The 57,671-nt window shown below is 44.2% G+C and carries 48 protein-coding genes (1 of these 48 running past the window's edge); 16 read left to right on the top strand and 32 right to left on the bottom strand.

All coding sequences use genetic code 11. From position 1 onward, the window contains the following. Both ACFPIB_RS08780 and ACFPIB_RS08785 read left to right on the top strand, forming a co-directional pair. A protein-coding gene (locus ACFPIB_RS08780) for a LutB/LldF family L-lactate oxidation iron-sulfur protein (protein WP_378017065.1) crosses the window boundary here: on the top strand, window positions 1-567 show its 3' end. 807 nt of this gene lie to the left of the window's left edge; the window shows 567 of its 1,374 coding nt (coding positions 808-1,374); the start codon falls outside the window, past its left edge; it ends in the stop codon at window positions 565-567. Continuing rightward, a complete protein-coding gene (locus ACFPIB_RS08785) occupies window positions 560-2,332 on the top strand; it encodes a DUF6044 family protein (RefSeq protein ID WP_378017066.1) in 1,773 nt (590 codons plus the stop codon). Before ACFPIB_RS08780 ends, ACFPIB_RS08785 begins: the two co-directional genes overlap by 8 nt. A gap of 59 nt (window positions 2,333-2,391) precedes the next feature. On the opposite strand, the gene ACFPIB_RS08790 is transcribed toward ACFPIB_RS08785, so the two are convergent. The 5 genes from ACFPIB_RS08790 to ACFPIB_RS08810 all read right to left on the bottom strand — a co-directional run bounded on the left by ACFPIB_RS08790 (window position 2,392) and on the right by ACFPIB_RS08810 (window position 7,188). Next, window positions 2,392-2,595: a hypothetical protein gene (locus ACFPIB_RS08790; protein WP_378017067.1), complete on the bottom strand. Its 204-nt coding sequence runs from the start codon at window positions 2,593-2,595 to the stop codon at window positions 2,392-2,394. A 257-nt stretch (window positions 2,596-2,852) separates the two neighbouring features. Continuing rightward, the gene (locus ACFPIB_RS08795; protein ID WP_378017068.1) at window positions 2,853-3,023 is read right to left on the bottom strand and encodes a hypothetical protein; all 171 of its coding nucleotides are present in this window, start codon (window positions 3,021-3,023) and stop codon (window positions 2,853-2,855) included. Between the two features lie 401 nt (window positions 3,024-3,424). Further along, window positions 3,425-3,859 carry a hypothetical protein gene (locus ACFPIB_RS08800; RefSeq protein WP_378017069.1) on the bottom strand — a complete coding sequence of 145 codons (435 nt, stop codon included), beginning with the start codon at window positions 3,857-3,859 and terminating at the stop codon, window positions 3,425-3,427. A gap of 114 nt (window positions 3,860-3,973) precedes the next feature. Next, complete coding sequence (gene sdaAA / locus ACFPIB_RS08805) at window positions 3,974-4,882, bottom strand: L-serine ammonia-lyase, iron-sulfur-dependent, subunit alpha (RefSeq protein ID WP_378017070.1); 909 nt, start codon at window positions 4,880-4,882, stop codon at window positions 3,974-3,976. 893 nt (window positions 4,883-5,775) lie between these two features. Then, the gene (locus ACFPIB_RS08810) at window positions 5,776-7,188 is read right to left on the bottom strand and encodes a thioredoxin-like domain-containing protein (RefSeq protein ID WP_378017071.1); all 1,413 of its coding nucleotides are present in this window, start codon (window positions 7,186-7,188) and stop codon (window positions 5,776-5,778) included. A 200-nt stretch (window positions 7,189-7,388) separates the two neighbouring features. Here ACFPIB_RS08810 and ACFPIB_RS08815 point away from each other — a divergent pair, with 200 nt between their 5' ends. The 6 genes from ACFPIB_RS08815 (at window position 7,389) to ACFPIB_RS08840 (ending at window position 15,088) form a co-directional block, all read left to right on the top strand. After that, window positions 7,389-7,892 (top strand): NADH-quinone oxidoreductase subunit A, encoded by a 504-nt coding sequence (locus ACFPIB_RS08815; RefSeq protein WP_378017072.1) that lies wholly within the window; start codon window positions 7,389-7,391, stop codon window positions 7,890-7,892. 124 nt (window positions 7,893-8,016) lie between these two features. Next, window positions 8,017-8,562, top strand: a complete 546-nt coding sequence (locus tag ACFPIB_RS08820; protein ID WP_378017073.1) for an NADH-quinone oxidoreductase subunit B — start codon at window positions 8,017-8,019, stop codon at window positions 8,560-8,562. Between the two features lie 158 nt (window positions 8,563-8,720). Next, window positions 8,721-9,263 (top strand): NADH-quinone oxidoreductase subunit C, encoded by a 543-nt coding sequence (locus ACFPIB_RS08825; RefSeq protein WP_378017074.1) that lies wholly within the window; start codon window positions 8,721-8,723, stop codon window positions 9,261-9,263. Between the two features lie 143 nt (window positions 9,264-9,406). Continuing rightward, window positions 9,407-10,609, top strand: a complete 1,203-nt coding sequence (locus ACFPIB_RS08830) for an NADH-quinone oxidoreductase subunit D (protein WP_378017075.1) — start codon at window positions 9,407-9,409, stop codon at window positions 10,607-10,609. A 257-nt stretch (window positions 10,610-10,866) separates the two neighbouring features. Next, a complete protein-coding gene (locus tag ACFPIB_RS08835; RefSeq protein ID WP_378017076.1) occupies window positions 10,867-13,293 on the top strand; it encodes a DUF5686 and carboxypeptidase-like regulatory domain-containing protein in 2,427 nt (808 codons plus the stop codon). Between the two features lie 280 nt (window positions 13,294-13,573). After that, window positions 13,574-15,088, top strand: a complete 1,515-nt coding sequence (locus ACFPIB_RS08840) for an NAD(P)H-hydrate dehydratase (RefSeq protein WP_378017077.1) — start codon at window positions 13,574-13,576, stop codon at window positions 15,086-15,088. Window positions 15,089-15,091: 3 nt separating this feature from the next. On the opposite strand, the gene ACFPIB_RS08845 is transcribed toward ACFPIB_RS08840, so the two are convergent. Continuing rightward, a complete protein-coding gene (locus ACFPIB_RS08845; RefSeq protein ID WP_378017078.1) occupies window positions 15,092-15,976 on the bottom strand; it encodes a UbiA prenyltransferase family protein in 885 nt (294 codons plus the stop codon). Window positions 15,977-15,986: 10 nt separating this feature from the next. Here ACFPIB_RS08845 and ACFPIB_RS08850 point away from each other — a divergent pair, with 10 nt between their 5' ends. Continuing rightward, complete coding sequence (locus tag ACFPIB_RS08850; protein ID WP_378017079.1) at window positions 15,987-16,934, top strand: hypothetical protein; 948 nt, start codon at window positions 15,987-15,989, stop codon at window positions 16,932-16,934. Window positions 16,935-16,984: 50 nt separating this feature from the next. On the opposite strand, the gene ACFPIB_RS08855 is transcribed toward ACFPIB_RS08850, so the two are convergent. The 3 genes from ACFPIB_RS08855 to pafA all read right to left on the bottom strand — a co-directional run bounded on the left by ACFPIB_RS08855 (window position 16,985) and on the right by pafA (window position 20,133). Then, window positions 16,985-17,665 (bottom strand): DUF6766 family protein, encoded by a 681-nt coding sequence (locus ACFPIB_RS08855; protein WP_378017080.1) that lies wholly within the window; start codon window positions 17,663-17,665, stop codon window positions 16,985-16,987. 87 nt (window positions 17,666-17,752) lie between these two features. After that, window positions 17,753-18,319 (bottom strand): inorganic diphosphatase, encoded by a 567-nt coding sequence (locus ACFPIB_RS08860; RefSeq protein WP_378017081.1) that lies wholly within the window; start codon window positions 18,317-18,319, stop codon window positions 17,753-17,755. A gap of 152 nt (window positions 18,320-18,471) precedes the next feature. Then, on the bottom strand, window positions 18,472-20,133 hold the full coding sequence (pafA, locus tag ACFPIB_RS08865) for an alkaline phosphatase PafA (protein WP_378017082.1): 1,662 nt from the start codon (window positions 20,131-20,133) through the stop codon (window positions 18,472-18,474). 906 nt (window positions 20,134-21,039) lie between these two features. On the opposite strand from pafA, the gene ACFPIB_RS08870 reads away from it, so the two are divergent. Both ACFPIB_RS08870 and ACFPIB_RS08875 read left to right on the top strand, forming a co-directional pair. Next, window positions 21,040-22,299: a ribonuclease D gene (locus ACFPIB_RS08870; RefSeq protein ID WP_378017083.1), complete on the top strand. Its 1,260-nt coding sequence runs from the start codon at window positions 21,040-21,042 to the stop codon at window positions 22,297-22,299. 128 nt (window positions 22,300-22,427) lie between these two features. Beyond that, window positions 22,428-22,946, top strand: a complete 519-nt coding sequence (locus tag ACFPIB_RS08875) for a hypothetical protein (RefSeq protein ID WP_378017084.1) — start codon at window positions 22,428-22,430, stop codon at window positions 22,944-22,946. Between the two features lie 188 nt (window positions 22,947-23,134). Here the strand turns inward: ACFPIB_RS08875 and ACFPIB_RS08880 are convergent, their stop codons facing one another. The 9 genes from ACFPIB_RS08880 to ACFPIB_RS08920 all read right to left on the bottom strand — a co-directional run bounded on the left by ACFPIB_RS08880 (window position 23,135) and on the right by ACFPIB_RS08920 (window position 33,167). Continuing rightward, complete coding sequence (locus ACFPIB_RS08880) at window positions 23,135-26,875, bottom strand: T9SS type A sorting domain-containing protein (protein ID WP_378017085.1); 3,741 nt, start codon at window positions 26,873-26,875, stop codon at window positions 23,135-23,137. Between the two features lie 311 nt (window positions 26,876-27,186). Then, complete coding sequence (gene atpG / locus ACFPIB_RS08885) at window positions 27,187-28,080, bottom strand: ATP synthase F1 subunit gamma (protein ID WP_378017086.1); 894 nt, start codon at window positions 28,078-28,080, stop codon at window positions 27,187-27,189. Window positions 28,081-28,205: 125 nt separating this feature from the next. Then, window positions 28,206-29,780, bottom strand: a complete 1,575-nt coding sequence (gene atpA / locus ACFPIB_RS08890; RefSeq protein ID WP_378017087.1) for a F0F1 ATP synthase subunit alpha — start codon at window positions 29,778-29,780, stop codon at window positions 28,206-28,208. 2 nt (window positions 29,781-29,782) lie between these two features. After that, on the bottom strand, window positions 29,783-30,340 hold the full coding sequence (gene atpH, locus ACFPIB_RS08895) for an ATP synthase F1 subunit delta (protein WP_378017088.1): 558 nt from the start codon (window positions 30,338-30,340) through the stop codon (window positions 29,783-29,785). Between the two features lie 102 nt (window positions 30,341-30,442). Next, window positions 30,443-30,937: a F0F1 ATP synthase subunit B gene (locus tag ACFPIB_RS08900; RefSeq protein WP_378017089.1), complete on the bottom strand. Its 495-nt coding sequence runs from the start codon at window positions 30,935-30,937 to the stop codon at window positions 30,443-30,445. A 166-nt stretch (window positions 30,938-31,103) separates the two neighbouring features. Next, complete coding sequence (gene atpE, locus ACFPIB_RS08905) at window positions 31,104-31,367, bottom strand: ATP synthase F0 subunit C (RefSeq protein ID WP_378017090.1); 264 nt, start codon at window positions 31,365-31,367, stop codon at window positions 31,104-31,106. 36 nt (window positions 31,368-31,403) lie between these two features. Beyond that, the gene (atpB, locus tag ACFPIB_RS08910; protein WP_378017091.1) at window positions 31,404-32,492 is read right to left on the bottom strand and encodes a F0F1 ATP synthase subunit A; all 1,089 of its coding nucleotides are present in this window, start codon (window positions 32,490-32,492) and stop codon (window positions 31,404-31,406) included. Between the two features lie 44 nt (window positions 32,493-32,536). After that, window positions 32,537-32,920, bottom strand: coding sequence for a hypothetical protein (locus ACFPIB_RS08915; RefSeq protein ID WP_378017092.1), 384 nt, complete (start codon window positions 32,918-32,920; stop codon window positions 32,537-32,539). Window positions 32,921-32,930: 10 nt separating this feature from the next. Further along, a complete protein-coding gene (locus tag ACFPIB_RS08920) occupies window positions 32,931-33,167 on the bottom strand; it encodes an AtpZ/AtpI family protein (protein ID WP_378017093.1) in 237 nt (78 codons plus the stop codon). Window positions 33,168-33,401: 234 nt separating this feature from the next. Here ACFPIB_RS08920 and porW point away from each other — a divergent pair, with 234 nt between their 5' ends. Genes porW through uvrC form a run of 3 tightly spaced genes read left to right on the top strand, consistent with a single transcriptional unit; the run spans window position 33,402 to window position 40,165 of the window. Then, on the top strand, window positions 33,402-36,050 hold the full coding sequence (porW, locus tag ACFPIB_RS08925) for a type IX secretion system periplasmic lipoprotein PorW/SprE (protein WP_378017094.1): 2,649 nt from the start codon (window positions 33,402-33,404) through the stop codon (window positions 36,048-36,050). Continuing rightward, on the top strand, window positions 36,051-38,354 hold the full coding sequence (locus ACFPIB_RS08930; RefSeq protein ID WP_378017095.1) for a penicillin-binding protein 1A: 2,304 nt from the start codon (window positions 36,051-36,053) through the stop codon (window positions 38,352-38,354). A gap of 8 nt (window positions 38,355-38,362) precedes the next feature. Next, complete coding sequence (gene uvrC, locus ACFPIB_RS08935) at window positions 38,363-40,165, top strand: excinuclease ABC subunit UvrC (protein ID WP_378017096.1); 1,803 nt, start codon at window positions 38,363-38,365, stop codon at window positions 40,163-40,165. A gap of 132 nt (window positions 40,166-40,297) precedes the next feature. Here uvrC and porN (ACFPIB_RS08940) read toward each other — a convergent pair whose 3' ends face one another. The 13 genes from porN (ACFPIB_RS08940) to pgi all read right to left on the bottom strand — a co-directional run bounded on the left by porN (ACFPIB_RS08940) (window position 40,298) and on the right by pgi (window position 54,280). Next, window positions 40,298-41,143 (bottom strand): type IX secretion system ring subunit PorN/GldN, encoded by an 846-nt coding sequence (gene porN / locus ACFPIB_RS08940; protein ID WP_378017097.1) that lies wholly within the window; start codon window positions 41,141-41,143, stop codon window positions 40,298-40,300. Between the two features lie 360 nt (window positions 41,144-41,503). Then, on the bottom strand, window positions 41,504-42,358 hold the full coding sequence (gene porN, locus ACFPIB_RS08945; RefSeq protein ID WP_378017098.1) for a type IX secretion system ring subunit PorN/GldN: 855 nt from the start codon (window positions 42,356-42,358) through the stop codon (window positions 41,504-41,506). Between the two features lie 27 nt (window positions 42,359-42,385). Then, complete coding sequence (gene porM / locus ACFPIB_RS08950; protein WP_378017099.1) at window positions 42,386-43,969, bottom strand: type IX secretion system motor protein PorM/GldM; 1,584 nt, start codon at window positions 43,967-43,969, stop codon at window positions 42,386-42,388. Window positions 43,970-44,027: 58 nt separating this feature from the next. After that, complete coding sequence (gene porL, locus ACFPIB_RS08955) at window positions 44,028-44,816, bottom strand: type IX secretion system motor protein PorL/GldL (RefSeq protein ID WP_378017100.1); 789 nt, start codon at window positions 44,814-44,816, stop codon at window positions 44,028-44,030. A gap of 66 nt (window positions 44,817-44,882) precedes the next feature. Next, a complete protein-coding gene (gene porK, locus ACFPIB_RS08960) occupies window positions 44,883-45,899 on the bottom strand; it encodes a T9SS ring complex lipoprotein PorK/GldK (RefSeq protein ID WP_378017101.1) in 1,017 nt (338 codons plus the stop codon). Window positions 45,900-46,088: 189 nt separating this feature from the next. Beyond that, window positions 46,089-47,057, bottom strand: coding sequence for a PorP/SprF family type IX secretion system membrane protein (locus ACFPIB_RS08965; protein ID WP_378017102.1), 969 nt, complete (start codon window positions 47,055-47,057; stop codon window positions 46,089-46,091). 159 nt (window positions 47,058-47,216) lie between these two features. Beyond that, window positions 47,217-48,011, bottom strand: coding sequence for a uroporphyrinogen-III synthase (locus tag ACFPIB_RS08970; protein ID WP_378017103.1), 795 nt, complete (start codon window positions 48,009-48,011; stop codon window positions 47,217-47,219). Window positions 48,012-48,067: 56 nt separating this feature from the next. After that, entirely contained in the window at window positions 48,068-49,264 is a 1,197-nt protein-coding gene (locus ACFPIB_RS08975) for a DUF4271 domain-containing protein (protein WP_378017104.1), read from the bottom strand. Further along, the gene (locus ACFPIB_RS08980) at window positions 49,242-50,285 is read right to left on the bottom strand and encodes an MraY family glycosyltransferase (RefSeq protein WP_378017105.1); all 1,044 of its coding nucleotides are present in this window, start codon (window positions 50,283-50,285) and stop codon (window positions 49,242-49,244) included. Before ACFPIB_RS08980 ends, ACFPIB_RS08975 begins: the two co-directional genes overlap by 23 nt. A 136-nt stretch (window positions 50,286-50,421) precedes the next feature. After that, complete coding sequence (locus ACFPIB_RS08985; protein ID WP_378017106.1) at window positions 50,422-50,826, bottom strand: hypothetical protein; 405 nt, start codon at window positions 50,824-50,826, stop codon at window positions 50,422-50,424. Further along, entirely contained in the window at window positions 50,810-51,553 is a 744-nt protein-coding gene (gene lipB / locus ACFPIB_RS08990; protein WP_378017107.1) for a lipoyl(octanoyl) transferase LipB, read from the bottom strand. The genes ACFPIB_RS08985 and lipB overlap by 17 nt, the downstream gene beginning before the upstream one ends. Window positions 51,554-51,592: 39 nt before the next feature. Next, window positions 51,593-52,570 carry a type I phosphomannose isomerase catalytic subunit gene (locus ACFPIB_RS08995; RefSeq protein ID WP_378017108.1) on the bottom strand — a complete coding sequence of 326 codons (978 nt, stop codon included), beginning with the start codon at window positions 52,568-52,570 and terminating at the stop codon, window positions 51,593-51,595. Window positions 52,571-52,627: 57 nt separating this feature from the next. Further along, window positions 52,628-54,280, bottom strand: a complete 1,653-nt coding sequence (pgi, locus tag ACFPIB_RS09000; protein WP_378017109.1) for a glucose-6-phosphate isomerase — start codon at window positions 54,278-54,280, stop codon at window positions 52,628-52,630. Between the two features lie 117 nt (window positions 54,281-54,397). Here pgi and ACFPIB_RS09005 point away from each other — a divergent pair, with 117 nt between their 5' ends. Then, window positions 54,398-54,754 (top strand): YraN family protein, encoded by a 357-nt coding sequence (locus ACFPIB_RS09005; RefSeq protein ID WP_378017110.1) that lies wholly within the window; start codon window positions 54,398-54,400, stop codon window positions 54,752-54,754. A 128-nt stretch (window positions 54,755-54,882) separates the two neighbouring features. Here the strand turns inward: ACFPIB_RS09005 and ACFPIB_RS09010 are convergent, their stop codons facing one another. Then, the gene (locus ACFPIB_RS09010; protein WP_378017111.1) at window positions 54,883-55,803 is read right to left on the bottom strand and encodes a toxin-antitoxin system YwqK family antitoxin; all 921 of its coding nucleotides are present in this window, start codon (window positions 55,801-55,803) and stop codon (window positions 54,883-54,885) included. Between the two features lie 315 nt (window positions 55,804-56,118). Between ACFPIB_RS09010 and ACFPIB_RS09015 the strand changes: the two genes are divergently transcribed. Further along, a complete protein-coding gene (locus tag ACFPIB_RS09015; RefSeq protein WP_378017112.1) occupies window positions 56,119-57,543 on the top strand; it encodes an MATE family efflux transporter in 1,425 nt (474 codons plus the stop codon). The last annotated feature ends 128 nt before the right edge of the window (window positions 57,544-57,671 follow it).

Genomic DNA, 57,671 nt, shown 5'->3' on the forward strand with positions numbered 1-57,671 from the left:
GTAATCACCGGTCCGCGCCAACCGCATGAGAAAGACGGCCCGGAAGAAATGATCGTAATTCTGCTCGATAACGGCCGCACCAACTTACTGGCCCTGCCGGAAAAACGCGAAGCCCTTAATTGCATTCGTTGTGGTGCCTGCTTAAACGTTTGTCCGGTTTACAAAAACATCGGCGGCCACACCTACGAAACCACTTATTCCGGCCCGATTGGTTCGGTAATTGAGCCGCACATGAGTGGCATGGCCGAAAACAAACATTTGAGTTTTGCCAGTTCGCTTTGCGGCGCGTGTACCTCGGTTTGTCCGGTAAAGATCAATATTCATAATTTGCTATTATTGAACCGCAAGCAAAGTGTGGAAGAAGGCTTAACCGATAAACAGGAACGCTACGTTTTCAAATTCTGGGAATACGGCATGAAACACCCGAAAATGCTGGAAATGGTACCGGCCGGGTTAAAGAATTTCGTGCTGCGCAAAGTACAGCAGGACACCTGGAGCAAACGCCGCGAACCGCTGCAGGTGGCGCCAAAATCGTTCCGCCAGCTTTGGAAAGAACAAAATGGATAATCGTTTGCCGCAAAATACGCCGGCTTTCTCCGAACCTTCGCGCAAGGCCGGCGTATTTTTCCAGCCCCGTAATTTTGCTTACGCCGGAGTTTTAGGTGCCCTTTGCATAGCGTTTTTTTTCCTGGGCATCCGGCTAATTTTAGGCGAAGATTCCTTTATAACCATTCACGATAACCTCGATTCGGAAATTCCTTGGCGGTTTGTGCTGGCTCATAACCAAAACCCGGAGGTTGTTCCCCAGATCATGAATGGCTTGCCGCTCAGTTTTATGACCAGCCAGCTGAATTTGGTTTATGCCTTATTTACGATCCTCAGCCCTTTTAAAGCCTATATTTTCACTGAAGCCTTGGTGCACGCGGTAGCATTTTTAGGCATGTATTTGCTGCTGCACTGGCATTTCCGGCAATATTTACAGCACAGCAAACTCCTAATTTCCGGTATTGCACTTTGCTTCAGTCTGCTTCCTTTCTACAACATTTACGGACTTTCGGTAGCCGGTCAACCGCTGCTGCTGGCTTGTTTCCTGAACCTGCAGAATCGTCGGCGCATAGCATTCTCCTTGCTTTACATGGCTGTTTTTGCTTTTGCTTCGGTATTTGCTTTAGCCGGCGTTTTCCTCATTGCCTCCGCCGGAATCTGGTTTTTATGGAATATTTTCCGGAACCGGCAGTTCAATTTTTATTTCCTGGCCGGCCTGGTATTGCTGGTGGTTTGCTACTGCATTTCGGAATACCGCTTACTGGAGTTAATGTTGCTAAAAAAAGAACCTTCGCACCGCGAATCCTGGGATCTGGTGCAACTGAGCAAACCTTTCGGCAAATCCCTTATTGCCACTATTATCGATTTCATGATCGGGCAATATCACGTGGCGAGCCAGCATGTTTTTATCCTGGTTATGGGTGCTGCCGCGTTAATACTGGCCTGGTATAAGCGCTTATATTACTTCCTGAAACCGTTGCTCGGGCTTTTATTTTTGCTGGGAATTATTGCCATTATCTTCGGCTTTTTCACCTGGAACGGACTTATTCCGCTGAAAGAGAAAGTTACGCTGCTGAAAACCTTTAACGTAAGCCGCTTCTATTTTCTGCAGCCGCTGCTCTGGCACTTGGTTTTAACGTTTGCGTTGGGCGCGCTTTATTTAAAATTCCGAAGCCGGAAAATGATAATTGCTTTGCTTGCGGTGCAACTCAGTTTTACCGTTGGCAGCAACCTGCAGGCCGAAAACGAACTACGCACCAACCTGCGTCTGCTCGTAGGTAATTTCACCAAAAAGCAACCAAAAGTAATTACCTACAAAAACTACGTTTCGGCCGCTTTATTCCACCAGATCGATAGCGTTATTGCGAAACCGAAGGAAAGTTACCGCGTGGTTTGCCTGGGTTTTTATCCGGGCGCGGCGCAGCTGAACGGCTTTTATACCTTAGACAGCTACCAGAACAATTATCCGCTGCGCTATAAAAAAGCCTTCCGCGAAATAATTGCCCCGGAATTAGCCAAAAGCCCGAAATGGCAAGCATATTACGATGGCTGGGGTTCGCGCTGCTATGTTTTTGCCGGCGAAACTGAAAAGGCTTTCCCGGATAATGAAGCCGTAACCTCGCTGCAAAATTTCGAATTGAACAATGCCGCTTTGAAAAAAATGAACGGCCAATACCTGATCTCGGCTTATCTGCTGCAAGATGCCCAAACCAGCAACTTAAAACTGATCCGGAAATTTGAACATCTGGATGCGCTCCGGCCGCTTTATCTTTACGCGGTTTTATAAATCCGCAGCGCATAAAAAAACCCTACTGCTAAAAAACGGTAGGGTTTTATGTTTAAAAACTAGTTCTGTCGGGCACCTTGACGGTACATGTACTTTCTTTTTTTCTTATTCGAGGTTTTCACTTTTTTCGGTTTTTTCTTCCCTATAAAAGTCGTGGCGCTCAGTTCAGTTTTCGTATTTTCAGGAACTGTGGTGGCTTCGGAAGGCAGCGCCGGCAAAGCCAGGAGCGCAGCCAAAGCGTAACAGATAAATCGCGTTTTCATAGTTTCAGCATTTGTTTCTTCTCTATCTATTACGCAACCGCCGCAGAAATTATCTGCTGGAAATAAGCAATACAGGAATAGCAAAATCCTTTTCTTGCCTAAATACCACACCTGAGCTTACCTTGCTGAAAACAAACATTTTACAAAGCCAAAACCGTAACTACTAGATCATTTTTCCGCAGAACATCTTCGCGAAAAAAACCGTGGATTCTTTCTGCAAACGCCAGCATTCTGCTTTTAAAGTTCTTGGTTCAACCTTAATTTTTCAGGCAACTGGTAACCGGCACAGGCTTTTCTGATGTATTCGTTTTCTGATCTTTACAAGTAATTTTGGTTACCGGCTTGACAGCTGCGGGCGCATTTGCCAGGCGTGCATGAATTGGTAGCGTAAAGCACAGCACAAAGAGATAGATCGGTAGTTTTTTCATGGAATGGAAGCGCAGGTTAGTTTGAGATTCGTATGCAGTACTCAAAATAAAGAAAATCCTTCCCCGCTACCGACAGACCTACATTTACGATTTTAAATTCCAAATCGTTGTAATATTCATAGATAAAACATGCTGTTTACCAGTTATTCAATTCCATTCACCCAAAGAGCCAGGTTTTAGTTTACTTCATAAATCATTGATCCTGAATTAAAAGCTACAAACTAAGATAAAAAAATGCTCCTGAACTGGTAATTAGTCCTGCAATTTGGTTCTTAATATCAGGGATTTTATTCTATAGAAATGCAAGCGCAATTGAACACCAGATTTAAAATTTGCACAGCTTAAAAACGGTATGCTTTCGGCAGGAAAAACTAACATGAATGCGAAAGATCAGCAAATGTTTATTCCCAAGGCATGAAATAAACAGCTGCCAAAGTAAAAATGGCGCAGAAAGTAGCCGTAAAGGCGAACACGCAACTCCAGGTTCCGCACCAGATCAGGCCCGGAAAACCGGCGTACAAACCGGCCACAAAAACGTTGATGCCTGTAAAAGCGGCGCCGCCAAAAACCAGCCAATTACGGGCTCCGGCGCTTTTCCGCAACTTATTCCGCAGCAGATTCTGGAGCATCAGGAAAAATAAAAGCGTAGGAAAATAGCCCCAGAAACCGGCCACCCAAACCCAGAAACTCTGCACCACCCCTTCCTGAAATGACATGATACGCGCTTCCGGCAGCAAATAAATAATGATCCCGAAATAATTGAACGTGGCTAGGACCAGGGTGGTAAACCACACTTTTAATCCGTACGCTACCGCATCGTATTGCTTGCCTTTCATGTGCCTAAACTAACAAAAAGCCCGGACAATTCTGCCCAGGCTTTCGCTTAAGTAAAAACGGTATCTGATTTGCCGAAAAAAGTCGATCAATCAACAATTCAACCATTTAACATTTTAGTCGGCATTATCTTCATCGGGCAGAATTTCCACATCCTGCACCAGCACCAGTTTTTCAATTTCGCGGGCTTTAATGGTATTGGCCAAACCACCCAGTGCGGTTTCCTTATATTTGGTTTCCATACTCTGCCCCACTTCGCCCAACGCTGCCACACACTGGTCTACCGGAATTACCGGGTTAACGCCCGCAATAGCGATCTGCGCCGACGAATAAGCAATGGCTGCCGCACTCGCGTTACGCACAATGCAAGGCACTTCTACCAAACCTGCTACCGGGTCGCAAACCAACCCCAGCATACATTGAATGGTAATGGCTACGGCTGCAAAAACCTGGTCAATATTTCCGCCTAAGCAATAAACAATCGCGCCCGCACCCATAGCCGCCGCGCTGCCCGTTTCGGCCTGACAACCACCCACTGCACCCGCCAAAGAAGCATTGGTTTCAATAATTAAAGCAATACCCGCAGCAACCAATAAACCCTCATGAATTTTGCGGTCGTCGAGGTGATGAAGTTCCTGCAAGGTGGTTAAAATGCCCGGCAAAATTCCGGAAGCCCCGGCCGTTGGCGCTGCTACTACGCGCCCCATGCACGAATTCACTTCCTTAGCACCCAAAGCGCGTGTAATGAGCATTTTAAATTCCGGCGAAAGCGTGGTTACGGGCGAAGCTGCTACTTTTTTAGCTCCGTTATTTACCATGCCCGAACGCGACCGCATATCTTCAGAAAGTCCGGTTTTTACGGCATCCTGCATTACCGCGTAAGCATGCGCCATAGTTTCCCAGATTATTTCTTCGGTGCGGCCTTTCTGTTCTATTTCGTAATCTAAGACCGGTTTATAAAGCGGCTCACCGGTTTGTTCGCAATGTTTCTGCCAGCTGGCAAAATCGTTAAATAATAAAGACATATTGCTGAATGAGGGAATTAGTGAATAATGTCAGGAGAGAATTTCCTTCGTTCAAAGCTATTCTTTCCACATCACAAGGTCAGAACGATTTTCCGCATTCACAAATTCACTTTTCCAAAGAAACCTATAAGCCACTCTTAAATTGAATATGCCAACAAAATTCCATCAAAGCCCCCACCTAAATCCTCCCCTAATTCAGGGGAGGATTTTTCTTCGCAGGTGTAATCCGACAGCTAAAGCAAACGGCAATGAAATCGGTCTGAACTGTGACTTTTCTGAACTGTGACTTTTATGAGTGATGTGATTCTTGTGATTTCCTAAACTATGATTGCACACATTCCGCCAGCGCAGCGTCTGTTGAAACGCTACAAAAGATAAAAAGTCCGCTACGGAGTAAAGCCATCCCAGTTTCTGTGAGAGCGGCCTCCGCACTTTCCGACTTTTGCTTTAGCAAAATTGCGCAAGCAAAGGAAAGGGTGCAGCCGCGAACGCAGAAACGAAGCCCCCGGCTTGAGGGAATAAATTGCCGATGAAAGTTAAAAGTCAGCTGTTTAGCAGAAATGGCGTTTCAAAAAACGCTAGCACTTTTAGTTGAAAAACTGCTGCCCGCCAACGAGGTCCTTCAGAGCTACGCTCGCAATCTTCGCGCTCCCGCGCTCAATTGTGCTCAGGATGAAAGCAAAAACGGTATACTTTCAAACAAAAAAAGCTCAAAAATGTGGCTTCATAAGTTTCCTCGACTAACGTTCGTAATGACGAAAAAATGGTATGCTTTCAAGAAAAAAAAGTCAATAGATAACGATTCTTCTAACTTGATGAGATCTCTCCTGACGTCGAGATGATGAAAAAAACGCTATGCTTTTCAGGCAAAAAACTCAATAAAACAAACAAAACTACTCTTCCATTTCAATCCGGTTCTTCACCCCTGTTTCCGGATTTACTTTATAAAGTTCATGCGAATTTGTACTGCTTACCCAAAGCTCCTCGCCTACAAATTGCACATCGTTCGGCTCCGAAAAACCTTCGGCTAAAGTTTCTAATTGCTTCGTGTCGAGGTTAAAAATTTTGACCTTTCCGTTATACGTATCGGCAATGTAGAGGCAATTATCGCGCACCGTTAAGCCCACGGCGTGCTGCAGCAAAGCAATATCCGCATCGCCGTCCATATCACCAAAATCAAAAAGTCCGCGCCCTAAAAGTGTACTTACTTCGCCGTTATGCAGGTTTAAGCAACGTATGGCGCTGGCTTCGGCATCGGCAATGTAAAGGTTTTCGTTTTGCAGGGCCAGGCCGCTGGGCTGGTTAAAAGCCGCGTCGTGCAGGTTGCCATTCACCAAAGCCTCGGAGCCGGTGCCGGCAAAACGCGTAACCATATTCGTGCGCAGATTCATTTGCAGAACTTGGTGGTTGCCAGCATTAGCAATGTACATTACGCTGTTATTCACCACCAGATCCCAGGGCGAATTTGGCTGCACCGGCACACCCCACTTATCCGCCCCGAAATAATAGCCCAACTCACCATTCCCTGCCGCCGTTTTCACCGTTTTAGTTACCAGATCAATTTCCCGGATCGCGTTATTTTTAGTATCGGCTACGTATAAAATATTGCCTGCCAAAGCCATGCCGTGCGGTTCAAAAAAAGATGCTTCGGCAAAACTTCCGTTCGTAAAACCTTCTTTGCCGCTGCCAATTTTCTCCAGAATTTTGCCGCTACGGTCCAGTTTCAGAATGCGGTTATTGCCACTATCGGCTACAAAAACAAAATCTTGATGCGCTAACAGTTTCGAAGGAAAATACAGCAGGCTTTTCTCTTTTTCTTCCAGCCGGAACGAAATAATTTCCCGGTTCAGGCGATCGGCAAATTCCGGCAGGCGCGTTTCCAGGTTCGGTTTTACCACGTCATAAACGCCTTCGCCGGCCCGCTGGCCAATCACTTTTCCGTCCGGATCTATGAGCACAATGGTGGGCCAGGCATTTATGGCATACTGGCGCCACAAACTAAAATCGGCATCGTTGATTACAGGGTGTTTTATCCCGAATTTCTGAATGGCTTTGCGAATAGCTTCGGCGCTTTTTTCGGCATCGAACTTAGCCGAATGCACACCAATTACCACCAGATTTTCCGGAAATTCTGATTCCAGACGTTTCAGATCGGGCAGAATGTGCTGACAGTTAATGCAGCCGTAGGTCCAGAAATCGAGCAGCACAAACTTACCCCGGAAATCTTTGAGCGAATACGTTTTATCAGCATTCAGCCAGGCAGATTTAGACAGTAGTTCGGGAGCGTTTACGCGGCCTGTTTGCATATCGGAAGGAGTTGTGAGCGTTTAAGATTCTGGTTAGTACGGAATATTAGTAAAAAACGATATTAAATATTCGCACATTTATGACGTAAACAAACCAGCATCCGTTGCCAGCTTGCCGGTAATCTCCGCAAAACGCTAAGCTTTTCAGTCCAAAAACTCCGCGCCGAATTGTTACCTTTGCACCAGCAACCAAGTACATTATGGAAGAAACCTACCTTTCCGATTTCGGCACCATTCTGCTTTTTCTAATTGGCGGCGCCGTTTTTATCCTGATCGGTTTGGTGGCATCTAAAATGCTACGCCCCAGCAACCCAAACCCCGAAAAACTGAGCAGCTACGAATGCGGCGAAGAAGCGATGGGCAGTTCCTGGGTATCTTTCAACCCCCGTTTCTACGTGATCGCGCTAATTTTCATCATTTTCGATGTGGAGCTGGTTTTCTTCTTTCCGTGGGCCGTGGTTTTCGGGCAAGAAGAATTGATTCGGGCAACCAACGGAATCTGGGGCTGGTTTTCCTTAATAGAAATGGGCATCTTCCTCGGAATTCTGATATTAGGCCTGGCTTACGTATGGGTAAACGGCCATTTAGACTGGATAAAACCTAAACCCGAAATTCCGCAAAGCCGTTCTAAAATTCCGGCGGAAATGTATGCAAAGGTCAATAAGAAATACGAAGGAATTAAAATGAATAAACCAGTAGCGTAGGGTTAAAACCCTACGCTACCAGGAAATAAAAACGCTATCCTTTTGGGTAGAAAAAGTGAAATTAAGCATCACTCGAAACCTCTCCTTTTCAAGGAGGAGTTCGGGGTGATTGAAAACACAAAACATGAACATTCCGCAGGCACAAATTTCCAGAGATAAAACCGGCGACGGCGGCGTGATCATTGCAAAACTCGATGATCTGCTGAACTGGGCCCGGCTTTCCTCCCTTTTCCCGATGGGTTTTGGCTTGGCTTGCTGCGCCATAGAAATGATGGGCGCCTACGGTTCCGGTTATGACCTGGATCGTTTTGGCATCATTCCCAGGGCTTCGCCAAGGCAATCGGATGTGATGATCGTGGCCGGAACGGTTACTTTCAAAATGGCTGACAGAGTTCGCAGACTTTACGAACAAATGCCCGAACCCCGTTACGTAATTTCCATGGGAAGTTGCTCGAATTGCGGTGGCCCGTACTGGGAACAAGGCTACCATGTGGTAAAAGGCGTAGACCGTATTATTCCGGTAGATGTGTACGTACCCGGATGTCCGCCAAGGCCGGAAGCCCTGATCGGCGGTTTCCTGAAACTGCAGGAACTGATCCGGAAAGAAAGCGTTTTGCAGCCCAAAGCAGTTATGAAATTGATGCAACAGGAAGCTTCAGAAACTGATTAGCGCATAAGGAAGAAATTCCCCCTTTGGAGGGGGAGGATTTTCAGGTTATTGGATAATTAATCGAATATGCGTAATCCTCCCCCTACCCCCTCCAAAGGGGGACGAAAGCACAGCACTTAACGAGGAAGCAGCATATTAAACAATTAGCACATTAACCCGTGTCGTTAGAAGAAATAAAAAACCTGCTCATTGCCAAGTTCGGCCCGGAAGCGATTCTCGCGGAGAACCTGCAGCCGCTCATGCCTTTCGTAATTATTCCGAAGGAAAAACTTGCAGAAATTTGTCTGGAACTTCACGACAACGAGCAAACGTATTTCGATTTTTTAAGCTGCCAGACCGGAATCGATAATGGTCCGGAAGCCAGCACTTTGGAAGTAGTTTACAACCTGTATTCCATACCGTTTGAACACAGCTTTTGTCTGAAAGTACAAGTGCCGCGCAACCCGGAAAACGAACCGCTCCCGGAAATTCCCACCGTAAGCCACATCTGGCGCAGCGCCGACTGGCACGAACGCGAAATTTTCGACTTAATTGGCATTCAGTTTTCCGGCCACCCGGATCTGCGTCGCATTCTCTGTTCCGCCGATTGGGAAGGACATCCGCTGCGCAAAGATTACGTCTGGCCCGAATATTACCACGACATAAAAGTGCCTTACGAAAAACATAATGAAGATAATGGCTTCCGGGGCGAAAGGATTTAAATTGTTTAATGGCTTAATTGTTAAAATTTTAGTAGCGTAGGGTTTAAACCCTATGCCACATTTAAACCCCAACGCTACTAAAAAACGGTATCCTTTTCAGACCAAAACCCGAAGAACGAGCAACGAATAACGAACAACGAAACTTGACCTCGAAATACACCTCTTACCTTTTACAGGCCGAACCAAATCTGCACGATGTAAACACGCTGCAGAGCGGCGAAATGCTGATCAATATGGGTCCGCAGCACCCGAGTATGCACGGCGTTTTGCGTTTAGAAACCCTTACTGATGGCGAAATTGTGAAAGAAGTAGTGCCGCATATCGGGTATTTACACCGTTGTTTCGAGAAGCACGCCGAAAGCATGGCTTATAACCAAAGCATTCCTTATGTAGACCGGTTGGATTATTTAGCGGCTATGAATTCGGAACACGTTTGGTGCATGGGCGTGGAAAAAATGCTGGGCTTAACCGGGCAACTGCACAAGCGCGTGGAATATATCCGGGTGTTGGTTGCTGAACTGAACCGCCTGGCTTCGCATTTTGTGTCCATCGGAACTTATGCCATCGATATTGGGGCTTTTACGCCGTTTTTGTGGCTGCTCCGCGATCGCGAACACATTCAGCGGTTGCTGGAATGGATCACGGGCGCGCGCATGTTGTATAATTACATTTGGGTAGGCGGCTTGTATTACGATCTGCCGGTTGGCTTCGAAGAGAAATGCCAGGAATTTATAACCTATCTCAAGCCGAAACTGGCAGAAATTCAGCAGCTTTTAATTGAAAATAAAATCTTTATAGACCGCACCGCGAACGTAGGCGTTTTACCTTTGGATGTGGCTATTAATTACGGTTGCACCGGCCCGATGCTGCGCGGTTCCGGCTTGAAATATGACCTGCGGCGCGTAGATGGTTATTCGGTTTACCCGGAACTGGAATTCGATATACCGGTGGGAACGGGCAAAATGGGAACGCTGGGCGATTGCTGGGATAGAACCGAAGTGCGGGCGCTGGAATGCGATGAATCGGTAAAGATTATTGAGCAATGCCTGAAACGCTTAACGACCGATTACAAACGCACGCCCGATTTTAATCCGCAGGAAATGTGCCCCAAAAAGATCCGGCCGGCGGAACAGGAATTGTATTTCCGGGGCGAAACGCCGCGCGGTGAACTGGGTTTTTATTTCCGCACCACCGGAAAAACCGATATTCCGTTCCGCAGCCATGCGCGTTCATGCTGTTTTTCCAACTTATCGGTTTTACCTGAAATTTCGCGTGGTTGCATGGTTGCCGATCTTATTGCCATTGTTGGTTCCGTGGATATTGTAATGGGCGAATTGGACCGGTAGTTTTTCATAAACCGACGAGCAGTTTTTTAATCGAAAAGCATAGCGTTTTATTAACCAGTAGCCAGTAGCGTAGGGTTTAAACCCTACGCTACTTTAGTTTTTCACCCCGAAACCCTACCGTTTTACTAAGCCTTAAATTCCCTTTACCACACACTGCTGTTATTCGCCTTATATTTTCTTTATCTTGAGAAAAGAGAAGCAACCCTTCAGGCGTTATTTGCATCTGAAAATCAACACGCTTCTTTGCTTTTATCACTATGAAAAAAATTATCGGCTGCCTGTTTTTGGTGTTGGGATTTTCGGGTTGGGTGCAAGCGCAGCATTTACTGAAAGGAACGGTGCGCGACGCCCAAACCAAAGAGGTGCTGCCTTTTGTGAGCATCCTGATAAACGATGGCCCACACGGCGCTACTTCCGATATTAACGGCAAATTCGAGGTTAAAAGCAGAGAAACGTTGCGCCAGCTTACTTTCAGTTACTTAGGCTACGAACCGCAGAAGATCCAGCTTTCGGATTCTGTAACCCAGCTGCTCGTAAAAATGAAGCCGCAAGCCAACAACCTGCGCGAAGTGGTGATACGGGCGGGTTTTAACCCGGCGCACCGCATTATAAAACTGGCAACGGCAAACCGCAAAAAAAACGATCCGGCGCAGCTTCCCGAATATACTTACCGGGTTTACACCAAAACGGTAATTACTTACAATGTAAAGGAGGTTGAAAAAGATACCTTCAAACTCGTAGAAGTGAAACCGATCCTGACGGCCGAAGATTCTTCGAAGCTGGAAATGGAAGCGTATTTCGCCAAACATTATTTATTCCTTACCGAAAGCATTGCCGATCACGCCTTTATTAAACCCAACCTCGACAAGGAAACTGTGCTGGCTACGCGCGTCTCAGGACTCCAAAATCCTACTTTCGCCATGCTTTCTACCGATAGCAAGAATTTTTCGGTTTACCAGGATATGGTTACGTTTTTCGGCAAATCTTATTTAGGTCCGTTGAGCGAAGGCAGCACCAAAAAATACGATTTCCAGCTCGAAGACACCACTTATACCGGCAACGATACAGTATTCATTATTTCCTACAAACCGCTTCCCGGCAAAAATTTCGAAGGTTTGAAAGGGCAGTTACACATCAGTTCAGACGGCTGGGCGGTGGCCAATATCATTGCCGAATCGGCGGAAGAAAGTACCCAGGGCGTGCGGCTGCAACAGCATTACGAAAAGATCGGCCAGACCTGGTTTCCGGTGCAGGTGCATACCGATTACGATTTCAAAACGCTATTGAATCATGGGTATAAACCGGTGGCTTACAGCCGCAGCTATTACTCGCAGATCAACTTAAAACCCGAACTGAAGCGCCGCGAATTTAAAGCTGTAACCATAAAAATGCAGAACGATGCGGCCCGAAAACCGGAAGCTTTCTGGAACCAGCACCGCCCCGACAGCCTCAGTTTCCGGGAACGCAATACCTACCACAAGCTCGATAGCTTGGGCAAGGAATTTAAAATGGACGCGCGTTTCCGGCTTTTTGAAGCGCTTTATTCGAAGCAACTGCCCTTAGGCCCGGTTTCCGTAGATTTAAACCGCATTTATCGCCTGAACCGTTACGAAAGATTCCGGTTCGGATTAGGCCTGCACACCAACGACCGGATTTCGCGCTTTTTTACGCTGGGCGGTTATGCCGGCTACGGCGTGAAAGACAAGGCCTGGAAATACGGCGGCAACCTGGCTTTCAACCTTTATCAGCCTTCCAATCTGAAACTTACCGTTACGCATTCCGAAGATATTGCGGAGAGTGGCGGAACGGTTTTGCCTTTTTACAATGCGCCGCTGCTGGGCAACAACCTGCGCCACCTCGTGATTCGGAACATGGATAAAGTTACGCACCAGAGTATTTTCCTTTCCGCCCGCATTTTTAAATATATGGATGTGCAAACCGGCCTGCAGGAAGAACACAAACGCACCACCAACGGCTACACTTACGAAGTTTCCAAAGATAATTTCCGTTCCGATTTCCGGTTTACCGAAGCCGTTCTTGGTTTCCGTTACGCTTTCCGCGAACAGCTCATGGAAATGTTCAACAACCTGATCCCGATGGGCACCAATTACCCGATCGTCTGGTTCCAGTACCGCCAAGGTTTGAATGATCTGATGAATGGCCAGTTTGCTTACCAGAAATACAGTGCCCGTATCGAAAAAAACCTGAAAAATAAAGCGCTGGGCACAACTTCGGTGGTTTTAACGGGTGGTTTGGCAAGCGGCAATATTCCTTATCCAAACCTGTTCAACGGCAACGGCGCCGAAGAACGGGACCTCCACCTGTACACTTCCGAAGGTTTCCAGACCATGCTGCCGGAGGAATTTTTATCGGATCGTTACGTAGCTTTGTATGTGCGCCACAATTTCTCGAGCCTGCTTTACCGGTCAGAGAAATTCAGCCCCAAGCTGGCCGTAATTACCAACGTAGGTTTTGGTAGCCTGAAAGATCCGCAAAAACACCGCAACATCGATTTTAAAACCATGGAAAAAGGTTACTACGAATCGGGTTTGCTGGTGAACGACCTGGTTAAAATGAATTTCAGTTCTTTTGGCATAGGCGCTTTTTACCGCTACGGTGCGTACCAACAGCCCACTTTCAAAGATAACCTTTCGCTGAAATTCGTGATCGGATTTACCTTGTAATGGCAGAGATTACGTTTTGCCAGTCCCCCTTTGGAGGGGGTAGGGGGAGAACTACGTATTTCAGATCTTCTTTTTAAAACTCAGATAATTTAAAAATCCTCCCCCTACCCCCTCCAAAGGGGGACTTTTTTTTACCAAACAGAGAGACCGTTATTCAGTTCAGGGTTTCCCGAACTATTTCCAAATTCCGGAAATTTTTACTGGCGACTTCCATAGTTTTTTCGTTAAAAAGCCTACCATTTCCGGTCAGGAAATTTTACCTTTAAACAAAAACTACGGCATGAAGATCTTATCGGCGGCACAGCTTCGCGAAGCAGATAAATTTACCATTGAGCGCGAAAACCTGCAGCCCGGCGCTTTAATGGAGCGCGCTGCCCAGGCATTTACCAACTGGTTTATTAATAATTGTGGCCGCGAAAAGGAAGTTGCTATTTTTTGCGGTCCCGGCAACAACGGCGGCGATGGCCTGGCCGTAGCGCGCTTGCTGAACGAATACAATTACCTGGTTCGCACTTTTTTACCCGAAACCGATAGCGTTTTTTCCGAAGATTTTAAGCTGAACCTGAAGCGGCTGCCGAAAAGTGTGCCTGTGATCCGCTACAAAAACATTAGTACCCTGGAGCATTTGCATCTTTCCAAAACCCGGATCGTCGATGCGCTTTTTGGCACCGGCCTCAACCGCCCGCTTACCGGACTTTACTCCGAAACCATTCAGTTTCTAAACGGCTTGCACACCGAAATTATCAGTATTGATGTGCCGTCTGGTTTGCTTGCCGATACTGCTACGCCGCAGGAGGCCGCCGTAGTAAAAGCAGCTCAAACCATAACCTTTTCCAGCCCGAAACTCGCTTTACTCCTACCCCAGAACCAGGTTTACAGCCAGCAAATGCACAGCGTACTTATTGGCTTAAATATCGGTTTTATAGAAAGCCTGCGCACACAATACCATTATATAGATACCGTTATTGTTAAAAGCCGCTGGAAACCGCGCCCGCAATATGCGCATAAAGGTACATTTGGCCATGCATTGCTTTTACTGGGCAGTTACGGAAAAATGGGAGCCGCAATTCTAAGCACCCGCGCCTGCCTGCGCAGCGGCGCCGGTCTGATAAGCGTTTCGCTGCCAAAGGCCGGTTACCAGATCATGCAAACCGCTGCCCCGGAAGCCATGGTACTAGCCGATCCGGATGAAAAAAAATTGACCGAACTTCCGGAAGAACCTGGCAAATACGCCGCCATTGGTATAGGTCCGGGCATTGGCCTGGCTGTGGAAACAAAAAAAATGGTAGGGAATTTACTCGAAAAAGTAAAAGTGCCTTTGGTGCTCGATGCCGATGCGCTGAATATTCTGGCCGCCGATAAAACCTTACTGGCAAAACTTCCGCCGGAAACCATTTTAACGCCCCATCCCAAAGAATTTGAACGCCTTACGCAGCCCTTACAAGACGATTTTGAACGTCTGAAACTTTTACGCGATTTCTGTGAAAATTACCGGTGCTACGTGGTTCTAAAAGGTGCAAATACCTGCATCGGCACGCCTTCCGGCAATTTATATTTCAATTCTACGGGCAACCCGGGCATGGCTACGGGCGGCTCCGGCGATGCGCTTACCGGCATTATTACCGCTTTGCGCGCCCAGGGTTATTCCGCCGAAGATGCCTGTATTCTGGGTGTTTATACGCATGGCCTGGCCGGCGATCTTGCCAAAAACGAAAAAGGCGAAACAGCTTTAATTGCTTCGGATATTATTGAAAATCTGGGAAAAGCCTTTAAAACGCTGGAAGGGAATGGCTGAGTTTTACACCATAAAGATCCACACCAGCAGAAATTGTAGCAGCATCATGCCATCGGCCAGGCCGGCGTAATAATAATCGGGGCGGTGCTCTTCGGAAAACGCTACTACTATTGCTGCAAAAACTGCCGATAAAACCAAGGCGATCCGCTCGTGGCCGGTTTCCTGAAAAAGAGTTAAAACAATAAAAAATGCCAGCGCCGAAAGCGAGAGGATCTTGGCAAACGGTACCCCGAATTTCCCCGGAAAAGTAACGGTGCCCGTGCGTTTGTCTTTCTGCACATCGCGGATATCAAAAAGCAGCGTTAACGCAAAAATGAAAAGGAAACGGCGCAGCAAAAACCGGTAAATCTCTTCCGCCCCAATTTCAGCGCCCGAAACCAGCAGCGGCAGCAGAACCGTTAGCCCCGACCACACCAGCGCCACCAGAAAAACTTTCAGCAAAGGCACATCGCGGAGCGGAATAAAACCTTTGGTGGTAGGTAAAACGGGCAACGAGTAAAAAACCGAAATGATAAAAAACGGGATAAAAAACCAGAAAGGTACCTGCCGGTAAAGCTGCGTATACAAAGCCAGCACCACCATTCCCGAAAAGACTGCCACACCCAGCAAGAGTTTGCGATGGCCAAATATCCATTTTTTTCGTTCGGAAAGGAATAAGTGCTGGCCGGTTTTATAAGGCAGCAAGCTATCGAGGTTATAAAGAAAAAGGGTAGCGAAAAAGATCAGCAAACCCACGCGGGCATCCAGCGGTATACGGGCAACCAAGTACGTTTCGGCGGTGAGCGCCAAGCCACACAACGAAATAAAAATGCTGCTGTAAAAGAGGAAATCGGTAAGTTTTTTCAACGCTGCTACCTGGTTTCGGGCCGGCGCCGCAAACCGACGCAAATGTTAACCCATGCTTCAAAGTTACAAAACAATTAAACGCGCTGCTTTGTCTGCATCTTTCAGAAAACAATTATTGGTTATTAGTTTGGTCTTTTTTGCTTCGGTAGCGGCTTTGGGCCTGCAAACTACCGGCAGCAAGCGTGGCACGCAGTTTTTCTCGCATTTTTCCTACCGTTTTCTGGTTCCTGAAGCACAAACCAAAATGCTCTGGCTCATCCTGGAAAGAAAATATGCAGCAGCCCTTCCGCCGGAAGAAGACACCGTAACCGACTTTTATTTCGACGATGAAAAGCAAACGTTGCAGCGCCGGGATATGTTGCTACGGCACCGGCTCATTATTTCGAGGGAAGGGCAAAAAGAACGGATCGAATTGCTGCTTCCGGGAAAAGACAAGGCCCAGACCGGGAAGCAGATCGTTTTCCGGCACAACCGCAAACCGGATAAAGGAACTGGTTTTACTACGCATCCGCTTCTGAAACTGATCCGCAAGAAAGACCGGCCGGTTTTAGATTCACTTCTGAAGCCTTTGCAGATAGATCCGGAAACAATAAAACCAAGCCTGGAAATTTCGCAGCACCGCAAACAACTGCACCTGCAAAAACAAAACAGCGACTGGATCACCATCTCCCTGGCCCAACTTCGCTCCGAAAATCCTGAACACGTGGCTTGGGAGTTACAAATTATTCCGGACCGCAAATTATTAACCTACGCTTCGGCAAACGTTAAAAAAGAACTGCTACAAGATAGTAAACAACTGGCTGCAAGCTTAAAAAAACAATTCCCCGCATTACAGGAACAGCCCCAGCAAGAGTATCTCAGTATGTTGCGAGCAGACCTGGATTCTGCCGCTAAAGAAATTCCAGGCGAAATTGGCTATACCTTGGGAATGCTGGTTTTATTGGGTTTGCTGCTTTGGTTTTTCTACTTCTTAAAACAGAAACGCTGGCGAAAAGAATAAAAAAAACGCTATACTTTTTGGGCTTAAAAGTATAGCGTTTTTTTTTAAGTTTATTCACCCGTTTCATCATAAGGCGCATCCACTGGCTTCGATTCCGGAGAACCTTTTTGCCGCAGAAAAATCGAGAAAACTACAATGGAAACAATACTCAGGAACTCACTTTGCCAGTTCTGCATCGATTCGAACCAGAATTGTGACGTAGTCATGTATTGCAAAACTGTTACCGTTTCTTTGCCCTGATCCAATTGTTCAAGGTTATAAACTTCGGCGCCGCCATACGCATGCAGGAAAAATGTCAGGAAAAAGAGCGTGAAAAAAGCAATGCTTAACGACTGTTTGTAAACCGCCAGCGCAAAACCACCCATTCGTACGGGCAACGGCGCATCTTTTTTGGGCTGTGGTTCGCGGTCTACTTCTTCTTTTTCGTAAAGCTGTTTCGATTCGGAAGAACCTTTTTGCCGGAGCCAGATGGTAAGCATTACATAAAGGCCCATTTGAAGGAATTCACTTTCCCAGTTCTCGAAAATGGCTTCAATAAAATGCCCGGAACTTAAATATTGCAGGAAGCTTAGCGGACTTTTATCCATGTCTTCCAGTTCCTGATTCCACACATCCCAACCAGTAATAGCCTGCCCCACAATGGTACCAAGCATAAAAATAGTAACTACCAGCGAAAGGCTGTTTTCATATAAAAAACGCAGGAATTTCGATTTTGGAGGGTGTTTTAACATAAAAACGGCTTCGATTGTTCTTGAGCATATTACGCAAGCCAATCAAAGCCGTTTTTCTCCTGATATGAATATCAGAATAAAGCTATATTATTTTTCTGCGGTAACTGCAGCTTCCTGTTTCGGAAAGGTTTCTTTGTAAAGTTCGATGCTGCGCTGTACAATTTCGAACGCGGCTTCGCGGCCCAGGAAATTCTCTACGATCACCTCTTTGTTTTCCAGTTTCTTATAATCTTCGAAAAAACGGCGCATCTCCAATAAAGTGTGCGGCGGCAATTCCGAAATATCGTTGATGTGGTTTACCGACATATCGTGGGCAGCTACAGCAATGATCTTATCGTCTTCCTCGTTGTTGTCGATCATCTGCATTACGCCGATTACTTTTGCGTCGATCAGCGTCATCGGGCGGATATCGATGGAGCAAATTACCAGAATATCGAGCGGATCTTTATCGTCGCAATACGTTTGCGGAATGAAACCGTAATTGGCCGGGTAGTGCATGGAAGAAAACAACACGCGGTCTAATTTCAGCATGCCGGTTTCTTTATCGAGTTCGTATTTGCCTTTCGATTTTTTCTGAATTTCAATAATGGCGGTTACCGTCTGCGGCGCTTCTTCGCCGTAAGATACTGCATGCCATGGGTTAAAGTGTTCCATCTACGCTAAAAAAATATTTTATAAGATTCAATTACTAATGTTGCGGTATTTTAAACCGAATTCGTTTGTTCCCGGTTCAATCTGAGCCTTTAAAAAGCTGAAAATTACGCATTTTAGCCCTATTTCTGAAAGAAACGGCCGCAAAGATACAACTATTTCATCTTATGCTGCAAGGCTTTACCAATACATCCGCTGGGTTCCTGAATTTTAAGCCATTGCGCGAGCGTAGGGGCAATATCGGTGATATAAACTTCTTCGCTACTCTGCCCTTTTTTCACGTTCCAACCATAAAAAATAAGCGGTACGTGGGTATCGTAGCGGCCGTTCGTACCGTGGCTCGTACCTTTGGTGCTTGGCCCGCCATAACCTTCGAGCCAACCCGGGTGGTAAGCCACCAGCACATCGCCGGAACGTTGCGGATGAAAACCGCGCTGCATCATGCCCAATAACCCTTCGTGCCACTGCGTAATGCGGAGTTCTTCTGCCGAAACCACTTTCGCTACCGCAGAGTTTTTCTGTAAAAAAGCTACCGTTTTCTGCTGCACATCGCGGAGCGGAATTTTCTTACTCTCTATTAATTTCCGGTTCAGGTAAACTTGCTGGTTATCGTAGGTGCTTATCCAGTTTCCCGGTCCCAACTCTTTCTGCAAATGTTTGTCCAGCGAATCTTTTAAAGCCACCGGCGAATTGCTGCCGCCCGGCATGTTCAGGCTTTTCAGATAATTCTGCACGTGGTTCACGCCGTGGTCGGCGGTTAAAAATACCAGCACGTTTTTCTTGCCGAACTGCTTATCCAGAAATGTCAGGAATTCAGCAATATCTTTATCGAGGCGCAGATACGTATCCTGGGTTTCTACTGAATTTGGCCCGAACTGGTGCCCGATATAATCGGTAGCAGAAAAACTAAGCGCCAGAAAATCGGTAAAATTCCCCTGGCCCATTTTTTCCTGCTTGATTACTTCCATGGCAAACTCTCTGGTAAACGTGTTGCCGAAGGGCGTATTCCGCAGAATATCGGAAGTACCATTGCGTAAAACCGGTAAATTATGCGGAAAAGCCGGTCGCGTGGCTCCTTTAAATGGGTTTTCGAATTCGTTATCGTCGGGCGTGCTCTGGGTGTATTCGTTCAGCGGTAAAAGCGTATTCCAAGGCTGGCTTAAATATTTTTCGGCGGGTTTTTTCGCGTTATAGGCTTCTACCCAAGCGGGTAAATTCTGCGCGTAGTAGGTGCTCGTGATCCAGCCGCCAATGCTACCATCGTACCAGTAAGCAGCGCTTGGCATGTGTCCGGAAGGCAGAATAGAACCCCGGTCTTTCAAACAAACGCCAATTACTTTGGAACGCATGTTGGTAGCCAAACGCAATTCATCTGTAATGGTGCTGGCTTTCAAATTATTCGGCGACATTTGCCCGTAAACCGACTTGCTGCCAATGGTACCGGCGCTTTGATCCTGGGTGCAATACATATTCAGACCGGTTTCACAATCGTACCAGTCGTTGCCTACAATGCCGTGCGTAGCGGGCGTAGTGCCGGTATAAATAGAAGCGTGACCAGGACCGGTATGCGTAGGCACGTAATTGTACTGCGTATTTTCAAAACTGTAGCCGTCTTTCAGCAACCGCTTAAAACCACCTTCGGAATACTGATCCCAGTACCGGTAAAGAAAATCGTAACGCATCTGATCTACCACCATGCCCACCACCAGTTTCGGCCGGTCTAAAGGTTTGGATTTTGGTTTAGCGGAAGCAAAAAAAGGTATGGTTTGGGCTACAAAAACTAAAAGCAAGGCGACCGGAAACCGGCGGAAATTCATGCGAAAATTCATAAGCAATTCAGAAACTTGTACCGGCAAAGATACAAACCAAAAAGCAGTTCCCTCCGGATTAGAGTAAAAGGAAAAGCTGATTTAACGATTGCTTAAAATAGGATATTTGTATTGTCTGAATTGTGATTTTCATCTGAATTGGAATTTTGTCTTTGAATACGATTTTCAGGATTTATTTGATGGGCAGGATTTGTTTCTGATTAAACTCTATCCTTTAAAGTAAGTGCATCTTTGATCAACCACCCCCAACCCCTCCTGTCCAGGCGGGGAGCTTTTGCTTCCTACCCTTATTTTTAATTTCTACATTATTCTTACTTTCTACTTCTTAGTTTACTTTCCTATTTCACTATATCGCAAGCGCAGCGTTCCCTGAAAATCACGTTTGCTAGAAAACCAAACTAAAAAAAAGCAGACTACGCAGGAAACTGATACCAGTTTCTGCGTGCGCGGCCTCCGCACTTTCCGGTTTCGTCAGAAAAGCCGCCTGCGGCTAGGAAAGGGTGAGACGCGAACGCAGAAACGAAGCCCGCCCGGCTTGAGGAAAAAAATTGCCGATGAAAGTTTAAAGTCAGCCGTTTAGCAGAAAAGGTGTTTCAAAAACGCTAGCACTTTTAGTTGAAAAACTGCTGTCCGCCGATGAGGTCCTTCGCTAACACTCAGGATGACAAAAACGGTATCCCTTCAAGCTTAAAAACTCAACAACAAACGATACTACCCACCCGATGAGATCTCTCCTATCGTCGAGATGACGATAAAAAACGCTATACTTTTCAGGCAAAAAACTCAATAGATCAAACAAACACTTTTAAAAAAAACTCTTTTACACAGAAAAACCACTACACCAAAACAAACCCCGTAAAACTTCTTATCTTTAAGCTTTTATTAGCATTACTTATGACCCAATTAGGCGACTTTTTTTCCGCCGCGCATCAAAATAAACTGCACGCTTCTACGCCGGCATCCGGCACTTTTACCGGCCCCAACGATACCGATTTCCCCATCAGGATCATTGCCACGCCCGAAGATCTGAAAGAAGCCTGTTCCATTTTAAGCAAACATACCGAACTGGCCTTCGACCTGGAATTTGACGACATGCGCTATTTTTATGGCCGTACGTTGAGTCTGGTACAGGTTTTCGATGGCGAAACGGTTTTTATAATCGACGCCGTGGCGCTGGAAAACAAGATCGAACCGCTGCTGCGCATTTTCGAGAACGACCACCTGGTGAAGATTTTCCACAGCTCCTGGAACGACCTCATGGTTTTGAGCGAATTGTATGGCTGCCAGATGAAAAACGTGCTCGACACCAGCATTCTTTACCGAATGCTCGGGCATTCCGAAAACAGCATTTCGCTCAAGAACCTGATCAAAACCTACCTCGATGTGGACATGGAAAAAGGGGAACAATCCAGCAATTGGATATCGCGTCCGCTTTCCGACTCTCAGATCCTGTATGCCGCCAAAGATGTAATTTACCTCCATCAGGCCGCGCACGCCATGAAACTGGAACTCGAAGCCGCTGGTCGTTGGGAATGGGCCGTGGAAGAATGCAAAACGCTGGAAAAGATCCGCTACACGCCCGATCCGAAACCGTATTTGAAGCTGGCGCAGAAGAACCGCATTTATGCCCATTTGTATCCGCGGTTTGCAGAGGTTTGGTATTTCCGCGAAAACCTGGCGAAGAAAATGAACAAACCGCCCTACCAGCTTTTCCCCAACGATGTGCTGTGCGAACTGGTGCGGCAACCTGAAAAAACGCTGGAAAAATGGGATACGTATCGCGGCATTCACCCGAGTTTGCGGCGCGAACCCAACCTGCAGCAATTAAAGAAACTTACTGCTGCCGAAATGCCGGCGCCTGCCATTCCTTTCCGCGAAACTGAAAACCGTATAAAGGCCTTTGAGCGCAGCATGGTAGATTATAAAGCCTGGCTTCGCGAAGAACGGAAAACGGTACTGACGCAGCTCAAAAAACTGCTCGCCGAAACGCACGGACTGCCCATTACGAATTTATTTTTATCAGAAAAAATTCAGCCGGAAGTGGCAGATCTGGGTACCAAAAAAGCGCTGAAAAACTGGCAGGACCAGCTTATCCGGGAAACCTGCGAAAAGCACAACCTCGATTATTCCCTTATTTACTTTTCTTTGTACTAATTCTGCCACTTTTATTAGTTAAAACCATACCATTTCAGTAACTTATCCGTAAATAAAGGAACAATTCTTGCAGCTGGCACCTTCCAGAATTGCATCCTTTTTACGATCTTGTTTTTCCCCGACTTCCGTTGAATAAGTTTCTGTTTGTTATCGCTTTAACTTTAAGCTGCCTGCAACTGCGTGCGCAGACCCTTAAAGGCCTTCCCGAAGATTTTACCAGTTCCGAATTACTGATCGTTGCTTATGAACCTTCGGACCTGATTCCGGCCGATGCCAAAAGCCACGAAAGCATTTACCGGCAACTCACTCCTTTGCAAGCGCAATGCACCCAGGCCAACCAACAGATCACAGCCGTAGCCAGACATAATTATCCTTACCTTTTCCGGATTGTTTCTAAAACCGAATTGCCTACCTCTTTATCGGATAATGCCTATATTTTCGAACCCGGAAAACTTTACAGCCAGCCAACGGTTTGGTCCACAACGCCGCTTTATATCCGCCATGCCACTTCCGGCCTGGTTTACGAGATCGGTTTTTTACCTACTCACGCCATTTTCTTCCCCGAAAAAATAATGGAGCATTTCATCCAGTTCCTGCCGAAGAATTTGCCGGTACAAGCTTCTGATAAAGTGGCAGTGAAGCAGTAAGGCTTTCATTTATTGAGTATTTCTTCTGAAAATGGTATCCTTTCAGCCTGAAAAAGTCTGCACTTACTTAGTTTCTATTTGATTTTGTCACCTAGCTTTCAATTAAATACCTATTCACTTTTACTGCATTAAATCAAAATGGCCGGAAATTTTTCCGGCCATTCTAATATAGAGAATGCAATTAACAACTATTTTACAGTCACAATTTTGCTTGACTTCATAGGTTTATTATCTTTAAATAAACTGATAGTATAGGTTCCTTTTGACAAACTCTGAATATTTATTTTACTTTCTTTCTCTTTCAACTTGCCTTCTAATACAACCATTCCAATACTGTTCATTATTTTATAGTTGTAAGAAGCCCCAAATTCATTATCCTGAATTTCTAAGAAGATATTTTCAGTTGACGGGTTGGGATAGACATTCATTTCAAAGGAATCTGATTGCTCTGTAGTTTGCGTACCTGAAGCAGCCATTCTGGAAACATCTCCGCCACCAGGAATACAAGTTGCTTCGCCGGCACAAATATCACAAGCAACCGGCATACATGTAACTGGACTTGTAGAAGTTAAGCTAACAGGTACTGGCGTAGCAGAACAATTAGTGTTCAATCTATAAGAAAGACTGCTAAATCCGGCTCCCCAATAATTTCCTCTAGCATTAATGGTATTATTAGGAATTGAACTGGAATAGCAAATATCAAAAATATAACCGCCAGATCCAGCATTTCCATCAAAACGATTAGTTTGTTTGGCACAGGCACTGCCTTTATGTGTAATAGCATCAATATCTAGATATACATCTGTACCCTTTATACCAGCGAAGTAGTTATTAATTACCCACGCACAGCCCTGATCACCAGCAATTACATTTAATCTTGACCCAGTTGGAGTTAATGCATAAACACCGTATGAGTTATTTGATATTACGGTTTTATTTCTTAAATATAGATTCCGATTACCGGCTAGTGTATAAGCGCCATCATAATAAATACCATATGCTGAGCCAGAAATATTACACCCGCTTAAGTAAAGGTTTGTATTTTTAAAATTAGATCTTATACTGTTATTCCCATTATAAGTGAAGTTAGTATTAGTAAGCGTAGCCGAAGCCACATTATCTAATACTAAACCATCCATAAAGAAGCCGGCTATATTACAATTACTCATTGTAAGTGTCGGTACATTTACGCAACTTAAAGCAATTGCACCAGGAGCAGTTGCATAATATTCTTTAAAGTTTAGATTATTGAATACTGCTGCCCCTGTAGTACCACTTACAGTAAAGGTTGCCCCGTAACCATACTCAATTTTACCATTCTGAATTTCTATTGAATAAGGATTAAGATTCAGGTTTGTGTAATCATATATTAGGTAAAGCAAGTCTGTATTACCACTACCGGATTGAACAACTTTACTATTTGCTGCTAGATCGACAGTTGAATTACTTTGGAAAGCTATAAAGCCGCTACCATTAAAAGTTAAATTAACATTCGTAACAGTTTTAAGACTGCCTTTAACATTTAATTCTGATTGAGGACTTTCCAAAATCAAGCCATAGCCTGCAGATAAATTCTTAAATTCGTAAACTGCTCCTGATTCTACATTTATCTTACTTGCATCTCTAACTCTTACTATTGAAGAATTATAAGCATTTAAGCCTTTACCAGATTTATTATTCCTTATTATGATTTGCGAACCATCTTCTACAATAATTGTTGAGTAAGGCAAGGCATGTAGAACAGCATCGTCAGCTATATCCAGTATGGAGTTACCTCTAACTATTAATGTTGCCCATTGTCTGAGAACTAGTTCAGATCCTGCTTCCATTTTTAAGGTACTCCCGTTATCAACTAGCACAGTAGCACTGTTTTGTACTTCCAAATAACTACCATTTTTCATAGTAAGTATAGTTGGATTTACAAATTCACCATTTAGCTGCGTTGTGCGGTTAGCGGTGCCGCTTTTGTTTATAGTAAGTGTATTACCGGAAAGCACGTTCACGTACATATCCTCCATAATCAGATCACCGGTCCAGCGGGTGCTTTGAGTAATATCAGTATCGTCGAAACGGACTTTTATGGTAATGTCTCTATTTGAATCAAAATTTATTACTTCTACAGATAGGCCATGTAAATTAATTGGAGAAAGTTTATTAGCAGCAATATCAAAGGTTTGATGCGGAATGATCATTGGGTTATGGCTTAACCCCATTTTGTCCCCTTTAGAATTAAAGCCAATATTAGGGCCAAACATACCATCAACAAACTGGCCATCTAAAACTGCCATATATGGCGCACCTTCGTTTACTCCGCCTCCATTTCCGGAATTTGCAGTATAATCAATCGTACCATCACCGTTATCGTCCAAAAATATGCTGGATATTTCGTTCAAACCACCTGTAGGGTTAGGTTCGCTTTTAAAATTGTATAACATTTGATTCCATAAATAGCCTCCGTAATTACTTTTTCCCGAACCATCAGGCGTATAGTCATAATTCCCATTACCAGATACTGTTTTTAAGCCATTACAATGCTCAATATTCCATGGGCTCAAAGCTATTGAGCGGTCAGCCATTGACTCTACAAAGGCAAGTATTCCGGTGGGTGCTGGTTGAAATGGTTGCCCAGACCCTGAAGTTTGCCAACCATAACGATTATCCCAATGTGTATTTCCCGTATGATTTTCAAGCCATAAATACTGGTCCGTATGAGGAATTTTAATACGTACCACATCGCCGGTTGTAGCAAAGTCACGTAATGTAAATTCCCCGTTTGCAGGTAAATCAGCTGCACTCTGAACGTCAGAATTCACTTGATTAGCTCCGGTTTGAAGCTCGATCCAGCCATTGTACCAACGTTCCCAGCCATTAGCGCACTGATTTGTGTGTACATCACTGAACATCATACCCCAGCCATAGTTTGTATAAAGATGTTCTCCTCTCATACCATTGGCACCATTGTAATGTGGAGCATAGTAGAGATTATGAGCAAACTCGTGCTTAAAACCTCCTTGAATATTTGCATCTATTCCACCCACTCCTGCATGTCCGTCTGCCAGAGTATAACTGTTACCATTTACTTGAAATGTTTTAGAGGCTTTTAAACCTGTATGTGCCCCACCTCCTCTTGGTGTAGGAAGATTACCAGTATTACGCCAAACTATTATTGCATAATCTATTTGTCCATCAGGTGCTGAAACGCTGTTATCACTGGAAAAATTTGGCAAATTTGTTCTTTTATCAAATTCTGTCCAATCGAAATTTGGGTAATTAGAAGCTGTAGCAGCTAACTCATTTAATACTAATGCATCATAATAATAGTAACTATTATTACTAGCCGAATAAGGAACATTTATACGATCAGGAAAATAGCCAAAAGAGAGTTCAAATGTCCCCTTTGACATCTGATAATAAAAATTAGATAATGAATTATCAGTGTTGGCTATATTAAAATCACTATCTTTTGTATAGCCGTATTTATTCATTAAATCAACTGGAAAAGCCGTACCCCATATCGAATGATCTGCATCTTGCTGTGGCCAAGGGTTTGTAGATGAATTATCATTGTAAGGAACAGTTCCTACATTATCATTATCAAAACCTGCAAAAATGATTAATATTTTTAATTTCCCTTTTGGCGTATGGAGGTAACCATTGCGAGAATCTACTGCATCTGGCATTGGATCACCTCCTGTTACCGACTGGCTATTTGAATAGCAGCTGTAAAGATAATTACCTGCTTGTGGCGCCGGCCCTTGTTGAGCAGATACTGGAACTGGCCCAGTAAAAGATAGAAAGAACAGACAAGTTAAAATTTTCGTAACTTGCAAAGGAGAAACTACCGGTCGGTATTTTCTTTTGAGGCGGGAAGAAGCGTTGGAGCCTGCCAGCATTAGCGCTTTTCCCGTCTTACTTTTTACATGGATCATAATTTTTTTTTAAGGGTTCTACATAAAATTTATTAATTAAATTAAATCAACTAACTATTACCCCTCTTCCGTCCAAATATAACTTTAATTAGTTACAATAATGACTTATCGCTATAACTTTTTAGTGTCATAACATTTACAAAAAATGTAATTAATATTGTATTTTTTGGTATTGGGGTTTATTGAGCAAAGGTGAGGATGTTCAAACATAAATAATATTTTTAAAAAACAAAAAAAATAACATTAAAAAATTTAAAACAAAAAAGCCCGACTGTTTCCAATCGGGCTTTTTTGTTTTAATATTAAGTAACTTATCTTCCGGCAGCCAACGCTTCGGCACCACCCACGATCTCGAGGATCTCGGTAGTAATAGCCGCCTGACGCGAACGGTTGTAAGTCAGTTTCAATTGTTTCAGCAATTCACCGGCGTTATCCGTTGCTTTGTCCATCGCCGTCATCCGGGCGCCGTGCTCCGAAGCATTGCTTTCCAATACGGCTTTATAAACCTGGATCTTCAGCGATTTCGGGATCAGCTCCTGAATAATTTCTTCTTTCGAAGGCTCAAAAACGTAATCCGGAATATTGGTATTCTTCGCGGTTTCGTCTTTTTCCTTCTCTACTATTGGCAGGAACTGTTCTTTACGGATGATCTGCGTAGCCACGTTTTTAAATTCGTTGTACACAATTTCCACCTGGTCGTAATAACCATTGCGGAAACCTTCCATCGCTAACTCAGCCGCTACCCGCACGGTATCGAAAGAAAGCTTGCTGAAAACATGCGTAAAATCGCCGTTTACTTTGTAGACTTTTTTCGTAAGCGCTTCGTGGCCTTTTTTACCAATTGCAATAAACTCCACGTTTCCGGCTTCCATTTGCGCAGCATACTTTTCTGCTACCAAGCTGTTCACGCCTTTCAGCACGTTGCTGTTAAAAGCGCCGGCCAAACCACGATCGGAAGTAACTGCAATAATCAGTACCCGGTTGATGTCGCGTTTTACAGTATATGGGTTAGAAACCATATCACCAGTCAGCTCCGACAAATTCGTCAGGATATTGCTCAGGCGCTGGGCATAAGGGCGCATCCGGATAATGCTATCCTGGGCACGACGCAACTTGGCAGCCGCCACCATTTTCATGGCTTTGGTAATTTGCTGCGTACTCTGTACGGAAACGATCCGGTTACGAACTTCTTTTAAACTTGCCATCTATTTTTTCAAGGTTCCGGCGGGTTTCTGACTTTTGGAGCCATTTTGCCTACCGTTTTTCCCGATAATAAATTATGAAACAGAAGCAGAAGAATTACCTCCTGCTTCTTTTTTACATTTCTGAATTAGTAGCGCGAAGAAAGCTCTTTCGCTACTTTTTTGATGTCAGCAATTACTGAGTCTTCCAGTTTACCAGCTTTCAGCAGGTTCAGGGAATCTTTGTGCTGCGCATTCATGGTGCGGGTGAAATCTTTCTCGAAGTTTTTCACCTCGTTTACCGGAACGTTATCCAGCAAACCATTTGTACAGCAGTAGATCATAGCAACCTGGTCTTCCACTTTAACCGGAGAGAACTGTGGCTGCTTCAGAACCTCTAAGTTACGACGACCACGCTCAATTGTCAGCTTGGTAGAAGCATCCAGGTCAGAACCGAATTTCGCAAACGCTTCCAGTTCGCGGAACTGCGCCTGATCCAGTTTCAAAGTACCTGCAACCTTCTTCATCGATTTGATCTGCGCGTTACCACCTACACGCGATACCGAGATACCAACGTTAATGGCCGGACGGATACCAGCGTTGAATAAGTTGGTTTCTAAGAAGATCTGACCGTCAGTAATGGAAATTACGTTCGTCGGGATATAAGCAGAAACGTCACCAGCCTGGGTTTCGATAATTGGAAGTGCCGTTAAAGAACCACCACCTTTTACTAAGTGCTTAATAGATTCCGGCAAGTCGTTCATATCACGCGCGATCTCATCAGAAGCGTTGATCTTCGCAGCACGCTCTAATAAACGGCTATGCAGATAGAAAACGTCACCTGGATAAGCCTCACGTCCTGGAGGGCGACGAAGTAACAGGGAAACTTCACGGTAAGCTACAGCTTGTTTTGAAAGGTCATCATAAACAACTAAAGCAGGACGGCCAGTATCGCGGAAATATTCACCGATAGCAGCACCGGTAAATGGCGCGAAGAACTGCATTGGAGCCGGATCGGCAGCAGCAGCAGCTACAACCACAGTATAATCCATAGCACCACCATCTTCCAGCGATTTAACAACCTGGGCAATAGTAGAAGCTTTCTGACCAACCGCTACATAAATACAGAACACCGGCTTACCAGCTTCGTAAAATTCACGCTGATTCAGGATCGTATCGATAGCTACGGCAGATTTACCAGTCTGACGGTCACCGATGATAAGCTCACGCTGACCACGACCTACCGGAATCATGGAGTCGATCGCTTTGATACCAGTTTGCATTGGCTCAGTAACCGGCTGACGGTAGATTACACCTGGCGCTTTACGCTCCAGTGGCATATCATACATATCACCAGCAATTGGGCCTTTACCATCGATCGGCTGACCAAGGGTGTTTACTACACGGCCAACAATACCTTCGCCTACTTTAATAGACGCAATTTTATTGGTACGTTTTACGGTATCGCCTTCTTTCACGGTGCTATAGTCACCAAGCATTACCGCACCAACGTTATCTTCTTCAAGGTTCAATACCAGCGCTTGCAGGCCGTTGTTGAACTCTAAAAGCTCACCAGACTGGGCTTTGGAAAGGCCGTAGATACGGGCCACGCCGTCACCAACCTGCAATACAGTACCTACTTCTTCCAGTTCGGCTTCTGTTTTGAAATTGGAGAGTTGCTCTCTTAAGATTGCGGATACTTCATCCGGTCTAACTTCTGCCATGATTATAATTTAGAAATGTATGAGTTATCGTTAAATTTATTGCGCAACCGCTGCAGGCTGCTCTTAATAGAATCGTCAATTTGCGTATCGCCAATGGTAAGTACAAAACCACCGATCAGTGAAGGATCAACTTTCTCTTCGAGCTGAATGGTTTTACCGGTTTTCTTAGCTACTATCTGGCTGAACTCATCGCGCAACTTGCTGTCTAAAGGTACAGCTGTGGTAATAGTTGCCGTCTGGATATTATTCTTCAGGTTGTACTGCTTTTCGAATTCAGCAGGCATCGATTCCAGTACAGCTTCACGGTTCTTCTTGGTAATGATCTCCAGGAAAAGCGAAGTCATATCGGTAACTTTACCATTAAAGATCGCCTTCAGGATCGCCAGCTTTTTATCGTGCTTGATGATCGGATTTTTCAGCATTAACTGATAATCACGATTTTGCTTAACAGTTTTATCTAAAAGCAACATGTCTTGCCGAACCTGCTCCAGCATACCTTTCTCCTGGGCAAGATCGAGCAGCGATTTAGCGTATCGGGAAGCAACGCGGGTATCTGACATCTATTTAATTTGTTTAATTGTTGAATGGATTAATTGTTAGTAGATTCTGGTTAAACTGTAAATCCTGAGATCAGGCAATTTAACCATTTAGCCATTTAACAATTAGTTCAAAGTAACTTCTTTCATGTATTCGCTTACCAGCTGTTGCTGTGCAGAAGCATCTTTCAGTTCGCGTTTCAGCAATTGCTCAGCAATTTCAACAGAAAGGTTACCAGCCAGATTTTTGATCTCGGCAATAGCAGCACGCTTTTCGTTCGTTACCGCTTCACGGGCCTGTGCGATCATGCGGTTGCTTTCTTCGCCTGCTTTGGTTTTGGCAGCTTCGATCATCTGGTTGCTTGCTTCAGAAGCTTCTTTCAGAATTCTGTCGCGTTCAGCACGGGCTTCTGCTAACAGTTTTTCGTTACCGGCTTTCAGTGCCTGCATTTCAAGTTTAGCTTTCTCAGCCATGCTCAAAGCGTTCTCGATAGAAGACTCACGCTCGCGCAAAGAAGCCATAATTGGTTTCCAGGCAAATTTGGAAAGCAGGAACAACACCAGCAGGAAGGTAATTGTCTGCCAGAAAATTAAACCGATACCAGGGGTTACTAATTCCATATTATTGTAAAGTTTATCGGGTTTTTTGCTTTAAAACGATACCGTTTTGCGGCCTTAACCAATTTTTATGCGAAACAGTTTATTCTTTTTTCAACTTGGTTCAGGTTTACTGATTCCCGGCCAATCGCCGGGAATCAGTTCCTGTTTTTTTTCTTCGAAAAGCTAATTAGCCTTTGAAAGAGATCAGCAGACAAACTACTACACCGAACAGTGCAACACCCTCGATAAGAGCAGAAGCAATGATCATTGCAGTCTGTACTTTGCCAGAAGCCTCAGGCTGACGAGCGATAGCTTCCATAGCGGAACCACCGATCTTACCGATACCAAGGCCAGCGCCTAACGCAACTAAACCTGCACCGATACCGGCACCCATGATAGCCAGCCCCATACCTGACTCAGCAACTACTTGTAACAATAATGCTAACAACATAATGTATTATATATAGAGTTAAAAAAAGAAAACAAATTAATGTGCGTGTGCATGCGCCGGAGTATGGCCGTGATCGCCTTCGCCGAAGCCCATATCATCTACGTGATCGTGTTCTTCAACTGCGCCACCAAAGTACATGGAAGAAAGCAGGGTGAACACGTATGCCTGTAACAGCGCCACGAATAATTCCAGGAAGTTCATAAAGATCGCGAAAGCAACCGAGATCGGGCCAACTGCAATGCTTTCGAAAATGAAGATCAGGGAGAATAAGCTCAGGATAATAATGTGACCGGCCGTGATGTTTGCAAAAAGACGAACCATCAGGGAGAAAGGCTTGGTTAAAATACCAACTAATTCGATCGGAATCATGATCAGCAATAGTGGAACCGGAACACCTGGGGTCGCAAAAATGTGATGCCAGTAGTTTTTATTAGAGCTTGCCAGCGTAATGATCAGGGTAAATAACGCCAGGATCAGGGTTACTGCAATGTTTCCGGTTAAGTTGGCACCGCCTGGCATTAAGCCTAGCAGGTTGTTAAACCAGATAAAGAAGAATATAGTTAATAAATACGGTACAAAACGCTCGTATTTCGGACCGATGTTCGGACGCGCAATCTCATCGCGCACAAAGATAATGATCGGCTCGAAGAAAGACTGGATACCATAAGGAGCGCGGCCCTGGGTCTTTTTGTAACGACCGGCAATTGTAAAGAAAACCCCGATCAGCAGAATAGCGCTTAGGAATAAAGAAGCTACGTTCTTCGTGATGGAAAAATCCAGCGGGCCAACGTGCTTTTCTTTGCCTTCCACCATTTCAGTGCGTGGGTGGCCGTGCTCATCGGCGTAATAGATATGACCGTGTTCCATTACGTAGCCTTTATAAGGAACTACTTCATGGTTTTCGTTATAAAAATTGCCGGATGAAAATACGTCTAATCCATTCTCTCCGTAAAGAATTACCGGCAGGTTAAGCACCAGGCCATCGGCAAAATGCCAGGTATAATCATCGCCGATGTGATGCGTGATCATATCGCCTGGTTTGAACGTTCCGCCCTTCTCTTCAGAAGCTGAAGCGAAAGAGGTAAAAGAGAACACTACTAGCAATAAAGCAAATAACTTCTTCATTAAGAGATATTTATAAGCCAAGGGCAGTTATACGTAAAAGCAACTTACAACTGCTTTTTTGAAATCGGGCGCAAGTTAGTCAAAATGCAATAGATTTCAAACCCGGTAAAAATAAAATATAAAACAAAGAAGTTTAATGCGAATTGCAAATGCCTTTCCTTGGTAAAAATTACATACAGGAACACTACTGCTAAGCACATTACCACCCGAAAGGCCATGGAACCGAAATAATACAATTGAAAATTATCTTCGTCTTCCTCAAAACCTTTTTTGGTAATATAGAAGGTAAAACCGGTTACGAACACAAAAAAACCGAGCATGTACCAGATATAAGGATGCACCACATTATAAGCCGTGGTATAAATAAGCAGGCTGATAAGCAAGGCGACCACCCCGGTAGTAATAATTAATTTGCGCGTAAAGCTCACTTTATAGTTTTTAAGAGTTTTTCGTTACCGTTTTTATGATCAGGTACATGGAAGCCGTAACCCCGATCAATAATAATACCAGTGTAAACCAGGGTTGCTCGTTCTGAAAATGATCGTCGAGCCATTGGCCGCTGTAAGCAGCCAGCAGCAAAACCGCGATCATCTGGAAAGCCATGCCGGAGTAACGCACAAAAGCATTGGCCGTTTTTTTGGTATTTTCCTTCAATTCTTCCTTTTCGGGTTCCATGGCTTTACCTTTAGAATTTACAAATTTAGTTTATTGGGCCGGAAGTATACCGTTTTTTTTCAACGGCCGCTCCAGCAATTGTACGTAAAAAACCAGGTTCTGGAAAACGGTAGGGTTTTGCATCTAAAAACTCATATTTTTGTGTGGGGAAACCTGCGTACATGTACCAAAAACAAGGGCTTCTGCGTTGTAACCCCAGCGGACGTATTTCCTTTTAAAAAGCAAAGAAACATTTTGAATAATTTTCGCCCATATATATATAGTGTAGTTGCGGTTGCTTTATTTCTGGCCGGTTGTTCCGGCAGCAACCCGATCGGCAGATTATACCACAACGTGGCCGCCCGCGACAACGGCTATTTCCTGGCACGCGAAAAAATGAAAGAAGCCGAAGCCACCGTTGCCAAAAGCATGGTGTATGATTACAACCGCCCGCTCGCCATTTTTCCGGTCCCCAACGAAACCTCAAGCCTTACCATTGCGCCCATGCTGGAAGAAGTGATCAAGAAAGCCTCCTTCCCTATTCAGCGCCACAAAACCAGCAACTGGGTAGACGACAGCTATATTCTGGTTGGCAAAGCCCGCTATTATAAAGGCGATTTCGACGATGCGATCAAGACCTTTAAGTATGTAAATACTATCAGCAAAGATGTACATATCCGGCAGCTGGCTTTGGTATGGCTCATGCGCAGCTATTTAAAAACCGAGGAATACGAGAATGCTTTAGCCGTTTCGGATATTATAAAGAAAGAAAAGCTGAACAAGCAGAATGCCGCGCTTTATTATTTAACCCGCGCCCAGTATTACACCATTCAAAACGATCTGAACAAAACGATCGAGAATCTGGAATACGCCGTTCCCTTAATTAGTAAAAAAGATGAACGGGGGCTGGCGCGCTTCACGCTGGCGCAGCTTTACCAGCAGAAAGGTGAAAATAAAAAAGCGTATGCGCAGTACAACAAGATCCTGAAACGCAACCCGCCTTACGAACTCGGTTTTTTCAGCAAACTGAATATGGGCCAGGTAACGGAACTTTCGAACCCGAACGACAAGAAACGCATTGAAAAATATTACGCCAAGCTCCTCAAAGATCTGAAGAACGAAGAATACCGCGACAAGATCTATTATGAAATGGCGAAATTCGAGCTGAAGCAGAACAATTATAATAAAGCGCTCGAACACCTTGCCAGTTCTACCAAAGCATCTAAGAACAACCCAAGCCAGAAAGCTTACTCCTATTTACTGGCCGGCCAAACCTATTACGAAAAACTGCAGAACTACCGTTTAGCGCAGGCTTATTATGATAGCACCGCTAAAATAATGCCCGCTAATGCGCCCGAATATTTTGCAGTAACGGAGCGCCGCGATGTCCTAACCGCTTTCACGACCCAGCTTTTTACCGTAGAAATTCAGGACAGTTTATTAACACTTGCCCGCCTCGATACTGCTGCGCTTAACAAACGCCTGAACCGCTACATTGCCGCTCAACGCAAAAAACTGGAAGAAGAAAATGCCCGCATTCAGGCTGCTTTGGTTGCCGGCAACAATACATCGACCCGCAGTGGTCTTTTCGGACAAAACAATCAGAATAACCAGAATAATAAAAACAACACTGCCGGCGGCTTATGGTATTTCGATAACCCGGCTTTGGTTGGAACCGCGCGCTCCGAATTCATCCGGACCTGGGGTAACCGCAAACTGCAGGATAACTGGCGCCGCTCCAGCGTAGATGCAGGCGGCCCGGGTTTACAGAACCAGACTCCGGAACAAATTGCTGCTGCAGACTCAGCTGCCAATGCCAAGAAACCAGATCCGGCCATTGCCTGGCGCGAAACGTTTATGCGCGACATTCCTTTTACGCCTGAAAAGCAACAGAAAGCGGAAGACAGCCTGCAAACAGCGTTGTTCAAACTTGCCAACATCTATAACCAGCAATTAAAAGAACCAGTCCGCGCCGCTGAAACCTTTGAAAGATTGTTGGCCCGAAACCCGCAAACCAAATATTCCGCCGAAACCTACTATAACCTTTACCTGCTGTATTCCCAGCTGAACGACCCAAGATCTGCAACTTATGCGGCTAAACTACGCAGCGAGTTCCCGAATTCTACGTTCGTACGCATTATAGATCAGCCGGATTATCTGGCCCGTAATGCTGCCGCCAACTTAAAAGTAAAACAGCTTTACGATTCGGCCTATACACTTTATGAAGCAGATAAACTGAAAGAAGCGGCTGCGCTTAGTGCCGCAATTCAGCAAGCAAACCCACAAACCGAGATCAACGACAAACTTGATTTCCTTGATATTCTTATTCTGGGCAAAAGCAACCAGCTTAATTTGTATAAAGATGCTGCCGTGCGGTTCGTTTTCGATTACCCGCGCAGCCCGCTAAACCCGATGGCGCAGGATATTCTGAAAGCAATTAAAGCTTACGAAACCGGGCAACTCAATTATATAGCTCCGCCAAAACCTACCAATGTTCCGGCTGCGCCTTCTGCCCCACCAACGCCAACTGCGGTAAATTATCAGCTGAACTCAGCGGCAGCGCATTATTTTGTAATAGCTTATCCACGTGGAACGGCTGCCATGAATAATTTATCGAAACAATATTCCGATTACAACGCCCGCTTTAACCAGACCGACAACTTAACCTTATCGCCGTATATTTTAGGTGATTCTACTGAGATTTTCGTTGTGAAAGGCTTTCCGGATAGCCGCCGGGCACAGTCTTATGCTGTAAAACAAAAAGCGCCGCAATCACCAATCGGTAAAATTCGCGGCGTAGATTTTAGTACCTTTGTAATTTCAGCCGATAATTTTCCGCTTTTATATAAAGCTGCAAACTTGGAAGAATATCTGGCTTTTTACCGCAAAAATTACCAAAAATAAATGTCATCTGCTTCTAAAACATTCTCCCGCAGTATTCTTGCCATCTGGTTATTATTTGTGGGTGGAATTATTTCGTTGGTACTTTATACGTTTGCCGTTAGTATCAACTTCCTGAATTTATTCGGCGAACTACCGGACCTAAAAACCCTGGAAAACCCTAAAAGTGAAATTGCGTCGGAAGTTTATTCCATCGATAACGTGCTGATGGGTAAATATTTCCGCGAAAACCGCTCTCCGGTAGAATATGAAGAACTGCCTCAGAATTTAATAGATGCGCTGGTGGCTACTGAAGATGTGCGTTTTGAAGAACATTCGGGTATCGATTTCAAAGGTTCATTCGCTATTCTTTACTACCAGCTTAAAGGGCAGGATCGTGGTTCGAGTACCATTACCCAACAGCTGGCCAAAAACCTCTTCCGTACCCGCAGCGACCTGAATACCGGTTTGTTAAGCGATGTACCGGGCTTGCGTAAGCTTATTGTAAAAAGTAAAGAATGGATTATGGCTATAAAACTGGAGCGCAATTACTCCAAGAAAGAGATCATGACCATGTACTTTAATACCGTAGATTTTGGCAGCAATGCTTTTGGTATTAAAACCGCGGCTAAAACTTTTTTTAATAAATTGCCACAAGATCTTTCCCCGGAAGAATCTGCTGTATTGGTGGGTGTGCTGAAAGCACCTTCCATGTACAGCCCGGTAAATAACCCTGAACGTTCCAAAAACCGCCGGAATACTGTTTTGGCACAAATGCTGAAATACAATTTCCTGGATCAGGCGCAATACGAAACGCTATCCCAAAAGCCGCTAAAACTGCAATACAGCGTAGAAAACCAGAACAAAGGCATTGCACCCTATTTCCGAACTGAAGCCAGCAAGTTCCTGCTGAAATGGTGCCGGGAAACTGGTCACGACCTTTATTCCGACGGCTTGAGAATTTATACCACTATTGATTCGCGGATGCAGGAAAAAGCGGAAGAAGCCGTAAAAGAACACCTGAAAGCACAGCAAAAGATCTTCAACAATTATTGGAAAGGCCGCAACCCCTGGACCGATGAGAACGGCAAAGAGATCAAAGACTTCCTGCAAATAGCCATTAAAAGAACCGACCGCTATAAATCCCTTTACGAGCGTTTCGAAGGCAACCAGGATTCTATAAATTATTATCTCAACAAAAAAATAAAAATGCGGGTCTTCACCTGGGAAAATCCGGAGGAAGAACAAGAAGTAATGATGAGCCCGATGGATTCGCTCAGATATTACAAGCACTTCCTGCAAACTGGTTTTTTAGCTATGAACCCGCTGAATGGCCACATAAAAGCCTGGGTTGGTGGCAATAATTATAAATACTTCAAATACGATCACGTAAAACAAGGTCGCCGGCAGCCAGGCTCTACCTTTAAACCGTTCGTTTATGGCGCCGCCATAGAAAACGGTTACTCACCCTGCTATGAAGTTATAGATGCGCCGGTAACCTTCACTTCTTCCGATGGGCAAAGCTGGACCCCGAAAAACAGCGAGGGAGTTTTTTCAGGCTCTAAATATACGTTACGTGAAGCCTTGGCCCAATCTATCAATTCCATCACGGCTTACCTGATGAAAAAGCTTACGCCGGAAGTGGTAGTTGCTTATGCCAAACGTTTGGGTATTTCTTCTGAACTGGAAGCGGTACCTGCGCTTGCTCTCGGTTCCAGCGATGTGAGCGTGTACGAAATGGTGGGTGCTTACGGCACGTTTGTAAATAAAGGCGTTTGGACCGAACCGGTAATGATAACCCGGATTGAAGATAAGAACGGAAACGTTTTGCTGGAATATTACCCGAAAACTGTAGAAGCGATCAGTGAAGAAAATGCTTACCTGATGGTTCATTTACTGCAAGGTTCTACGGAAAAGCGTGGCGCAACTGCTTATTATGGCTTACGTTTCCGCCATGGCCTGAAAAATGAAATTGCTGGTAAAACCGGTACCACTTCCAATTACTCCGATGCCTGGTTTATGGGTTTAACGCCTGATCTGGTTTGTGGCACCTGGGTTGGCGGCGACGATCGCAGTATTCACTTCCGAAGTGCTAATTATGGTCAGGGAAATAAGCTCGCGATGCCGATCTACGGGAAATTCCTGCAAAAAATATATGCCGATAAAACGATCAGCGTTTCTAAAGACCCATTCCCGAAACCTACGCAGCCATTATCAGTAGAAATCGATTGCAGCCGATATAATAATGGCGGCATCAGCGACTCTGTGCAACAAAATGAGATCCTGACGCTTCCTGAACATGATGAAGCTGGAAACGACGAAATTTAATACAATGTATGCCTGCTTCCGACCTATTAAAGGAAAAAATAAGCCACTTGCCTCACCGGCCCGGCATCTATAAATTCTTCGACGAAAACGGTATCATTTATGTCGGAAAAGCTGTGGATATCCGTAAGCGGGTGAGCAGTTATTTCAATAAAAGCACGCAGCATAATAAAAAGACCCGTCACCTTATTGCTTCAATCCGGAACATCGAGTTTACCATTGTAGACACCGAAGCCGATGCGTTTTTGCTGGAAAACAACCTGATTAAGCAATACCAGCCCAAATACAACATTCTGCTGAAAGACGGAAAAACCTACCCGTACATCTGCATTATTAACGAACGCTTTCCAAGAGTAATCAGCACGCGCAATAAAATTGCTGACGGCTCCCGCTATTTTGGCCCTTACGCGAGCGTAACCAGCATGAATGTATTGCTGGACCTCATCAGAGCTTTGTATCCGCTACGTACCTGTACTTACAACTTATCGTCGGAAAATATTTTATCGGGGAAATTTAAAGTATGCCTTGAATATCACATTGGGAACTGCAAAGGTCCCTGCGAAAATCTATATGATGAAGAAAGCTATAACCAACACATCATTCAGATCCGCAATATTCTGTCCGGGAATTTATCGGTAGCCAAAAATTATTTCAAGGATAAAATGTCTGCGGCAGCTGCAGACTTTCAGTTTGAACTGGCACATAGCTTTAAACAAAAACTTGATCTACTCGATTCTTTCCAGGCAAAATCTACGGTAGTAAGCAACACGCTGACCAACATTGATGTGTTTTCCATTACTTCTAATGAAAAATGCGCCTTCCTCAATTACCTGAAGGTTGTAAATGGTTCAATAATTCAAACACAATCGCTGGAAATTCAGAAGAAACTGGAAGAAACCGATGAAGAAATCCTTGCTTCCGTAATCGTGCAATTGCGCCATGAATTTGAGAGCGATTCCCGCGAGATCCTGGTTAATATCGAAGTACAACTTCCGCTTCCTAATATTACGGTTACTGTCCCACAAATAGGAGATAAACGCAAGCTGCTCGATCTTTCGCTGAAAAACGCTATGTATTTGCGTAAAGAAAAGGAAAGCAGCCGCGAAAAAAGCAAAGACAGCAACGAAGTCCGCATCATGGAAACCATGAAAAAGGATCTCAAATTAACAGAGTTGCCTCGCCACATAGAATGCTTCGATAATTCAAACTTTCAGGGCGACAACCCGGTTGCTTCTATGGTTTGCTTTAAAAATGCGAAGCCTTCCAAAAAAGATTACCGCCACTTTCATATTAAAACCGTAGTTGGTCCCGACGATTTTGCTTCCATGTACGAAATCGTTACGCGTCGTTACCGTCGTTTATTAGATGAAGCAGCCCCTTTACCTCAACTCATTATAATAGATGGCGGAAAAGGGCAATTAGGGATGGCCGTAAAGGCGCTTAAAGATCTGGATCTGTGGGGTAAGATACCGGTAATTGGCATTGCCAAACGCCTGGAAGAAATTTTCTATCCGGGAGATAATCTACCGCTTTACATCGATAAGAAATCGGAAACGCTTCGGCTTATCCAACGAATACGCAATGAAGCGCACCGCTTTGCGATCACCTTTCACCGCAGCCGCCGCGATGCCGGTACCCTAAAAACCGAAATTACCGATATTAAAGGACTGGGAGCCGCTACCGCCGAAAAACTGTTACTAAAGTATAAATCCGTTAAAAAGATCAAGGAACTGAATTTCGAAGAACTGGAAAAAGAAGTTGGCAAGCACAAAGCCCAGATCTTACAAAACTACTTTTCTGGGCAAAAAGCATAGCGTTTTTAATTTCCGACTTTTTCCTGCTAAATTCCTACCGTTTTTTCTGTTCGTTGGAATAAGCGGTAGACCTTGAAACAAAAGAAAGAAACCTTTTCCGGTTTCTTTCTTTTGTTTACAAGTTAGCGTCTTTTAAAAACTCCACAGGTTATATTCATATTCCAGCAGCTTATCGGCTGTTTGCCGCGAAGCCCATAAACCTTGCATAGGACCTTTGTGCAGATCTTCCAGGCTTAAATTATCGGGGTTAGAAACTTTGGTTATGTAAGAACTGAATAACCTTAGTTCCAGAGCATCGGCTAAGTTCTTTTGCTCCGCATCATTATGCGGATTCACCCAACGCGCTTCGGCTTTATGCATCCGGAAAACTTTCATCAGGTCGTCGTATTTAAAGGTACCAACCGTAAAATCGCGTTGCCGCAGATTTGTTTTTAAAGATGCCGGCACGATCAACGATAAACTTTCGATCTCATAATACATCCGGGATCGCTTTTTATCGAAAACGGCATTTTCTTTAATTTCAAGTAAATACATTTCCGAAGGTAAAAATTCTGCTGGCCCCTGAACATTATTGGCTGTTGCTTCCATGCCCGGCCAAAGTTCTTCATCCTGCTGTTGGAAGCCCATTTCAATTTGCTCCGGCGTTAATTCTTCTTGCTCGCTGAGCAGAGTCATGTTTGCCAGAAATTGCTCTTTGGTAAGTTTACTGGTAAGGGAATCATTCTTATAGATTGGTAATTCCCCTTTTCGAACAGCTTCAATAATTACTTTCGAAATTTGCCGATTTGAGGCAAAAAGTGGCTTATTTTGTTTTTCCCGAAGATCCACTGTGCGCCAGATGGTCTTCTGGTACATCTTATCGCTTGTGGTGGTACGTATTGCCGGATTATTGTTATAAGCCGACAAAGTGGTTTGGCCATATGCAGCAAAAGAAAGGAAGATGCCGGCCAGTATGCTTAAAGCATGCGGATTTCTCATAGTTTATTAAATAATAAGGGTAAGAATGCTACAAACTGAAAAAGAAAACTTCTGCTAAACTGACAGAAGCGCAGCGGGATACGTACCTAAATATAATTTTAAAGCGTTAAAGCCCCTTGGGCTTTTAATAGGTACAAAAAAGAAATGTTTAAAAGAATAAAGCTTTGGCGCCGGCTTTATAAATAACAAACGGAAACTTACTGCTGAAAAGTATATTAATCTGAAAATATTTCAGTTTTTGCAATAATAAAACGGTATGTTAAATGGCGTAAAAAGTTGTATTGGAAAAGATGCTTTGTAAAATATTTGGCACAAAAAAAGGGAACCATTACTGGTTCCCTTTTTAATTAACTGTTTTGCTTAGAAGCTCCACAGGTTATACTCGTATTCAATCATTTGTTCAGCAGTAGTTTGAGCAGCTAAGATACCTTGCTGAGGACCTCCATAAATATCTTCCAGGCTGGAATTGTCTGGGTTAGATACTTTTGTAATAAATGAGCTGAAAAGTCTCAGGTCAAAAGCATCAGCCAGGTTTTTGTGCTGGGCATCGTTTTGTGGGTTGAACCACAAAGCTTCTGTTGGATGATCACGGAAAACTTTAACAAGATCGCTGTATTTAAATGTTCCAACCGGAATATCACGGCCTTTAATGTTTGCTTTCAACGATGCCGGAACGACCAATGTGATCGACTTGATATCATGATACATCCGTGAACGCTTCTTATCAAAGATAGCATCCTCTTTCAATTCCATCTGATATAAGTCTTTTGGAAAGAACTCAGCCGGACCAACTGCTACTGCAGCATCCTGTGGTGCATCGCTACCCCAACCGTCATCAGAAGTTGGCTCATCAAAGCCTAATGCCTTTTCTTCCTCAGTCATTCCACCACCTTCTTCTGGCATAACCATGTTGGTGGTGAATTCCTGCTGCGTAAGCGTAGTAGTTAAAGAATCGTTTTTATAGATCGGTAACTCACCACGTTTTACGGCATCAATAATTACTTTAGTAATCTGTCGGCCATCAGCAAACAAAGGCTTGTTCTGCTTCTCCCGCAAATCGATTGTACGCCAAACCGTTTTACGATACATCATATCAGATTCCGCGATAGGTCTGGCAGATGGATTGCTGGCGGCGGTTGTCGATTGTTCCTGAGCGAATGCACCCATAGATAAGGTCATCGCTGCTCCTAAGCCTAAAATTTTAAAATAATTCATAATTGTAATACGGTAACCTGAGAACAATTAGTTCAAAGGAATATTAATAATTTTTGTACCGATGTTAACGTCTTCAGTAGAATTACGGAAATTCAGACGTTTCACTTCTTTAACTTCAATCGAGATCCGGTCACCTTCTCTGGCCATAGCAGCAAAAGAAGTCAGGTTAGCAGTTTCGCCATTAATAGTTTCAGAAGCAATCGCTTTTCTACCTCTAACCAGGAATACTTCCCATTTGAATACACGGTAACGTGCATCTTTCGGTAAGAATGCTTTAAAGCTTTCGTCTGGAATAGCTTTCATTGTGATGCTACGTGGACCAGGAGCAGCCATACCTTGCTTTTCATTAACCGGGCGTCCATTTGTTAACGCCTGAATTTCTGGTTTTGGTATAAGCTTAACTTTAAATTTCTCTGAACCGATTTTATTACCTCCACTCGCAACGTTTAAGGTAACTTCTTTAGCTGTAGGCACTAAAGTAACAACTCCTTTTTCAGAACCTTTTACTACTGCAGCACCGGTTGCTGAGAACGATGGATCGTAAGTAGACCCCAATGCTGGTACCTGTACATTAAGTTCGTTACCGCAATTCAGGAAAAGCGCCTGAACTGATGCAGACTGAATCTGGATAACTGGTTTTGCAACGAAATACTCTTCTTTCAAGGTGAAAGTAGTATCACGACCGTTATTGTTAATGCGGATCTGACCAGTCCATGATTGCTTAGAAATACCTTCTTTATCATAAGCACCAGCCTGAGCAGTGAATTCGATTTTACCTAAACCATTTTCAACTTTAACCGGGCGCCCCTGATAGGTCATAGTTGGCGTAATTGCGTTAGATGAAGCTGCAATAAACATATCTGCTTTGTATTTGGTACCAGCAGCAACTGTTTTAGATTCTGCACGCGCCATTGCAAATATTTTATCAAACTTGATGATATCTGCACCAACTTTAGCAGCTAATGTAGAAAGAGCATCAGCTTCGTATTTCAGAATCTCGCTTTCTTTCTGTGCAATAACCGCTAACGCTGCCGTTAATGGAGTTGCTTCGAAGTTTAACTGAGCGAAATCCTTACCTTTAGAATTCACATCTTTGCTCGCAACAGGGTCTTCATTCGCATCGATAGCTAACTTAGGGATAGAAGGGTTATACTTCTTCATGAAGTTAGCATATTCATTCAGCTTGTCCTTCATTTTGTAAGCTTCGCCTTTGCCTTTATCAGCACCGATCATTTTAATAGCCACTTTATCTTCCGCATTCGGATCTTTATACTGGCCATTTTCCATCCCGCCCGATTCTTTTATAAGCATATCGCGAGTACCATCAAGATATTTAATGATCTCTGCAGTCTTACTCCGAACCAAAGCAGCTTCGTCAACTACTTTTTTATCAGCCGCACGGTTACCAGCCTTCGCTACCGCCGCTTCAATTCCTTTTGTAACGTTAACATTATTGGTAACAGTTTTCCGATTTACATCCATTAAACTGTCATCCAGGAATTTAAATTTCAACATGATTGATGAACTCACCTGTAGCGCGAGCAGAGCGGTCAGTACCAAGTACATCATCCCGATCAGCTTCTGCCGAGGTGTTTCTTTTCCTCCAGCCATAGTTATGCCTTATTTATTAAATTAAAACTGAGTCTATGTTATTTGATAACTGAGAGGATTAACCTCTCATTGCAGCCAGCATATTGCCGTACACATTGTTCAGGGAGCTCAGGTTTTGCGTTAATTTCGCAACCTCATCCTTAAACTGTGCAGTGTCTTTGCTTGCATCTGTCAGGTTTTCCATTGCAGCGCTTAAGCTACCATAGAATTTGTTCATAGACTTCAGGTGGTTGTTGGCATCCTGGAGTTCCATTTCATAAACAGCATTCAGGGCACCTAAGTTTTTGGTTACATTCTGAACCTGCTCATGATATTCGCGGGCATCGGTAGTAGCACCAGCCATCTGGGTGATAGCTTCTACAGTATGCGAATAAGCTTCGTTGATTTTCTCTAATGAGTTTGCTGCTGATTTAACTTTAGTAGTATATTCATCAGTAGCTAAAGTTGCATCGCTCAGATCTGCCATTTGAGCAGTAGTAGCGCTTAAACGTGATAAACCTTGGCCCAATGAGCCGATTGCATCAGGAGTAACATTAGCATCTTTCAGCATATCGTCTAACTTTTTAGTTAAAGAACCACCTGTTGCACCGCCAACTGCAGTTTCACCCTGATAGTCATCAGCTAATTGTGGGTAAACGCGAGCCCAATCCGGATCGTGTGGCTGCGGCTGAAACGCACTTAAGAAGAAGATAGCTGCTTCAGTTAAAAGACCTACGGTAAGCATTATACCTGCACCTTCCCAGTGCTGGATTTTGAAAAGTGCTCCTACGATTACGATTGCTGCACCAATACCATAGATCTTAGGCATTAATACGTCAAACAGGAAATTGCCGCCTTTTTTGCTCATTGTTTAAGAGTGTTTAATTGTTAAAGTGATGAAAGTTTAAATTAAATAGAATTGAGTTAATCTCGATTAAAATTCGTTTCCTGAAGAACGGCCTAAGTAGATCATGGCGCTACGGAAACCAATATAAGAACGGGCAGAATCCTGGTATTCGAAATTACGCGTACCAGTTTCCAGGAAGTAAGCAATATCTTTCCAAGAACCACCACGAACGATTTTACGAGGCTCGCTATCGTTGTAATAAGTCGGGTTCAAATCCCAAACTACCGGTACTGCTGCTTCGTAATAAGCATCCTCGCACCATTCAGAAACGTTACCAGACATGTCGTACAGACCAAAATCGTTCGGGAAGTAAGCACCTACCGGACCAGTGTAAGTATAACCATCACTGTAATAATCGCCACGACCTGGCTTAAAGTTAGCCAGCATACAACCTTTAGCGTTTCTCAGGTAAGGACCACCCCAAGGGAAGGCTGCCATATCACGACCACCGCGGGAAGCATATTCCCATTCTGCTTCTGATGGCAGACGGAAGTTTGGCATTGGTGCAATACCATTTTCTTTATTGTAAGTATTTTTCAGCTTGGTTCTCCAGTCGCAGAAATATTTGGCTGCAAACCAGTCTACACCGACTACCGGATAGTCATCAAAAGCCGGATGCGTGTAGTAATATTCCATAAGCGGATCGCCCATGTGGTAAGTAAAGTCGCGTACCCAAACTGTAGTATCCGGATATAATTCCGTCATTACATATTCTTCACCCAATACATCAATCGAATCCTGGCGGATTGCATTCATGAACTGGCGATACTCGTTATTGGTAACCTCCGTTTCATCCATGTAAAAACCGCCAATGGTAACCTGTTTATTGAGGTTAGTCATAGAAGCCGCAATGTCTTCATCGGTTTGACCCATGTGGAATGTTCCACCCGGGCATGGCACCATCCCGAATGGCACCTCCTGAGGATTGAATTCAGGACGATCCTGGGCGCCGATCACATCGCCTTGTGGACCTTTTCGCATACCGCAGCTTCCTAATAAGGCAATCATTAGCGCCACAGAAGACAATTTCACGAATTTGTTCATGATGACTAAAAAAGAATAAAAATTATGGTAATGGGTACTAGTTACAGTTTTACTAATTAGCAAATATATAAAGGGCAATTATCAAATACAACAGTAATTGCCCTTTATGCTAAAAATTATTTTAAAAACGCAGTTAAGTGCTATTTATTATAGCATGCTTAACACAAATTAATATGATCGGGAGTTAACTTAGTAGCTGTAGCGTGGCGTTCTGATTGCCGGCTTGGTAGCCAAAGGTGACTGTGGAATTCTGTAAGACAGCATGATCTCGTGTGAACCCATTTCTTTCGCCTCTTCTCCGAAAGTTGTAAAGTCGAATGCGTAACCTAAACGCAGAGCATTGTCTTTCATGAAGCTAATGCCAGCCATACCGGTTACAGCTTCCTGGTGACGGTAATTCAAACCTACCCAGTATTTTCCGTTGAAAGTACCACGAGCACCTAAATCGAAAGAAGGATCACTGTTAAGATCGTATTTCACGAGAGCAGTTGGCGTAACTACTACAGAAGATGAAGCATCGATATCGTAACCTGCAGTTAAATAAAGGTGACGAGCGGAAGTAACTGATGCAGTTCCGTTTTTACCATCCACTTGCTCTGCTTCGAACTGGTATTTGCTACCCATTAAGTTATCGGCACCTACACCAACATAATATTTATCAGCCTGGTACCACAAACCTGCACCTAAGTCAAATTTAGTATCGTTGCTGTTGAATGGAATATTCGGGTCACCTTCATCCATGTAGCGATAATCACCTTTAGAAAGATTGGTCACAATTGCCTGACCACCAATACCCAGTTTACCACTACCCAAGGCTAAATGGTAAGCATATGAAAGTGCACCGGTTTTTACCTTAGTAGCACCATACTCCTCTGTAAGCAAGTTCACCCCGATACCACCTTTAATTGCCCGAACCGGAATTGAAACATTGAACAGCGCAGTTTTTGGAGAGCCGCCTTCATCAAAATCGCCATCATAGCTAAACCACTGGTACCTTCCAATCATGTTGAATTCAGTAGCATTTCTCATACCGGAATAGCCGGGGCTTAAATACATGCCATTAAAGCCATAATGGCTAAACTGGGGCTTCTGCTGCGCCATAGCACTGCCACCTGCTAACAGAGAGAAAAAGAAAACCGCGTATAAAATTCGTTTCATAGAACAGGGAAAAATGGTTTAAAATTAATTTTAGCTGACTACCAGTGGTATAGTGGTTTCAAATTTAAATAAATTTAGCTCAAAACCAAAAGCTAAAAAAAAAAGATGTCCTTTTTTTTTGAACATCTTTTTGTGGAATACTACTACCGTTTTTAAATCCTATTTCTTGGCACCTTGATACTTCTGAATGTACAATTCTATAGCTCCGGTCATGGAAGGCGCATTTGGCATAGGAGCTTCAATGTCTAATTCCAGGCCGGCATCGCGCACCGCCTGAGCCGTTGTAGGACCAAAAGCTGCTATGCGGGTATTATTTTGCACAAAATCCGGGAAGTTTATAAAGAGTGAACTAATACCCGATGGCGAAAAGAATGCAATACAATCGTATTTTACTTCTGCCAGATCAGACAGATCGGAGGCAACGGTTTTATAAATTACTGCTTCGGTAAAATTCAGATTGTTGGAAGCCATAAAATCCGGAATATCGTTTTTACGAATATTAGAGCATGGGTACAAGAACTTCTCGTTTTTATGCTTCTTAATGATCTCGAACAAATCGGATGCTGTTTTCTCTCCGGTAAATAATTTACGTTTACGCAGCACAATGTATTTCTGCAGGTAATAAGCAGTTTGCTCAGAAATACAGAAATATTTCATCTCGGCAGGCATTTCAACTTTAGCCTCCTGGCAAATACGAAAGAAATGATCTACGGCATTGCGGCTCGTAAAAATAATGGCCGTATAATCCAGTAAATTGATTTTATCCTTCCGGAATTCTTTGTATGGAACAGGATCTACCTGAATAAACTCCCGGAAATCAACTTTAATCCCGTACTTTTTGGCGATCGCTAAATATGGAGAATTATCGTTGGTAGGTTTTGGTTGCGTAACCAGTATGCTTTGGATCTTCTTTGCGTGTTTGCTCACTCCCAGCTTTTCTTTACTCTCAGCCATATTCTTAAAAAAATGTTAGATCAGTCGGAAAAGAGCCGGTTTTGTTAGAACCCTATTTAAGCGTAGTTAAATATGATCAGTTTTAACATAACAGACAGGGGCATTATTTCCGTGGCGCAAATGTACGAAAATAAATGCAGATTTCGAAGAGAGGCCTTATTATTTAAGGTATAAACGATGCGTAACGTAGTTACGATCAATAAGGTAGAAACTGCCAGCGTTGAAATGAGCAGCACAGTACCTGAATGTGTAGCATTAAATGCCAGATACAGTAACAAAACAAACGGTAGGAAAACGCCCATAAAAAGTATGCTGCGCAAAAATTCCCGGTACTGCGTTAAAACCAAGCCCGAAAGATCGAAAATATACCCCATGAGCCGCAGAAAAAGGAATTTCAGGAAAATAAATCCAAAGATAATAGCAGCATAATACAGGATCCGGGAAGTAATATCAGATTCTGAAACCCAGAAAATGCGGTTAAAAATAAAACTATTCTGGATATTGGTATGAATAGCGACAATGAGCAGCGAAAACGAAAGTGAAAAAGCCACTACAAATAAAATACTTGACCAGCTGCTTATTGGCTTTGCCAGAAATCCTTCTTCCAGCGAAGTTTGCCTGAAAAGATTTCCTACCCGGAAAACGCTATTAAAATCAGCTGAAAAACTCGTGCGCAAGCTTCCATAGATCAACCCGATCAGGAGAAGAAATAAAATAAAGGCGTTTTGGTTATGAATGGCGCGAGGCTTGTTTTTGATCGGCTCGGCGTTGGTGCCTGCAACTTCATCTAAAACTTCCTCTTCAGAAAGATTTCTAAAATCGGAGAGTTTTGGCAGAACATCCGGGCTCCAGACTGCGAAAAGATATTCTTTTCCCTGAGCTGGCAAGCTAACTACTTCAGTTAAATTAACGGTATAACTAGCAGTAGAATCAGCTTTAAAAATGAGGCGGTTATCTAAAAAAAGCGAAAGCCCGCGGCTTGCCGGAAAAGTAATTTCAAAAGGGTAATCTGAACGAATTCGGACCCATTGGTAAAACGCCCGCTTGTCAGTATTTTCAGAAGGAACGAACGGGACCAATTGCTTTTCACCGTCATCGTAAACCAACCAGCCAGAAGAAAGGGCATTTGAAGAAGTTACAGCAACCGGCTTGCGCTCCGGAGTTTGCGCCTGAAGCGGCAGAATTATGCTAAAAACCAATAAAGCTGCAAAGAGCCAGCCTGAAAACGTATTAAGTAGCAATGCTCTGCGCACCTTTTGCTTTATAAACACCAAGAAACAAACTCAACACCAGCGAAAACGCCAACAAAGCCAGCAACAGGTATAAGTTTCCCCAGTCGGCAAAACTTAGCACGAATAGAATTACAATACCGTTAATAAAACCCAGCAATAGAACGGTGCTCATCTGCCGGAAACCCATTGCCAGAATGCGGTGATGAATGTGGTTTTTATCGGGGGCAAACGGCGACATGCCTTTCATAACCCGGATAAAGGAAACGCGCAGCGTATCGAAAAGCGGAACAAAAAGAATTCCTAACGCAACCGAAGGAGCAGATTCTACAGCGCGCATCTCAATAAACTGAATGGTAAGAATAGAAATGATAAAACCGCAGACCAACGAACCGGTATCGCCCATAAAAATGGTCGCTTTATGGAAATTATAGCGCAAAAAACCTAACATGCCGCCTACCAGGCAAAGCGACACCATGGCATAATTACCAAATTTTTCGCCGCCAAACTGGTAGAAATACCACCCGAGTGTAGCAGCAATAATGGTTACAATCGTACCGGCTAAACCATCTAAACCATCTATCAGATTTATAGCATTGGTAACCCCGATAATAACCAGAAAAGTAAATGCGTAACTCATACCGATCGGCAGGGTTTCGATACCGAAAATGCCCTGAAAGCTGGTAATACGGATATTAGCCATGAACATGACAATACCCGTGGCCAGCAGCTGCACTACAAATTTCTTAAAGGCCGAAATGGTTACCAAATCGTCTTTCAAGCCAATAAAAAACAGAATAATACAGCCCGCTAATAATTGCTGCACACCGTTATTCAGGTCGCCGAAAATGGTGAGCGCAGAAGTAAAACCGGCAAAAACGGCTACGCCACCCAAACGCGGCGTAAGCGATTCGTGCACGGTGCGCAGGTTTGGCTGATCGAGAATATTTTTAAGGTGCGCCACGTAAATAATGGATGGCACTGCAAAAATAGCGATCAGGAAAGCCCAGCTGAACGATAAAAGATAATTGATCGGGATAATCATGGTGTGTGCTACGCAAAAGTAAAAAAATTACTTCCTTTTCCTACTTCCGTGGTTGGTTTTTATCTGTGGTTTTTGCAAAGTTTAGCAGATTATTCGCAGGCGAAACTACTTTTTCAGGCAAAAACCATAGCGTTTTTTAGTAATGGAGAATTCCTTTGGTGTTTAACAGCGAGATATCCACGAGATTTTCCGCAATAATAGATTCCGGCACGAATATGTATTTCTTATCGTAGATCTTATCGCCTACGTAATAACTAACCCAATACTCGTTCGTGATATGAAAAATAGCCGGATCGATGGGTTCTACTTTTACGGCGCTTTTAGACGGCACCTGCTCAAACATGTGACGAAGCACCGAGGTTTTTACTTCCTTGCCCTCGTGCATTCCGTAACCCTTAGAAGCCACCAGCACATTATCGAGGTAATACGGATTATTGTTCAGCAGAAATACATTCCATACATCCTCCCCTATTTCATTCTGTTCTACAGCAATGGCAATTGCCACGCCTTCTACCGGTTCAAAATTAATATGCTCTTTCATCGGCGTTTATATGGATAGCCGCTTCGAAAAGTTGCGACAGATGATTCAATAGTTTTTCTTCTACTTCCGCCATTGGAATTTCATGGCCCAGCTCTTTTTGCATCGAGGTTACGGCTTTATCGGTTATTCCGCAGGGCACAATGTAATTAAAGTACTCAAGATCGGTATTTACGTTGAGCGCAAAACCGTGCATAGTTACCCACCGGCTGCATTTTACGCCCATGGCGCAGATCTTGCGAGGCTGTTTTTGCACTTCATGGTCGAGCCAAACGCCGGTTAAACCTGCAATGCGGCCGGCTGTAATGCCATATTCAGCCAGCATTAATATTACGGCTTCCTCCAGCAAACGCAGGTACTTATGAATATCGTTGAAGAAATTATCGAGGTCGAAGATCGGGTAACCAACTAATTGCCCGGGACCGTGATACGTAATATCGCCGCCGCGGTTAATTTTATAAAAGGTGGCGCCTTTTTGTTTCAGGAAAGCCTCGTTTATGAGCAGGTTATTTTCCGAACCGCTTTTACCCAGGGTATAAACGTGCGGGTGTTGGCAGAAAATAAGATGATTGGGCGTTACTTTTTCCTCCTCCGGCGATACCGTTTTGCGGTTATAGGTCTTCAGTTCCAGGCTTTCGGCAAAAAGCTTTTCCTGAAAATCCCAGGCTTCCTGGTAATCTATGGTTCCGAGATGGATGAAATTTACTGCTTTATTTAAGGTATGATTCACGATGTTGTGCTTCTGAAAAAGGGTTTCGCGTTTACAAAGTTACACGAAACATTCGAGCATTTTAAATTCTTCTAAAGGCCTGATGGTTATTTGCTTAATTGCAGCCGGCAACAAATAGCAATCACCAGTTTTCAGGGCAATTTCCGTACCGTTATAAACCAGTTCAGCATTTCCCTGCACACAGATCAGAATCACAAACGAATCCTGAAGGGTATAATCACGCGCCAGCGGCTCGGTAAGGTGTAGCAGGTTGGTGGTAAAATAATTGCTCTCAGCCAGCTCAACCGGTTTATTCAATTCATCCTGATACGTATTTTTGTATGCCGGATAATGCTGGTAGTCGATCGCAGCCAGGGCTTCTTCGGTATGCAGTTCGCGTTTGTTGCCATTGTCATCGGTGCGGTCGAAATCGTAAATGCGGTAGGTAATATCGCTGCTCTGTTGAATTTCGGCTAAAAGCAACCCTTTACCAATGGTATGCACGCGGCCGCCGGGAATAAAAAAAACATCGCCGGCTTTAACGTCTTCCTTGTTCAGAATTTCACTCAAACAATTTTCTTCCAGGTGTTTCAGATACGTTTCTTCATCCATTTCGCGGTTGAAACCACTGATCAGCGTAGCACCTTCGTCGGCCTGCATAATGTACCAGACTTCCGTTTTACCCAGGCTTTTGTGGCGTTTCCAAGCAATTTCATCGTTCGGGTGCACCTGAATAGAAAGGTCTTCGTTGGCATCGATAAATTTTACCAGCAAAGGAAATTCGGCGCCGGATTTTTCGTAATTATTCTTCCCCAGCAGTTCTGCCTTATACGTTCTGATAAGTTCCGACAGGGTTTTTCCGGCCAGCGGCCCTTCCGCCACTACCGATTCATTGCCTTTCACACCGGAAATTTCCCAGGTTTCGCCGCAGTTTTTCAGCGGGGCAAATTCCTTATGAAGTACGGTTCTGATCTTTTCGCCACCCCAGATCTTTTCCTTGAATATGGTTTTGAATTTCAGCGGATATAATTCGGACATTTCTTTCAATCAACACGAACGCCGGAGCGCATCATTTTTATTTATATGGCGGCTAAACTACCGGCGCATCGCTTTCCAGGCGTTTATCAGCCCATTGGTAGAAGAATCATGCGAGGTTATCTCTTCTTCGTTTTTCAGCTCCGGAAGCACTTTTTTAGCCAGCTGTTTCCCTAATTCCACTCCCCACTGATCGAAACTGTAAATATTCCAGATTATACCTTGCACATAAATTTTATGTTCGTACATGGCAATTATACTACCAAGGGTACGCGGATCGAGTTTTTTAAACAGAATAGAATTGGTTGGCTTATTACCGGCAAAAACTTTAAATGGAGCTAGCTCCTCTATTTCAGCTTCCGATAAACCTTCTTTTCTAAGCTCTTCCGTTACTTCTTCCATAGTCTTGCCATTCATTAAAGCTTCGGTCTGAGCAATAAAATTAGAAAGCAGGATTTCGTGATGCTCGCCCAATGGATTCTGGCTATTAGCCGGTACCAGAAAATCGGCAGGTATAAGTTCTGTGCCCTGGTGAATAAGCTGGTAAAAAGCATGTTGCCCGTTTACTCCCGGTTCGCCCCAAACCACCGGGCCAGTTTTATAGCTAACTGGCCTACCGTTCCGGTTTACAGATTTTCCGTTGCTTTCCATATTGGCCTGCTGGAAATAAGCCGGGAAACGGTGCATGTATTGGTTATAAGGCAATAATACTTCGGTGCAGGCGCCAAAAAAATCAGTATACCAGATACCGATGAGGGCAAGCAAAACCGGAATATTCTGCCGAAGCTCCGTTTTGCGGAAATGGTTATCCATGGCGTGGGCACCATCGAGTAATTGCACAAAATTTTCGTAACCCAGTACGCAGGCAATGGAAAGACCAATGGAAGACCACAAGGAGAAACGACCGCCAACCCAATCCCAGAAAACGAACATATTTTCTTCGGCAATGCCAAAAGCTTTAACCGCTTCAAGATTAGTGGAAATAGCTACGAAATGTTTGGCTACTTCTTTTTCGTTTTTGGCAAACTCCAGGAACCATTTTTTTGCCGATGCAGCATTGGTCATGGTTTCCTGGGTGGTAAATGTTTTGGAGGCAATGAAGAACAAAGTGGTTTCCGGATCTACTTTCTTCAGCACTTCCGCCAGGTGCGTGCCATCAATATTCGACACGAAAAAGGCTTGTAGATGTGGTTTCTGGTAAGGTTTCAGCGCTTCGGTTACCATGTAAGGTCCAAGATCTGAACCACCAATACCAATGTTCACAATAGACTTTATTGGTTTGCCGGTATAGCCTTTCCAGTTGCCGTTTATTACGTTTTCGGAGAATTCTTTTACCTGTTGCAGCACCCGGTTCACTTCGGGCATTACATCCTGGCCATCTACCAGTACCGGCTCGTTGGAACGATTGCGCAGTGCGGTATGTAAAACGGCGCGTTTCTCGAGCTCGTTTATTTTATCGCCGGAAAACATTCTTTCAATAGCATCGGGAAGTTCGCATTCCTGTGCCAAATCGAGTAAGGTTTGCAGGGTTTCTTCGTCGAGCAGATTTTTAGAATAATCTACCAGCATGTCTTCGAAGCGGGCGGAGAATTTAGAAAAACGACTTGGATCTTCTGCAAAAAGAGTTTTTATATGCTGTTTTTTCAGGGCTGTGTGGCACTGCCCTAACTTTTTCCAGGCATGGGTTTCTACAGGATCTATGTTTTTAAGCATGCGTTTTTCTTGAGTATCAGCAAAATTAGCAACTATCATGGACATAACGCTACGTAATTTCCGTATACCAGTTTGGCTGGCTACAAGTGTGAAGATAAGGGTAAAAAATCAAACTGCATGGCAGAACATCATAAATTAGGAACCACCGGCGAAGCTGTTGCAGCCAAGTATCTGGTAAATAAAGGATTCGAAATTCTTACCCAGAACTACCGTTATAAAAAAGCTGAAATAGACCTGATCGTCCGCAAAGATAATTTACTGGTATTTGCCGAAATTAAAACCCGCAGTTCCGATAAATTCGGCTTCCCGGAGGAGTTTGTAAGCAATCGAAAAATCGAACTCTTTTTAATGGCCGCCGATGAATACATTTTTCAGCAAAACTGGCTTCACGACATTCGTTTCGATATTATTTCAGTTACGGCTAATAGTAACGGCACTTTCAACATTCATCACATTGAAGATGCCTTTCATTAACTTAAAAAGTGGGGGAATTGTTTTAAGTTTTTTTACCACTCCGGTTTACAGTGACTTTTTTGAGCCAAAAGCATAGCGTTTTACCAACGGAATTTCAAACCGCACACTTCAATAATGCAAGAATTAAGTTACTTCTGCTGGTCGCGTTTATCGAGTTTGCCTTTCTGGTAGATCAGGGAATTGTTCTTATTCCACTCGCGGTACAGATAAGGCTCAAAAGGCTCGTCGTAAGCCGATTCCGGGTATTTATATTCGTAACGCTTGCGGTTCCGGAAAGGCCAGAATTCGATCCAGGAGCCTACTTTTTTACCTTTTTCGTATTGCCCTTCCCGTTCCAGCAAACCGTCCGGCCGGAACTTTACATAATCGCCTTCCACTTCGCCATTCATATACGGAATCACTTCCTTTACTTTTTGTTGCGCAGCATCATAATACGTAATCTGGGCATCGCGCGGAAAGCCTTTTTCGAAATGCGTTTTCCCTAAAAGCAGCCCGTCACGGTTATATTTTTCCCAGCGCAGATGTTTGGTGCCTACGTAGAAATAACCTTCTTCCAGCACTTTGCCGTTCTGCAGCTTTTTGTAATGCCCGTGCAATATTTTGGAAACTTTGGGATCGATGGTGCGGCCTTTGAAGATTTTGCGGCGGCGTACATTGTAGTAATATTTGGCCGGCGCATAAGCACTGGGTTCTTTGTAGGTACGCAGGTAATGAAACACCTCCGTAACGGCGCCTTTACCGGAACCGCTTCGGGCCACACCTTTTTTAATGCGGTAGCCCAGAAAAACTTTTTTCTTTTTCTTCTTGGTTTGCTTTTCTTCTTTTACCGTAGTTTTTGCTCCTGCAAGCGCGGCAGCTTCAGCAGCTTGTCTTACCGAATCCTGCGGCGTAGATTTCACCAATGTATCTGGCTTTGCTCCGGTTGGCGGAACCCCATTTTTCACTTCCGGCTTGGGCTTCATATCTACGTTATAATTGCGCTGCGAGCAGGCAAACGTAAGCACCAGAAAAAAAAACGGTATTATTTTATTAAGAAAAACTAAACGCATTTGCAGGAAAATTCAATAATCAGCTAAAAGCTAAAACGTAAAGATGGTAATATTTCGTATTCCGGCAAAAAACGTTTTCGTTTCTATTTTGTTCTTGCAGTTTCTCTGAAAAATTCCAACCGCTTGCTACTAAATTCGTTCTACTTTTTAACATTGCATTATAATTTCATAAATTTGCACTTCAGCTACTAAATACTATGTTTGTATTAGCAGCCCTTTTCTACTAATTCAGGGCACCCTCCTTACCTGTTTTGTTTTCGGCAACCATTCCTGCGGTTGCCCGGTATTTTCTGCAATTTTATTTTTTTTACGATCATGTCTTTAACTGAACTTTCTCAGAAGAAGCGGCCATCGCTATTCTCAATCATAAAACAAGCCTTACAAGGCCACGACGAAGATTATACCACCGGCAGCATCCGCCGCGCGGTAATTTTACTAGCCATTCCCATGATGCTCGAAATGGTCATGGAATCGGTTTTTGCCTTGGTAGATTTGTATTTCGTAGGCCATTTACACAACAGCAGTTACGCCATTCAAACGGTAGGTTTAACTGAATCGGTGCTTACGGTTATTTATTCTTTAGCAGTTGGAATAAGCATGGCGGCTACGGCCATGGTTTCGCGACGCGTAGGCGAAAAAGATTACGCTGCAGCGGCCAAAGCCGGGGTACAAGCCATTTTAATTGCTACAGCCCTGAATATATTGATCAGTATTTTCGGGGTTATTTATGCCACCGAAATTCTGCTTTTAATGGGCGCTTCGCCGGAAGCTGCCGCGCACGGAACCCTTTTCATGCAGATCATGATGGGCAGCAGCATTTTCATTATGCTTTTGTTCCTGATTAACGGGATCTTCCGGGGCGCCGGCAACGCCGCCATTGCCATGAAAAGCTTAACGGTGGCCAACATAGCCAACATAATTCTCTGCCCCATTTTCATCAACGGTTTCGGACCAATTCCGGCATTTGGGTTAACGGGCGCAGCATTGGCAACTACCCTGGGCCGCGGCCTGGGCGTAATGTACCAGTTGTATCATCTTTTCAACGGCAAGCATTTGCTGAAGATTTACTTTTCGCATTTCGTACCAGATTGGCCCCAGATAAAAGACATTGCGAAGGTTGCTGCCCCGGCCGTTTTGCAGTTCGTAATTGCTTCCTGCAGCTGGATATTCCTGGCGCAACTCGTAGCAACTACCGGCGGCGATCATGGTTCGGCGGGTTACCAAACGGCCTTACGTTTGCTCATGTTCTTCATGTTGCCGGCCTGGGGTTTAAGCAATGCCGCCGCTACCTTGGTTGGTCAGAATTTAGGTGCGCAGCAAATTAAACGCGCCGAAGACTCGGTGATTACCACCGCCAAATACAACGTTATTTTCATGGTGATCATTACCATTCTGAGTTTAGGCGGCGCGCATATTTTCGTCTCGTTCTTCACCAACGATGTGCAGGTGCAGCAAGTAGCCATTCAGGCCATTAGAATTATGAGCGTGGGCTACATTTTCTACGGCATCGGCATGGTGTTAATTAACGCTTTCAACGGCGCCGGCGATACCTGGACGCCTACCAAAGTAAATCTGTTCGGCTTCTGGCTTTTCCAGATCCCGCTGGCATATTTCCTCGCAAAGGGTTTGGATATGGGCCCTACCGGCGTTTTCATAGCCATTCCGGTTGCCGAAACGGCTATTACCATTGCGGGTATCATTCTGTTTAAAAGAGGAAAGTGGAAGCAGGTAAAGATCTAAAAACGGTATGGTTTTAAGGTGAAAAAGTAAAAGTCTGGCAAATGCCGGGCTTTTTGTGTGGATTCTATCCGTCATCCCGAGCGAAGCCGAGGGAACTTATGAGGCCAGTATTTAAACCGAGATTTCTA

The organism is Adhaeribacter terreus (genome assembly GCF_042657365.1).
In the GTDB taxonomy this organism is placed as follows: Bacteria; Bacteroidota; Bacteroidia; order Cytophagales; family Hymenobacteraceae; genus Adhaeribacter_A; species Adhaeribacter_A terreus.

Bases quoted from the DNA above. Each gene is read 5' to 3' on its own strand.
- ACFPIB_RS08785 (WP_378017066.1), top strand. From the start codon at position 560: ATGGATAATCGTTTGCCGCAAAATACGCCGGCTTTCTCCGAACCTTCG.
- ACFPIB_RS08790 (WP_378017067.1), bottom strand. From the start codon at position 2,595: ATGAAAACGCGATTTATCTGTTACGCTTTGGCTGCGCTCCTGGCTTTG.
- ACFPIB_RS08795 (WP_378017068.1), bottom strand. From the start codon at position 3,023: ATGAAAAAACTACCGATCTATCTCTTTGTGCTGTGCTTTACGCTACCA.
- ACFPIB_RS08800 (WP_378017069.1), bottom strand. From the start codon at position 3,859: ATGAAAGGCAAGCAATACGATGCGGTAGCGTACGGATTAAAAGTGTGG.
- sdaAA (WP_378017070.1), bottom strand. From the start codon at position 4,882: ATGTCTTTATTATTTAACGATTTTGCCAGCTGGCAGAAACATTGCGAA.
- ACFPIB_RS08810 (WP_378017071.1), bottom strand. From the start codon at position 7,188: ATGCAAACAGGCCGCGTAAACGCTCCCGAACTACTGTCTAAATCTGCC.
- ACFPIB_RS08815 (WP_378017072.1), top strand. From the start codon at position 7,389: ATGGAAGAAACCTACCTTTCCGATTTCGGCACCATTCTGCTTTTTCTA.
- ACFPIB_RS08820 (WP_378017073.1), top strand. From the start codon at position 8,017: ATGAACATTCCGCAGGCACAAATTTCCAGAGATAAAACCGGCGACGGC.
- ACFPIB_RS08835 (WP_378017076.1), top strand. From the start codon at position 10,867: ATGAAAAAAATTATCGGCTGCCTGTTTTTGGTGTTGGGATTTTCGGGT.
- ACFPIB_RS08840 (WP_378017077.1), top strand. From the start codon at position 13,574: ATGAAGATCTTATCGGCGGCACAGCTTCGCGAAGCAGATAAATTTACC.
- ACFPIB_RS08850 (WP_378017079.1), top strand. From the start codon at position 15,987: ATGCTTCAAAGTTACAAAACAATTAAACGCGCTGCTTTGTCTGCATCT.
- ACFPIB_RS08855 (WP_378017080.1), bottom strand. From the start codon at position 17,665: ATGTTAAAACACCCTCCAAAATCGAAATTCCTGCGTTTTTTATATGAA.
- ACFPIB_RS08860 (WP_378017081.1), bottom strand. From the start codon at position 18,319: ATGGAACACTTTAACCCATGGCATGCAGTATCTTACGGCGAAGAAGCG.
- pafA (WP_378017082.1), bottom strand. From the start codon at position 20,133: ATGAATTTCCGCCGGTTTCCGGTCGCCTTGCTTTTAGTTTTTGTAGCC.
- ACFPIB_RS08870 (WP_378017083.1), top strand. From the start codon at position 21,040: ATGACCCAATTAGGCGACTTTTTTTCCGCCGCGCATCAAAATAAACTG.
- ACFPIB_RS08880 (WP_378017085.1), bottom strand. From the start codon at position 26,875: ATGATCCATGTAAAAAGTAAGACGGGAAAAGCGCTAATGCTGGCAGGC.
- atpG (WP_378017086.1), bottom strand. From the start codon at position 28,080: ATGGCAAGTTTAAAAGAAGTTCGTAACCGGATCGTTTCCGTACAGAGT.
- atpA (WP_378017087.1), bottom strand. From the start codon at position 29,780: ATGGCAGAAGTTAGACCGGATGAAGTATCCGCAATCTTAAGAGAGCAA.
- atpH (WP_378017088.1), bottom strand. From the start codon at position 30,340: ATGTCAGATACCCGCGTTGCTTCCCGATACGCTAAATCGCTGCTCGAT.
- ACFPIB_RS08900 (WP_378017089.1), bottom strand. From the start codon at position 30,937: ATGGAATTAGTAACCCCTGGTATCGGTTTAATTTTCTGGCAGACAATT.
- atpE (WP_378017090.1), bottom strand. From the start codon at position 31,367: ATGTTGTTAGCATTATTGTTACAAGTAGTTGCTGAGTCAGGTATGGGG.
- atpB (WP_378017091.1), bottom strand. From the start codon at position 32,492: ATGAAGAAGTTATTTGCTTTATTGCTAGTAGTGTTCTCTTTTACCTCT.
- ACFPIB_RS08920 (WP_378017093.1), bottom strand. From the start codon at position 33,167: ATGGAACCCGAAAAGGAAGAATTGAAGGAAAATACCAAAAAAACGGCC.
- ACFPIB_RS08930 (WP_378017095.1), top strand. From the start codon at position 36,051: ATGTCATCTGCTTCTAAAACATTCTCCCGCAGTATTCTTGCCATCTGG.
- uvrC (WP_378017096.1), top strand. From the start codon at position 38,363: ATGCCTGCTTCCGACCTATTAAAGGAAAAAATAAGCCACTTGCCTCAC.
- porN (WP_378017097.1), bottom strand. From the start codon at position 41,143: ATGAGAAATCCGCATGCTTTAAGCATACTGGCCGGCATCTTCCTTTCT.
- porN (WP_378017098.1), bottom strand. From the start codon at position 42,358: ATGAATTATTTTAAAATTTTAGGCTTAGGAGCAGCGATGACCTTATCT.
- porM (WP_378017099.1), bottom strand. From the start codon at position 43,969: ATGGCTGGAGGAAAAGAAACACCTCGGCAGAAGCTGATCGGGATGATG.
- porL (WP_378017100.1), bottom strand. From the start codon at position 44,816: ATGAGCAAAAAAGGCGGCAATTTCCTGTTTGACGTATTAATGCCTAAG.
- porK (WP_378017101.1), bottom strand. From the start codon at position 45,899: ATGAACAAATTCGTGAAATTGTCTTCTGTGGCGCTAATGATTGCCTTA.
- ACFPIB_RS08965 (WP_378017102.1), bottom strand. From the start codon at position 47,057: ATGAAACGAATTTTATACGCGGTTTTCTTTTTCTCTCTGTTAGCAGGT.
- ACFPIB_RS08970 (WP_378017103.1), bottom strand. From the start codon at position 48,011: ATGGCTGAGAGTAAAGAAAAGCTGGGAGTGAGCAAACACGCAAAGAAG.
- ACFPIB_RS08980 (WP_378017105.1), bottom strand. From the start codon at position 50,285: ATGATTATCCCGATCAATTATCTTTTATCGTTCAGCTGGGCTTTCCTG.
- ACFPIB_RS08985 (WP_378017106.1), bottom strand. From the start codon at position 50,826: ATGAAAGAGCATATTAATTTTGAACCGGTAGAAGGCGTGGCAATTGCC.
- ACFPIB_RS08995 (WP_378017108.1), bottom strand. From the start codon at position 52,570: ATGTCCGAATTATATCCGCTGAAATTCAAAACCATATTCAAGGAAAAG.
- pgi (WP_378017109.1), bottom strand. From the start codon at position 54,280: ATGCTTAAAAACATAGATCCTGTAGAAACCCATGCCTGGAAAAAGTTA.
- ACFPIB_RS09005 (WP_378017110.1), top strand. From the start codon at position 54,398: ATGGCAGAACATCATAAATTAGGAACCACCGGCGAAGCTGTTGCAGCC.
- ACFPIB_RS09010 (WP_378017111.1), bottom strand. From the start codon at position 55,803: ATGCGTTTAGTTTTTCTTAATAAAATAATACCGTTTTTTTTTCTGGTG.
- ACFPIB_RS09015 (WP_378017112.1), top strand. From the start codon at position 56,119: ATGTCTTTAACTGAACTTTCTCAGAAGAAGCGGCCATCGCTATTCTCA.